This is a genomic window from 'Nostoc azollae' 0708, assembly GCF_000196515.1.
GTDB lineage: Bacteria > Cyanobacteriota > Cyanobacteriia > Cyanobacteriales > Nostocaceae > Trichormus_B > Trichormus_B azollae.
The window spans coordinates 837,501-895,171 of sequence record NC_014248.1 but is presented as its reverse complement, the minus strand read 5'-3'; the positions used below and the strand labels follow the sequence as shown (position 1 = coordinate 895,171).

At 39.3% G+C, this 57,671-nt stretch carries 59 protein-coding genes and 5 pseudogenes (1 of these 64 only partly in view); 14 read left to right on the top strand and 50 right to left on the bottom strand.

Features of this window, described 5'->3' with window-relative positions; all coding sequences use genetic code 11:
• Window positions 1-388 carry the 5' portion of a metal ABC transporter substrate-binding protein gene (locus tag AAZO_RS04080; protein WP_013190281.1) on the bottom strand. Its footprint begins 647 nt before the window's first position, so 388 of the gene's 1,035 nt are visible here — the first part of the coding sequence; its start codon is at window positions 386-388; its stop codon lies off the left edge, out of view.
• An 89-nt stretch (window positions 389-477) separates the two neighbouring features.
• Here AAZO_RS04080 and AAZO_RS04075 point away from each other — a divergent pair, with 89 nt between their 5' ends.
• Both AAZO_RS04075 and AAZO_RS04070 read left to right on the top strand, forming a co-directional pair.
• Entirely contained in the window at window positions 478-1,299 is an 822-nt protein-coding gene (locus AAZO_RS04075; RefSeq protein ID WP_013190280.1) for a metal ABC transporter ATP-binding protein, read from the top strand.
• A gap of 76 nt (window positions 1,300-1,375) precedes the next feature.
• A complete protein-coding gene (locus tag AAZO_RS04070; protein WP_013190279.1) occupies window positions 1,376-2,218 on the top strand; it encodes a metal ABC transporter permease in 843 nt (280 codons plus the stop codon).
• A 64-nt stretch (window positions 2,219-2,282) separates the two neighbouring features.
• Here AAZO_RS04070 and AAZO_RS04065 read toward each other — a convergent pair whose 3' ends face one another.
• From AAZO_RS04065 to AAZO_RS04010, 13 genes and pseudogenes are all read right to left on the bottom strand, one after another.
• On the bottom strand, window positions 2,283-3,926 hold the full coding sequence (locus AAZO_RS04065) for an acetolactate synthase large subunit (RefSeq protein WP_013190278.1): 1,644 nt from the start codon (window positions 3,924-3,926) through the stop codon (window positions 2,283-2,285).
• A 62-nt stretch (window positions 3,927-3,988) separates the two neighbouring features.
• A complete protein-coding gene (locus AAZO_RS04060) occupies window positions 3,989-5,356 on the bottom strand; it encodes an NAD-dependent succinate-semialdehyde dehydrogenase (protein ID WP_013190277.1) in 1,368 nt (455 codons plus the stop codon).
• 571 nt (window positions 5,357-5,927) lie between these two features.
• Window positions 5,928-6,809, bottom strand: coding sequence for a ribosome biogenesis GTPase YlqF (gene ylqF / locus AAZO_RS04055; protein WP_013190276.1), 882 nt, complete (start codon window positions 6,807-6,809; stop codon window positions 5,928-5,930).
• Between the two features lie 119 nt (window positions 6,810-6,928).
• Complete coding sequence (locus AAZO_RS04050) at window positions 6,929-7,294, bottom strand: VOC family protein (protein ID WP_013190275.1); 366 nt, start codon at window positions 7,292-7,294, stop codon at window positions 6,929-6,931.
• A 328-nt stretch (window positions 7,295-7,622) separates the two neighbouring features.
• A complete protein-coding gene (locus AAZO_RS04045; RefSeq protein ID WP_013190274.1) occupies window positions 7,623-8,429 on the bottom strand; it encodes an ADP-ribosylglycohydrolase family protein in 807 nt (268 codons plus the stop codon).
• A gap of 518 nt (window positions 8,430-8,947) precedes the next feature.
• Complete coding sequence (aroC, locus tag AAZO_RS04040) at window positions 8,948-10,036, bottom strand: chorismate synthase (RefSeq protein ID WP_013190273.1); 1,089 nt, start codon at window positions 10,034-10,036, stop codon at window positions 8,948-8,950.
• A gap of 505 nt (window positions 10,037-10,541) precedes the next feature.
• Window positions 10,542-10,739, bottom strand: coding sequence for a hypothetical protein (locus AAZO_RS04035; RefSeq protein WP_013190272.1), 198 nt, complete (start codon window positions 10,737-10,739; stop codon window positions 10,542-10,544).
• Between the two features lie 297 nt (window positions 10,740-11,036).
• Window positions 11,037-11,186: a hypothetical protein gene (locus AAZO_RS36755; protein ID WP_228371496.1), complete on the bottom strand. Its 150-nt coding sequence runs from the start codon at window positions 11,184-11,186 to the stop codon at window positions 11,037-11,039.
• Window positions 11,187-11,711, bottom strand: a complete 525-nt coding sequence (locus AAZO_RS36750) for a cytochrome P450 (protein ID WP_228371495.1) — start codon at window positions 11,709-11,711, stop codon at window positions 11,187-11,189.
• 45 nt (window positions 11,712-11,756) lie between these two features.
• Window positions 11,757-12,068, bottom strand: a complete 312-nt coding sequence (locus AAZO_RS36745) for a hypothetical protein (protein WP_228371494.1) — start codon at window positions 12,066-12,068, stop codon at window positions 11,757-11,759.
• Window positions 12,069-12,150: 82 nt separating this feature from the next.
• Complete coding sequence (locus AAZO_RS36740; protein ID WP_228371493.1) at window positions 12,151-12,333, bottom strand: hypothetical protein; 183 nt, start codon at window positions 12,331-12,333, stop codon at window positions 12,151-12,153.
• Window positions 12,334-12,368: 35 nt separating this feature from the next.
• Window positions 12,369-13,472 (bottom strand): annotated as a pseudogene (locus AAZO_RS28635) (IS630 family transposase).
• A 73-nt stretch (window positions 13,473-13,545) separates the two neighbouring features.
• Window positions 13,546-13,791, bottom strand: a complete 246-nt coding sequence (locus AAZO_RS04010; protein ID WP_041639443.1) for a hypothetical protein — start codon at window positions 13,789-13,791, stop codon at window positions 13,546-13,548.
• Between the two features lie 497 nt (window positions 13,792-14,288).
• On the opposite strand from AAZO_RS04010, the gene AAZO_RS36735 reads away from it, so the two are divergent.
• Window positions 14,289-14,480 (top strand): hypothetical protein, encoded by a 192-nt coding sequence (locus AAZO_RS36735; protein WP_228371492.1) that lies wholly within the window; start codon window positions 14,289-14,291, stop codon window positions 14,478-14,480.
• 214 nt (window positions 14,481-14,694) lie between these two features.
• Here the strand turns inward: AAZO_RS36735 and psbA are convergent, their stop codons facing one another.
• Window positions 14,695-15,777, bottom strand: coding sequence for a photosystem II q(b) protein (gene psbA / locus AAZO_RS04005; protein WP_013190271.1), 1,083 nt, complete (start codon window positions 15,775-15,777; stop codon window positions 14,695-14,697).
• Between the two features lie 258 nt (window positions 15,778-16,035).
• On the opposite strand from psbA, the gene cofG reads away from it, so the two are divergent.
• Window positions 16,036-17,013, top strand: a complete 978-nt coding sequence (gene cofG / locus AAZO_RS04000; protein WP_013190270.1) for a 7,8-didemethyl-8-hydroxy-5-deazariboflavin synthase subunit CofG — start codon at window positions 16,036-16,038, stop codon at window positions 17,011-17,013.
• Here the strand turns inward: cofG and AAZO_RS03995 are convergent.
• The 5 genes from AAZO_RS03995 to AAZO_RS03975 form a co-directional block, all read right to left on the bottom strand.
• On the bottom strand, window positions 16,994-19,174 hold the full coding sequence (locus tag AAZO_RS03995) for a GumC family protein (RefSeq protein ID WP_013190269.1): 2,181 nt from the start codon (window positions 19,172-19,174) through the stop codon (window positions 16,994-16,996). The genes cofG and AAZO_RS03995 overlap by 20 nt on opposite strands.
• A gap of 68 nt (window positions 19,175-19,242) precedes the next feature.
• Window positions 19,243-20,613, bottom strand: coding sequence for a polysaccharide biosynthesis/export family protein (locus AAZO_RS03990; RefSeq protein ID WP_013190268.1), 1,371 nt, complete (start codon window positions 20,611-20,613; stop codon window positions 19,243-19,245).
• 27 nt (window positions 20,614-20,640) lie between these two features.
• A complete protein-coding gene (locus AAZO_RS03985) occupies window positions 20,641-21,363 on the bottom strand; it encodes a cyanoexosortase B system-associated protein (protein WP_013190267.1) in 723 nt (240 codons plus the stop codon).
• A 19-nt stretch (window positions 21,364-21,382) separates the two neighbouring features.
• Window positions 21,383-22,312 carry a cyanoexosortase B gene (crtB, locus tag AAZO_RS03980; RefSeq protein ID WP_013190266.1) on the bottom strand — a complete coding sequence of 310 codons (930 nt, stop codon included), beginning with the start codon at window positions 22,310-22,312 and terminating at the stop codon, window positions 21,383-21,385.
• 216 nt (window positions 22,313-22,528) lie between these two features.
• Complete coding sequence (locus AAZO_RS03975) at window positions 22,529-23,665, bottom strand: DegT/DnrJ/EryC1/StrS family aminotransferase (RefSeq protein WP_013190265.1); 1,137 nt, start codon at window positions 23,663-23,665, stop codon at window positions 22,529-22,531.
• Between the two features lie 653 nt (window positions 23,666-24,318).
• On the opposite strand from AAZO_RS03975, the gene AAZO_RS03970 reads away from it, so the two are divergent.
• Window positions 24,319-25,857, top strand: coding sequence for a GAF domain-containing sensor histidine kinase (locus AAZO_RS03970; RefSeq protein WP_041642532.1), 1,539 nt, complete (start codon window positions 24,319-24,321; stop codon window positions 25,855-25,857).
• 241 nt (window positions 25,858-26,098) lie between these two features.
• A complete protein-coding gene (locus AAZO_RS03965) occupies window positions 26,099-27,514 on the top strand; it encodes an IctB family putative bicarbonate transporter (protein WP_013190263.1) in 1,416 nt (471 codons plus the stop codon).
• Window positions 27,515-27,645: 131 nt separating this feature from the next.
• On the opposite strand, the gene AAZO_RS03960 is transcribed toward AAZO_RS03965, so the two are convergent.
• Both AAZO_RS03960 and smpB read right to left on the bottom strand, forming a co-directional pair.
• Complete coding sequence (locus AAZO_RS03960) at window positions 27,646-27,924, bottom strand: WGxxGxxG family protein (protein WP_013190262.1); 279 nt, start codon at window positions 27,922-27,924, stop codon at window positions 27,646-27,648.
• 548 nt (window positions 27,925-28,472) lie between these two features.
• On the bottom strand, window positions 28,473-28,940 hold the full coding sequence (gene smpB, locus AAZO_RS03955) for an SsrA-binding protein SmpB (protein WP_013190261.1): 468 nt from the start codon (window positions 28,938-28,940) through the stop codon (window positions 28,473-28,475).
• Window positions 28,941-29,249: 309 nt separating this feature from the next.
• Here smpB and AAZO_RS03950 point away from each other — a divergent pair, with 309 nt between their 5' ends.
• A complete protein-coding gene (locus AAZO_RS03950; RefSeq protein ID WP_013190260.1) occupies window positions 29,250-29,933 on the top strand; it encodes a response regulator transcription factor in 684 nt (227 codons plus the stop codon).
• A gap of 62 nt (window positions 29,934-29,995) precedes the next feature.
• On the opposite strand, the gene AAZO_RS03945 is transcribed toward AAZO_RS03950, so the two are convergent.
• From AAZO_RS03945 to murC, 4 genes are all read right to left on the bottom strand, one after another.
• Complete coding sequence (locus tag AAZO_RS03945) at window positions 29,996-30,469, bottom strand: low molecular weight protein-tyrosine-phosphatase (RefSeq protein WP_013190259.1); 474 nt, start codon at window positions 30,467-30,469, stop codon at window positions 29,996-29,998.
• A 114-nt stretch (window positions 30,470-30,583) separates the two neighbouring features.
• Window positions 30,584-30,934, bottom strand: a complete 351-nt coding sequence (locus tag AAZO_RS03940; protein WP_013190258.1) for a YbaB/EbfC family nucleoid-associated protein — start codon at window positions 30,932-30,934, stop codon at window positions 30,584-30,586.
• A gap of 130 nt (window positions 30,935-31,064) precedes the next feature.
• Entirely contained in the window at window positions 31,065-32,063 is a 999-nt protein-coding gene (murB, locus tag AAZO_RS03935; RefSeq protein WP_041639441.1) for a UDP-N-acetylmuramate dehydrogenase, read from the bottom strand.
• Window positions 32,064-32,188: 125 nt separating this feature from the next.
• A complete protein-coding gene (gene murC / locus AAZO_RS03930) occupies window positions 32,189-33,670 on the bottom strand; it encodes a UDP-N-acetylmuramate--L-alanine ligase (protein WP_013190256.1) in 1,482 nt (493 codons plus the stop codon).
• Window positions 33,671-34,123: 453 nt separating this feature from the next.
• Here murC and nadD point away from each other — a divergent pair, with 453 nt between their 5' ends.
• Both nadD and AAZO_RS03920 read left to right on the top strand, forming a co-directional pair.
• Entirely contained in the window at window positions 34,124-34,750 is a 627-nt protein-coding gene (gene nadD, locus AAZO_RS03925; protein ID WP_013190255.1) for a nicotinate (nicotinamide) nucleotide adenylyltransferase, read from the top strand.
• Between the two features lie 115 nt (window positions 34,751-34,865).
• A complete protein-coding gene (locus AAZO_RS03920) occupies window positions 34,866-35,879 on the top strand; it encodes a type I glyceraldehyde-3-phosphate dehydrogenase (RefSeq protein WP_013190254.1) in 1,014 nt (337 codons plus the stop codon).
• 64 nt (window positions 35,880-35,943) lie between these two features.
• Here the strand turns inward: AAZO_RS03920 and thiL are convergent, their stop codons facing one another.
• From thiL to AAZO_RS03905, 3 genes are all read right to left on the bottom strand, one after another.
• Entirely contained in the window at window positions 35,944-36,984 is a 1,041-nt protein-coding gene (gene thiL / locus AAZO_RS03915; protein WP_013190253.1) for a thiamine-phosphate kinase, read from the bottom strand.
• A gap of 108 nt (window positions 36,985-37,092) precedes the next feature.
• Window positions 37,093-38,199: a peptidylprolyl isomerase gene (locus tag AAZO_RS03910; protein ID WP_013190252.1), complete on the bottom strand. Its 1,107-nt coding sequence runs from the start codon at window positions 38,197-38,199 to the stop codon at window positions 37,093-37,095.
• A 44-nt stretch (window positions 38,200-38,243) separates the two neighbouring features.
• Window positions 38,244-38,447, bottom strand: a complete 204-nt coding sequence (locus AAZO_RS03905; protein WP_041639439.1) for a hypothetical protein — start codon at window positions 38,445-38,447, stop codon at window positions 38,244-38,246.
• On the opposite strand from AAZO_RS03905, the gene efp reads away from it, so the two are divergent.
• Window positions 38,446-39,003 carry an elongation factor P gene (gene efp, locus AAZO_RS03900; RefSeq protein WP_013190251.1) on the top strand — a complete coding sequence of 186 codons (558 nt, stop codon included), beginning with the start codon at window positions 38,446-38,448 and terminating at the stop codon, window positions 39,001-39,003. The two genes, AAZO_RS03905 and efp, sit on opposite strands and share 2 nt — an antisense overlap.
• A 191-nt stretch (window positions 39,004-39,194) precedes the next feature.
• Window positions 39,195-39,725: an acetyl-CoA carboxylase biotin carboxyl carrier protein gene (accB, locus tag AAZO_RS03895; RefSeq protein WP_013190250.1), complete on the top strand. Its 531-nt coding sequence runs from the start codon at window positions 39,195-39,197 to the stop codon at window positions 39,723-39,725.
• Between the two features lie 202 nt (window positions 39,726-39,927).
• On the opposite strand, the gene AAZO_RS03890 is transcribed toward accB, so the two are convergent.
• From AAZO_RS03890 to sufB, 14 genes and pseudogenes are all read right to left on the bottom strand, one after another.
• Window positions 39,928-40,542: a GerMN domain-containing protein gene (locus tag AAZO_RS03890; protein ID WP_013190249.1), complete on the bottom strand. Its 615-nt coding sequence runs from the start codon at window positions 40,540-40,542 to the stop codon at window positions 39,928-39,930.
• 403 nt (window positions 40,543-40,945) lie between these two features.
• Window positions 40,946-41,437, bottom strand: a pseudogene (locus AAZO_RS03885) (Uma2 family endonuclease); the annotation flags it as partial.
• Window positions 41,438-41,467: 30 nt separating this feature from the next.
• Window positions 41,468-41,947 (bottom strand): transposase, encoded by a 480-nt coding sequence (locus AAZO_RS03880; protein WP_041639436.1) that lies wholly within the window; start codon window positions 41,945-41,947, stop codon window positions 41,468-41,470.
• 93 nt (window positions 41,948-42,040) lie between these two features.
• On the bottom strand, window positions 42,041-42,271 hold the full coding sequence (locus AAZO_RS43315) for a winged helix-turn-helix domain-containing protein (protein ID WP_049790944.1): 231 nt from the start codon (window positions 42,269-42,271) through the stop codon (window positions 42,041-42,043).
• An 84-nt stretch (window positions 42,272-42,355) separates the two neighbouring features.
• On the bottom strand, window positions 42,356-42,544 hold the full coding sequence (locus AAZO_RS33260; protein ID WP_144031233.1) for a hypothetical protein: 189 nt from the start codon (window positions 42,542-42,544) through the stop codon (window positions 42,356-42,358).
• Window positions 42,545-42,616: 72 nt separating this feature from the next.
• Entirely contained in the window at window positions 42,617-42,799 is a 183-nt protein-coding gene (locus AAZO_RS03870; RefSeq protein WP_338027025.1) for a hypothetical protein, read from the bottom strand.
• A gap of 88 nt (window positions 42,800-42,887) precedes the next feature.
• A pseudogene (locus AAZO_RS36730) lies at window positions 42,888-43,100 on the bottom strand (hypothetical protein); the annotation flags it as partial.
• Between the two features lie 120 nt (window positions 43,101-43,220).
• Window positions 43,221-44,325 (bottom strand): annotated as a pseudogene (locus AAZO_RS33255) (IS630 family transposase).
• Window positions 44,326-44,693: 368 nt separating this feature from the next.
• Window positions 44,694-44,903, bottom strand: a complete 210-nt coding sequence (locus AAZO_RS03855) for a hypothetical protein (RefSeq protein ID WP_041639433.1) — start codon at window positions 44,901-44,903, stop codon at window positions 44,694-44,696.
• Window positions 44,904-45,171: 268 nt separating this feature from the next.
• Window positions 45,172-45,300, bottom strand: a complete 129-nt coding sequence (locus tag AAZO_RS40895; RefSeq protein ID WP_266888090.1) for a hypothetical protein — start codon at window positions 45,298-45,300, stop codon at window positions 45,172-45,174.
• Between the two features lie 428 nt (window positions 45,301-45,728).
• Window positions 45,729-47,000, bottom strand: coding sequence for a cysteine desulfurase (locus AAZO_RS03850; RefSeq protein WP_013190245.1), 1,272 nt, complete (start codon window positions 46,998-47,000; stop codon window positions 45,729-45,731).
• A gap of 134 nt (window positions 47,001-47,134) precedes the next feature.
• Entirely contained in the window at window positions 47,135-48,481 is a 1,347-nt protein-coding gene (gene sufD / locus AAZO_RS03845; protein ID WP_013190244.1) for a Fe-S cluster assembly protein SufD, read from the bottom strand.
• A gap of 2 nt (window positions 48,482-48,483) precedes the next feature.
• A complete protein-coding gene (gene sufC, locus AAZO_RS03840; protein ID WP_013190243.1) occupies window positions 48,484-49,269 on the bottom strand; it encodes a Fe-S cluster assembly ATPase SufC in 786 nt (261 codons plus the stop codon).
• Window positions 49,270-49,353: 84 nt separating this feature from the next.
• Window positions 49,354-50,793 (bottom strand): Fe-S cluster assembly protein SufB, encoded by a 1,440-nt coding sequence (gene sufB / locus AAZO_RS03835; protein ID WP_013190242.1) that lies wholly within the window; start codon window positions 50,791-50,793, stop codon window positions 49,354-49,356.
• Window positions 50,794-51,003: 210 nt separating this feature from the next.
• Here sufB and sufR point away from each other — a divergent pair, with 210 nt between their 5' ends.
• The gene (gene sufR, locus AAZO_RS03830; protein WP_013190241.1) at window positions 51,004-51,708 is read left to right on the top strand and encodes an iron-sulfur cluster biosynthesis transcriptional regulator SufR; all 705 of its coding nucleotides are present in this window, start codon (window positions 51,004-51,006) and stop codon (window positions 51,706-51,708) included.
• Between the two features lie 50 nt (window positions 51,709-51,758).
• Window positions 51,759-52,019 carry a hypothetical protein gene (locus AAZO_RS03825; protein WP_013190240.1) on the top strand — a complete coding sequence of 87 codons (261 nt, stop codon included), beginning with the start codon at window positions 51,759-51,761 and terminating at the stop codon, window positions 52,017-52,019.
• A 601-nt stretch (window positions 52,020-52,620) separates the two neighbouring features.
• Here the strand turns inward: AAZO_RS03825 and AAZO_RS03820 are convergent.
• Window positions 52,621-52,902, bottom strand: a complete 282-nt coding sequence (locus tag AAZO_RS03820) for a hypothetical protein (RefSeq protein WP_013190238.1) — start codon at window positions 52,900-52,902, stop codon at window positions 52,621-52,623.
• Window positions 52,903-53,400: 498 nt separating this feature from the next.
• On the opposite strand from AAZO_RS03820, the gene AAZO_RS03815 reads away from it, so the two are divergent.
• On the top strand, window positions 53,401-53,982 hold the full coding sequence (locus tag AAZO_RS03815; RefSeq protein WP_013190237.1) for a YbhB/YbcL family Raf kinase inhibitor-like protein: 582 nt from the start codon (window positions 53,401-53,403) through the stop codon (window positions 53,980-53,982).
• Between the two features lie 476 nt (window positions 53,983-54,458).
• On the opposite strand, the gene AAZO_RS36725 is transcribed toward AAZO_RS03815, so the two are convergent.
• The 6 genes and pseudogenes from AAZO_RS36725 to AAZO_RS03800 form a co-directional block, all read right to left on the bottom strand.
• The gene (locus AAZO_RS36725; protein ID WP_228371491.1) at window positions 54,459-54,632 is read right to left on the bottom strand and encodes a hypothetical protein; all 174 of its coding nucleotides are present in this window, start codon (window positions 54,630-54,632) and stop codon (window positions 54,459-54,461) included.
• Window positions 54,633-55,157 (bottom strand): lipopolysaccharide biosynthesis protein, encoded by a 525-nt coding sequence (locus AAZO_RS36720; protein WP_228371490.1) that lies wholly within the window; start codon window positions 55,155-55,157, stop codon window positions 54,633-54,635.
• A 75-nt stretch (window positions 55,158-55,232) separates the two neighbouring features.
• Window positions 55,233-55,469 carry a hypothetical protein gene (locus tag AAZO_RS36715; protein ID WP_228371489.1) on the bottom strand — a complete coding sequence of 79 codons (237 nt, stop codon included), beginning with the start codon at window positions 55,467-55,469 and terminating at the stop codon, window positions 55,233-55,235.
• A gap of 145 nt (window positions 55,470-55,614) precedes the next feature.
• On the bottom strand, window positions 55,615-55,860 hold the full coding sequence (locus AAZO_RS36710) for a hypothetical protein (RefSeq protein WP_013190234.1): 246 nt from the start codon (window positions 55,858-55,860) through the stop codon (window positions 55,615-55,617).
• Window positions 55,861-56,056: 196 nt separating this feature from the next.
• Window positions 56,057-56,275 (bottom strand): hypothetical protein, encoded by a 219-nt coding sequence (locus tag AAZO_RS03805; protein WP_013190233.1) that lies wholly within the window; start codon window positions 56,273-56,275, stop codon window positions 56,057-56,059.
• A gap of 34 nt (window positions 56,276-56,309) precedes the next feature.
• Window positions 56,310-57,628: pseudogene (locus tag AAZO_RS03800) on the bottom strand (IS701 family transposase).
• Between the last annotated feature and the right edge of the window lie 43 nt (window positions 57,629-57,671).

Sequence of the window (57,671 nt, the reverse complement as noted above, 5' to 3'; positions counted from 1 at the left end):
TAACTTCCCCTACTGCTAACTTTCGTGCTTTCCCACCAACAGCATTCATTAACTTAATAATTCCCGGTTCTAACTTATAACCGTTATATAAAATTAAGTCTGCTGTTTCCAAAACTCGACTATCTGCGGGTACTGGTTCATAAACGTGAGGGTCTGCACCAGGCTTGAGGATACCAGTGACCTTTACTTCCTCTCCTGCAACCTCCTGGGCTAAATCAGCAATGATGGTACTTGTTGCTACAACGTGCCGCTTTCCATTTCCTGGTGCTTGAGAGTCTGATGGATTACAACTGAATAATGCTAAAGGTAATAACATTCCCAGACACAACTGAGAAATCTTTGTTTTCTTTAACACAGTATTGCCCTTGATACCGAGTATTTGTTTCATTTATCTTAGAGATAAATTCTAATTATAGATTCTTTCATATTTATCTCATTTTTATAGTAAGCTCAAAGAATGATTATTTAACTACGGTTATGCAAAATATTTCTTTTTACGAAAAATTTAGCCCCTTACGGATACAAGTAGAAGAGACACCCACACAAGCCAGAAAATCTACTGATATGAATTCTACAGCAGCCATTAACATCTCCCATTTAGGAGTACATTACCGGACACAGAAAGCTTTGGGGGATGTTAACTGCATTATTAAATCAGGAAAAGTGACAGGAATTTTTGGACCTAATGGTGCTGGTAAAAGTACCTTGATGAAAGCTATCTTAGGATTAGTTCCTATAAGTAGCGGTCAGGTTTTATACAAGAATCAACCTTTAATGCAGCAACTAGATCAAGTCGCTTATGTACCACAACGTAGCCAAATTGACTGGAACTATCCAGCTACAGTTTGGGATGTAGTGATGATGGGGCGTGTAAGAAAAACAGGTTGGTTGCGTAGTTTTTCCACAGTTAGCCGCCAAGTAGTTAAAGAAGCCTTAGAAAGAGTGGGGATGAAAGAATTACAAAACCGCCCCATTGGTGAACTTTCTGGAGGACAACAACAACGGGTATTTTTAGCGCGTGCTTTAACCCAACAAGCAGAGATATTTTGTTTTGATGAACCATTTCTAGGAATCGATCAAAAAACCCAAACCATAATTTTTGAAATTTTCCACGAACTAGCAGCAGAGAATAAAACTCTCTTAGTTGTTAATCACGACTTAGGCCAATCCACTGCCCATTTTGATGATTTAATCTTACTAAATTGCGAATTAATCGCCACAGGTTCCCGCCAAGAAGTCCTCACAGAAGAAAACCTCCATCGTGCTTACAACGGGAAAGTCATGTACTTTGCAGCTTAGTCATGATTATTGATCTCTCTCCTCCTCTTCCTGTTTTCCTTCGTGTACTTCGTACCTTCGTGGTTCATTTTCATTCATGCTTAATACACTAATTGAACCGTTGCAATATGGCTTCATGCAACGTTCCCTAATTATCGCTATTTTAGTAGGCTTATTGTGTGCAGTAGTTGGTAGTTATTTAATGGTACAACGCCTAGCATTACTAGGAGATGCTATTAGTCATTCCGTATTACCAGGATTAGCGATCGCATTCATGATTGGTGCTAATATTTTTGCCGGGGCATTTATTGCCGGGATTTTAAGTACAATGGCCATAGCATTTATTAAAACCCGTTCCCCCATCAAAGAAGATGCAGCAATGGGAATAGTATTTTCAGCTTTTTTTGCCCTTGGTGTCACCCTCATTACCGTGATTCAAAAAAGCAATAAAATCGACCTCAATCACTTCCTTTTCGGTAATATTCTCAGCGTAACTGTTGATGAAGTACGAGATACAAGTATCATTGCAACGATTGTATTAATAGTCGTTGTTGCACTATACAAAGAGCTTTTATTTTACACCTTTGATCCCTTGGGCGCACAAGCCGCTGGTTTACCAGTTAATCGCCTAAATTTTGGCTTAATGTTGTTAATTGCTTTAACAATTGTTGCCAGCATGAAAGCTGTAGGAGTGATTTTAGTATTATCACTTTTAATTACTCCTGGTGCAACGGCTTATTTATTAGTCAAACGCTTGCATGAGGTAATGATTTTAGGTGCGGTAATTGGGGTTATTTCTAGTATTAGCGGAATGTATCTCAGCTATTTTTATAATTTACCTTCCGGCCCTGCAATTGTGTTAGTAGTGTCTGGTTTATTTATATTAGCTTTGTTGTTTTGTTTAGTCCTAGACATGGAATTTTTACGTCCCATCAGATGAAGAGTGGGGAAAATGTGAAGGGGTGATTGGTGATATTTAATAGGTAATCGTTAACGATTACCTATTAAATATCACAATTTAACTCCCCAGCTTTTTGACTAAAACGGCGGTTTTCTCGATAATCTACAGGACAATCTATTACCGCAGGAACATCTTGAATTAGGGCTTCTTTGACGACAGGAATTAAATCAGTTGCTGATTCAACCCTGTAACCTTTTAATCCTATACTTTCGGCTAATTTGACAAAATTAGGATTACCAAAATGCACAAAACATGAATTACCTTTACCAAATTGATTTTCTTGTTTCCATTCAATTAAACCATAGCCACCGTCATTGAAAATTAAGGTAACAAAAGGTGTACCAACACGCAAAGCTGTTTCTAATTCTTGACAGTTCATCATAAAGCCACCATCGCCTGTAGCTGCTACAACTTTACGATCTGGATAGACAAGTTTAGCAGCTAAAGCCCCAGGAATGGCAATTCCCATTGCTGCAAATCCATTGGAAATAATGCACGTATTAGGACTATGACAATGATAATGTCTAGCAATCCACATTTTATGTGCACCTACATCAGAAATGACAATATCATCTGGTCCCATCACTTGCCGCAAATCATAAATTAATCTTTGCGGTTTTATTGGGAAGCCATCATCATGGGCATATTGTTCGTAATCAGCGCGAATATTAGAACGTAAACTGATGGCATAGGGATTGGGTTTTCCTTGTCTGTCTGCTAATTTTAATATTTCATTAACTGAATCAGAAATATCCCCAATAACTTCGACTTTAGGAATGTAACTACTATCAATTTCTGCTGAAATAGCAGCAATATGGATAATAGGAATTTTGCCGTCAGGATTCCATTCTTTGGGAGAAAATTCAATTAAATCATAGCCAATTGCAATTACTAAATCGGTATTATCAAAACCACAAGTAATGAAATCTCTTTGTTGTAATCCTACAGAATAAAGTGCTAAAGGATGAGTGTAGGGAATTACGCCTTTACCCATGAAAGTATTAACGACTGGAATATTTATTTGGGTGGTGAATTGCGTCACCGCATCACTAGCTTGAGCGCGAATCGCCCCATTTCCCACTAAGATAATGGGATTAACTGCTTGAGAAATTATGGCAGCAGCAGCGCGAATACTAGCAAAAGCAGCATAGGTTTTTTCGCTGTTATCCTTATGTAAAGGTTTGCCTTCTACGGGCATAGCAGCAATATTTTCGGGTAAATCTATGTGGACTGCACCAGGTTTTTCAGTTTGCGAGCGCTTGAATGCTTTTCTCACAACTTCTGGTGTAATACTCGGTCTAACTATCTGCTTATTCCACTTAGTAACTGGCGCAAACATAGCCACTAAATCTAAATATTGATGGGATTCAATATGCATTCTATCTGTTCCCACCTGTCCGGTAATTGCTACTAATGGTGCACCATCAAGGTTAGCATCTGCAACCCCAGTCATTAAATTAGTAGCACCAGGACCAAGAGTGGAAAGACAGACTCCGGCTTTACCAGTTAACCTCCCATAAACATCCGCCATGAAAGCTGCACCCTGTTCGTGACGAGTAGTAATAAATTGAATGGATGAGTTTTTTAAAGCTTCTAAAACGTGCAAATTTTCCTCACCTGGCAGTCCAAAAACATATTGCACTCCTTCATTTTCTAAACACTGTACTAACAAATCTGCCGTATTCATTTTATTTCCTCAAAATAATACTGGGGACTGGGGAATTTAATAACCCAATGAGTAATAACCAATTACTGAACCCAAACAGTTTTTACATTCACAAATTCATGTATGCCTTGAATACTTAATTCTCGACCATACCCAGAACGTTTAATTCCCCCAAAAGGTAAGCGTGGATCGGATTTAACCATGCTATTAATAAATACTGCACCTGCTTCAATTTCTTGAATGAGGCGATTTTTTTCTGTTTCATTATTTGTCCACGCACTAGCACCCAAACCAAAGGGTATATCATTGGCTAATTTGATGGCAGCATCAATATCCGCAACTCGGAATAATAAAGCTACAGGTCCAAAAAATTCTTCTTTGGCAATCGGATGATCTAAAGGAATATCTATGATAATAGTTGGTGGATAAAAGTTCCCAGGAATATCTGATAAAGCAGATCCACCTGTGAGGACTTTACCACCACTTTCGATAGCAATTTTGACTTTTTGGTCTAAATCTTGGAGAATATCGGGTGTTGCCAATGGACCGATATCTGTTTCTGTTGCCAGAGGATCACCAATTTTCAGAGTGTGGAATTTTTCTAACAGCAGTTTTTCAAATTTATCAGCAATTATTTCTGCTAAAATAAAGCGTTTAGCTGCTATGCAAGATTGTCCATTATTTAAGATCCGTGCTCTAACTGCGGTCGATACTGTTGTTTCTAAATCAGCACTTTCTAATACTATAAAGGGGTCACTTCCACCTAATTCCAAGACGGTTTTTTTAATTTGTTTGCCAGCAGCAACAGCTAAAGAAGCTCCTGCTGGTTCGCTTCCCGTCAAGGTGGCTGCTTTTACCCGATGATCAGCCATTAAATCGGCAACTTGAGAAGCACCGATCAATAAAGTTTGAAACACACCTACTGGAAAACCTGCACGGTTGATAATATCTTCTATTCCCAAAGCACACTGAGGTACATTGGATGCGTGTTTGAGTAAACCCACATTTCCAGCCATGAGTGCTGGTGCAGCAAAGCGGAAAACTTGCCAGAAAGGGAAATTCCAAGGCATGACAGCGAGAATTACACCTAAAGGCTGATATCTAACAAAACTTTGACTAGCATCGGTTTTGACGGTGAGATCAGCGAGAAAATTAGGACCATTTTTGGCATAGTAACGACAAACAAGGGCGCATTTTTCCACTTCTGCAATCGCAGATTTCAAGGTTTTACCCATTTCCAGGGTCATTAATTTGGCAAAATCTGCCTTTTCCTGCTCTAAAATATTTGCTGCTTGTTGCAACCACTGCGAGCGCTCTGGAAAACTAGTCCTACGATACTCCTCAAAAGCCCACTGTGCCAAATCCAATTTAGCAGCAATTTCCCCATTATTCAGTGGATCAAAAGTTTTCAGCGTTTTCCCAGTGGCGGGATTAATGGTAGCAATAGCCATTCCCTGACCTCCCGTTCAAAAATAGCTTGAAGTAGCTTACCAGTCTTACACAGATTCATTATAGAAGCCACCATCAAAACTTTAGTCTCTCAATTTCAAAAGAGTTACTTAATTTGGTTCTTCAGTTCTTTTTATGGAAAAACAGGTTCAAAATCCTTGAATTTTAATTAGTGAAACTCCTAAAACACTGAGTTGGAAAAACATATTCCTGGGAATATTATTTACGGTAGTAACAATGTTAATTTTCAGACTCAGAGTTGAATATTTGAAGGCTAGAAGTTAATTATTCCCGTTGATTTAGGCGATCACATCCAACTTACATTTATTGGCAGATTTAGCATATTAATTATTAGGGTGCGTCAGACCTATATATTGGTTAATATCAACAGATTTTCGACATTTGACGCACCCTACAAGAGACTTCAGCCTATTTCTTTATAGGAATAGTCTTCTTAATCCACTATGAGTCAAATATCAGTTAAAGTCACGACTTTTAACTACTTAATCACTACTCATTTGCTACTCAAACTACTCATTTTCTGCTCAAAAAAAGCCCTGAAAGCCTTATATATCAATGGGGTGGAATTTCTAAAGGAATAGTACCCAAAAGTCCTTTGCGAAAATCGGTGATTAGTGTTCTCGCAGCGCGTTCTACATCTCTTTTATAACGATGTTCTGCTAAGATGTGCAGATATGCTTCTCCTGTATGGATGATGGAATCAACTTCGTAGCGTGAAAGTAAGGGGTGCGATGGTAACAAATGAGGATGTGTTTCTTGGAGTTCATTGAGTATATCTATGAAGGCTGCTGCTACTAGCTGATTATCATACGATGCTTCTCCGATATCGTCACAAATAGCTAATTTTACTGCTGCAGCTTGATTTTCCATTCTTGAAGGAATGACACCGGGAGCATCTAGTAGTTGCAACTGATCGGAAATTCGCACCCAACGCAGTTGACGAGTAACACCGGGACGCGCTGCACTTTCAACGACTCGCTTTCCTAGCAAACGGTTGATTAATGCTGATTTTCCAACGTTGGGAAAACCAATAACTACAGCACGGACTGGACGGGGTAACATTCCCCGGTCTTTTCTGCGTTGATTAAGTTCTACTCCTGCTGCTTGTGCGGCTTTGGTGATAGCTGTGATACCTTGACCGTGTTGAGCATTGGTAAAATAAGGTACTTGTTCTTGGCTTTTAAACCAGTCTACCCAAAGCGATCGCACTTGTGGTGAAATCATATCTAATCGGTTAATTACCAATACCCGCGATTTACCCCCCACCCATTCATTCATTTGCGGATGGTTTGTCGCTAGGGGAATACGTGCATCCCGCACTTCTAGGACCACATCTACCCGCTTTAGCTGTTCTTTGAGATTTTTTTCAGCCTTGGCAATGTGACCGGGATACCATTGAATGAGATTTAATTTGTAGTTTTGAGTTATGGACATTGGGGACTAGGGATTGGGGACTGGGGATTGGGGACTGGGGATTGGGGATTGGGGACTGGGAAAAGATCAGGGAAAGAATATTTATCTTTTGCTTTTTGCTCTTTGCCTTTTCCCAATGACTAATGACTTTGATGTAAAATTAGACGGTTGCCGTCGGGGTCGTAGGTGTAAATTTCTCGACCGTGGGAAGCTGTGGAAATATCTCCTGGTAGGGGATAGCCTAAAGATTGCAGATGTGCGATCGCACTTTCTAAATTATCGACTTCTAAACACAAACTTAGCGAACTTTTGGTATTTACAGCAAATTCTGACTCATAATTTTGTTTTGGTTTAAAAATACCTAAACAAAGGCTAGAAATTTGGAACTCAGCATAGACATCGGGAATCAGGTTTTTCGGTTCTTGTTCTAGTAACTGAATATAGAAATTCACTAAATTATCAAAATTAACCGTGGCAATAGTGATGAATATATTATTATATTGCATATTTATTTTAAGGCATATTCCAAAGAATAAATAATATAATAAGTAGCAAGGGACAAAAGAACCGTAGACGCGCAGCGGCTTCTCGGAGAGTAGTATGTAACGAAAAGTAAAATTGTCCAAAACCTCTTCCCTATTGCATAAGTGCCTCTTACCTTGTTATAACGACAATTTTTAACACCCAGCTACTTATGTGAAACATCCTCTCCAGTAGCAGAGAGTGTGGAGGTAGAGATTCAGGGAATGAACATGATACAAACAGATATGAGCTAAGCAAAATATGCAAAAGCTTAAACCTTTTCCTTCCTACTTCCTGCCTTTGTACCTGAATTTAGGCGTAATATTGAGACATAAATTTGTCCGTAATAGTCCAAAGACGATCATCTAATGTAGTGAATATCCATTCTGCAATATGTTCTGGAACACCACCATAAAATGCTTCAGCAATACTACCTGTAATACAAGCAATGGTGTCACTGTCTCCACCAATAGAAATAGCATTGCGAATTGCATCTTCAAAATCAGTTGATTCTAAAAAAGCAATGATGGCTTGGGGAACAGAACCTTGACAAGAAACATCAAATTTGTAAGTTGGTCTAATCTCGTCTAAAGTTTGCTCTAAATTATAACCAAAACAATTTTGGATATAGAATTTGATAGCGGTCTTATCATAACCTGTACGGGCTAAAAATATAGATGCTGCTGTTGCTTGTGCGCCTTTAATGCCTTCAGGATGGCTATGAGTAACTTCTGCACTATGTCGCGCTTCTTCTAACACAATATTGAGGTCATCAAATGCAGATGCTATGGGACTGACTCGCATAGCCGAACCGTTACCCCAACTGTTGTATGGTTCTGTGCTACCAGAATTTGCCCATTTTATAAAAGTACTACCATAACCAGCAGAGGGATATTCACCGTAGTAGGATTTGAATTGTTGAATATATTGTAATTTGTCAATATATTTAGTTTTGTCTGGAAATTCGTCTGCATTGAGAATGACTTCAGCAACGGCAAGGGTTAATATTGTGTCATCTGTAAAATGACATCTATCATCGAAAAGGGGAAAGTCCTTTGTTTTTATATTGTAGAACTCATAAATTGAGCCAATGATATCACCTGCGATCGCACCCAACATAACTTACTTATCTCCAAACTGTAATACTTAAGTTAGTTTTTCCTATGTACTATTGTCTGATAATTAGGTACACCTAATCAAAAATGCTTACTCTATTTTTAGTAAAACATTATCGTTCTTTCAATGCACCTGCAAATCCTGTGACTGAATAATAGATGCAATATACAACAAATTTCCCAGGGAATTAACCCCAATTATTACGTAAAATTACCCGATTTCTATAGGGTGTGGGGTGAGGAGAATTCTTCCAGGGGACGGAAATCTTGATGCGCTCGGAATACTATCCAATATGCACATCAGCTTGATTAAGTACCTGAGCAAAATTACGGCGATTTTCAGGTAAATAAACCACAGAAAAATCTGACAAACTTTGTAGAGAAGTTGCATTCAACGTCTCTACACTGTGGTCTAATGAGCCAAAAAATGTTGTAAGTGTCCCACAACTTAACGGTAGGATAAGAACAGAGTGAAGTGTGATCGCTATTTATGCACCTCAAACCTGTACAAATAGCAAATCTCTACAATACCTTACACTGTCCATAATGCCGTAAAAGATGGTCGCATAAAACCAAAGCCACCATTGCATCAACCATGGGCACAGCACGGGGTAAAACACAAGGATCATGTCTTCCCTTGCCTGCTAAAACCGTTTCTTCACCTTCCTTAGTCACCGTTTTTTGTTGTTTTCTTATTGTCGCAGTTGGTTTAAAAGCAACTCGTAAAATGATATTTTCGCCATTAGAAATTCCTCCTTGAATACCACCAGAACGATTGGTTACGGTACGAATTTCTCCATTTTCATCAATATAAAATTCGTCGTTATGTTCAAAACCTGTTAACAAAGTTCCGTCAAAACCAGAACCAATTTCAAAACCTTTACTTGCAGGAAGTGACATTACTGCTTTTCCTAAATCTGCTTCCAACTTATCAAAAACAGGCTCGCCTAAACCCTTGGGAACATTCCGCACCACACACTCAACTACACCACCGATAGAATTACCATCTCTACCAGTTTTTTCAATTAATTCAATCATTTGGTTAGCAATTTCACCATCTGGACAACGGACAATATTGCTTTCTACATCTTCTAATGTGACGGTATTGGTATCAACTACGCCTTCTAAATCTTTGATGCGCTTCACATATGCGATAACTACCACATCTGCAACTTGATGTAAAACTTTTTTAGCGATCGCACCAGCAGCAACTCTACCTATTGTCTCACGCGCCGAAGACCTACCGCCACCTTGCCAATTTCTAAATCCATACTTAGCATCATAAGTAGCATCTGCGTGAGAAGGACGATACTTTTGCGCCATCTCATCATAATCTTGGGCACGAGTATCTTTATTTTTCACAAAGATTGCGATCGGTGTTCCCAGGGTCTTCCCCTCAAATACTCCTGATAATATCTCACAAGTGTCAGCTTCCTTGCGTGGAGTCGTAATTTTACTTTGTCCCGGCCGTCTTCTATCTAACTCAAATTGAATTTCCTCAGCAGAAATTTCCAGTCCTGGAGGACAACCATCAATAATAACGCCCACACCGCCGCCGTGAGATTCGCCAAAAGTCGTAATACGGAAAAGATGACCAAAAGTGCTGCCCATGATGTTGAGGAAATACAGTCTGGAATCTATATTGTACATGGAGTTGGGGATTTTAAGCGCCATGTTGGTTATTCAGCAAGATCCGGTGTAAAACATATCTATTCTGCAATGATTTTCGTTTTCCACAATTCTTTGATTTTGTCAACATGTTTTTGTCTGAATCAGGATGTCCAGGATTTAAGGATTTTCAGGATTGGTAAACTCATATCTTGCAGCTCTCCGTACAAACCCAGGTAACCTCAAAAGATGCACGATAAAGCTACCTGATTGATATTGGGTTTTATCGGTAAATCAAGGGTTTTAAGATTATACAGTGTAATTAAATTACATCAATTTTTATTTTCGCAAGACAAGATGTGAGTAAATAAAGATACCAATTTTTTTGAACAATTCCGGTATTTAAAATAAAATTATAAATGATAATTACCATAGAAATAAATGAGCTGCAAAGAACGCAAATAACACGAAGATAAGAGAAGTTTTCAAATATATTTTTTGTGATTTTCTATGTAAAAGGGCTATCTATATCTATTTCGTAAAGATACTTGGCTCGAATTTTATTTATTCTACTACATTCAGCTAATATGCGAATAGCTTGTTCTAAGTTTTTGGATGCAGGTTGATACCCAGAATTTAGTAACCATCTAACCATGTCAATTAACTCAGTATGACCTTTTTCAAGCCTTTGCTTATCTAGCTGCATTGGGATGCTTCCAGATACTTCCAATTTATCTCAGAACTAGACTGATGATAAATATTTACATCTTTAGTCAACAGAATTACCATGCTGTACATCCTCAAATCCTGGATATCCTGACTCTTACAAAGAATACCTTTAAAACCACAAATTTTTACTCGAAACATTTTGAAGACCATTCAGGTAAATCATCTTCCTGAAATATTCATAGTTATGTAGCTATAGGCATTGTGCTTATTGACGCGCAATTACCTATAACTTTAAAATTAAACATCTTGTACAAAAGCCAAACCCTGACAATACCTATTTTCTCAACCGAAAACGTACTGGCATTCCATCAGATGGATAAATCAAAAGGTTCTGCTGTAACTGTTCCACAGATGAACGACCATTGACTAATTCCCAATCAAAGTAGCGCAACAGTAACGCCAGCATCACCGTTGCTTCCAACATTCACAGATGTTCACCTAAGCAAGGATGAGAACCTGAGCTAAAATCTATCATTGGCAGTTGACTAATTTTCTTGCTTTTGTATAACCAACGCTCTGGTAGAAATTCATCAGGACGAGAATAAACTTCTGGATCTCTTGTAGTAGCAAGCATAGACCAGAATATTTTCGTACCACGAGGAATCACTTGACCTTCAATTACTATTTCTAGTCTAGCCTCCAATGAATTTGAGCCGGAAGCAACCGAATAAAGGCCCAAAGTTTCTTTAAAAATACCGGGGATGTAACTGAATTCCTTGAAACTTTCTGTATTAATAGTGCCTTGACTTTGCCAAGTTTGATCAACTACCGCCTGTGCTTGTTGAAAAACCCTGGGATTTAAAGATAACTTTGCTACCGCAAAGGATAAAGTATGGGGTCTTGTATCAGTACCAGGTATTACTAATTTAGTAGCTTCTGCTATTAGTGATTCCTGATTATAGTTTGGTTCTTTAGCAGCTATTTTCACCAACATTGATTCCTGAAACATTGATTCCTGAAACAAAGAACTTACCTGTGCTAAATCGGTTTTGTTTTATTCTGTCATTTGCAAAGCCAAGTCTACACGGGGAGTAAGAAACTCCTCTAAATATAGCCTTGCTGCCCAATAATCTCGTGAATTGTTAGTTGGTAGATATTTCATCCATATCTTCTCGCCAGTAGCTACTCGTAAGAACCGATAGCCTAAAATAGACATCGCTTCGTACACCTTGGCAACCTTGAGGGGTGGACCTTCAGGACTAACAGTTTTTCTATCCACAGGAATACCCAGCACTAAAGAGGAAATCACCCTCATTGTCAGTTCCACAAACAGAGGATCTACTTGAAGTTCTTTTTTTTTTCTCAATTACTTGTTCACAAGCTTGACTAATAATTTCCACATATTTGGAGAGACCACTAGAACTAAATTCAGGATTCCAAGCCTTGCCTCACCACTGCCACTCGCTGCCATTTTGACCCAAAAGAATTGGTCCACCGATATCGTTCCAAGCTTTGCTTGCTCGCTCGGATCTAACTAAGCTACCGTCTCTCATTCCATTAACAATGGTGTCTTCGATAACTTTTGGCTGACTCAAAACAAGAATTGGATAGCCAGTCCAGTAAATATACATCGGACCTAGTAGTCTGCCAAGGCAATTTTGCTAGGTTAAATGCTCGGATATAAACGCTGCATTTTTTTACGTGCATCCTCGGTTTTAAAACCCAATAAACACTGGGTTTTCGTTGATTACGCTGTGACTCCGAAATAGCAATTTCAGAAGATAATATTTCTACATTAGGAATACGTCGTTCTAAGCATTGGCGAGATAAAACTGATAATTCAATTTCTACTTGATTCAGCCAAGAAGCGTGTTTAGGAGTATAGTGAAACCCTAATTATTGAATAATGCGGCGTGCTTCTTGTGGAGAAAAAACTTCATATAAAACACTTGGAGTATGAATATTTAGGTTATCAACAAGTAAAGGTATCACATCAGCTTGGGGGTAATAAACATCTACTAAATCTTTTAATTGTTTAGCAAAATCAGCTTTTGTCCGACTTTGTGTAACTTCAATATGCCTCCACCCGGCTATTGGTTCAAAAAAGACAAATAAATTTACAACACCATTGCGTTTATACTCACAATCATAACCTTCAGGCTGATGTGGTTCTGGTGGCAAAGGAAGTCTTACTTCTTCTACTAATTGATATGGGCGTTCATCTAGGCAGAGTGTAGGTTTTTTCGGATCATATGGCTCATTGTACAAATCCAAAACATCTTCCATTCTGAACACATACTCTGGGTTAACTTCGGGAATACACCACTGTTCTTTTAACCACGGGTTAATTTCATTTTTTTTAGAGTTTAGCGTATTGTTTCGTCTGAAATGGAATCTATGATACCAACCTTCACTAAATGCTCCGCTAATAATTGCATTGTCCAACGCACTCTTCCTTCTGGCGGATTAGAACAAGCAGTCGCAATCAAAAATGCTTCTTGTTTTTCATCTAATTTTTTGGGTTTTGATGGATGTTCCCCATCCTTTGAAGCAAACTCTAATCCACCAATCACAAACTTTTCTCTTGTCCTTTCCACCTTGGCAACATGAACTCGAACTGCGGCAGCGCCGTGTCCTTTTCTCCCTCAGATGCCATTCAAAGAATGTTTGCACGGGTTATACTTCTTGCTTTGTGCTTTCCTTTTTTGAGGATTGCTTGCAGTTGTAAAACTTCCTCTTCGCTTAAATCTACAACATACTTTTTTGCCATGGTCAACCCCTTTTTTGACTAGTTTATCAATTAGAGGGGCTTACCCAGCAACATTGCCTTGGTGGACTACTAGCTACTGGCTCCAATCAAATAATAATTGGAAGAATTTCTTTTGTTTTATTGCTGCTAATACTTGAGGACTATTTCCTAATAGCCAATGCCTGGGAGGAGAAGGAAGAGACTCTAGAGATTTGTAAGCATTTTTTTGTTTCCACCACCGCCAACCAAGTATTCCCACTGTGCCAGTAGCGCCTAAGACTGTGACTAAATTTAGAGATGAGGAAGAAAAAGCAATCTGAGCAGCAATATCTTGTAACATAAATGGTCCTTCGTACAACAAAAACTTCAGATGTTCCAGATATAGCAGGACTAAGGAGTCACCAAATCAGAATTCAGGAGTAAAATCCTTTTGTAGGTGGAGTTTCATCCTTAATTAATTGATGTCCTGGCTACCCTGACCAGTGCCATAACAATATTTATATTTATGCAATAAGTAAGTAGGAAGGCACAAAAAAACCCTAGACACGCAGCGGCTTCTCGGAGAGAAGTATGTAACGGAAAGTGAAATTGACCAAAACCTCTTGCCTTGTCATAATGACAATTTTTAACACCCACTTACTTATAGTATGTGCTAAATTATAGCCAAATTTGTAAATTAGAGTAATCATGGACTTTTTACTGAGAATATTTGGCTTCGGTTTGCTCATATTGGGCATCTACTTGGTTGGACAAAACATGATTTTCACAACCAACGCTTATCCTTACTGGTAGAGGGGAATAGCTGCAGACAGATCTGTACTTGCACTAACAATAGGAGTGATGATATTAATATTCTTCCCCAGAAGCATGAAAAATCTCGGCTGGATACCCATAGTTACTGGGATTATCCTTGTATTTATGAGTAGTCGAGCCGTCCTCAATCCTATAAGCCTCTGGCAATTTTTCCTGTCATTAATTCTCATGTCAGGAGGCTATAAAATGTTCATCAGCGCACGCTTACCTGTGTAGAAAATATCCAAAAATATTTTTAACTATTTAGGCCAGCCCCTAAATTAACTTTTTTCTTCCTTTGCTTTTTTGTTCCTACCCTCCGGGATCTCCTAACGGACATTGCATCTTTCTACAAAACTTTACTCATAATGTAGTTCATTGACTTGAAAATAACTACAAAAAAACACCCCCCATCAAGGAGAGCGTTTTTTATTTAACCGAGTGTTAATTATTAACCGTTGATTGGAGGTGCGGTTAGAGCAACAGGAGCAACATCACCAGCAGCTAAGTCTAAGGGGAAGTTGTGAGCGTTACGTTCGTGCATTACTTCCATACCCAGGTTAGCGCGGTTGATTACATCAGCCCATGTACCGATTACACGACCTTGAGAATCAATGATGGATTGGTTGAAGTTGAAACCGTTCAAGTTGAACGCCATTGTGCTGACACCCAATGCTGTGAACCAGATTCCGATTACTGGCCAAGCAGCGAGGAAGAAGTGAAGTGAACGGCTGTTGTTGAAGGAAGCGTATTGGAAAATCAGGCGACCGAAGTAACCGTGTGCGGCAACAATGTTGTAGGTTTCTTCTTCTTGACCAAATTTGTACCCATAGTTTTGAGATTCAGTTTCCGTTGTTTCACGAACCAAGGAAGATGTAACCAAAGAACCGTGCATTGCGGAGAACAAGGAACCACCGAATACACCAGCTACACCCAGCATGTGGAAGGGGTGCATCAAGATGTTGTGTTCAGCTTGGAACACAATCATGAAGTTGAAGGTTCCAGAGATACCCAAAGGCATACCATCAGAGAATGAACCTTGACCGATTGGGTAGATTAAAAATACTGCGGTTGCTGCTGCTACAGGTGCAGAGAAAGCTACGCAAATCCAAGGACGCATTCCTAAGCGGTAAGAAAGTTCCCATTCACGACCGAGGTAGCAAGCTACGCCGATTAAGAAGTGGAAAATTACCAATTGGTAAGGACCGCCGTTGTATAACCACTCATCTAAGGAAGCTGCTTCCCAGATTGGATAGAAGTGCAAACCGATCGCATTAGAAGAAGGAACAACTGCACCAGATATGATGTTGTTTCCATAAAGTAAAGAACCTGCAACTGGTTCGCGGATACCGTCGATGTCTACGGGAGGAGCAGCGATAAATGCAATTACGAAGCAAGCGATCGCAGATACAAGGGTAGGAATCATCAATACACCGAACCAGCCGATGTAAATCCGGTTTTCAGTGCTGGTTATCCATTCGCAGAATCGATCCCATATGTTGGCGCCTTGCCGCTGTTGAATGGTTGTTGTCATGTGTTTATAATTGCATTTTGCTTATGTATGTTTTGGTAGGTGTTTCTACCTCATAAATTTATATTAAGCAAGATATTTCGATTTGTAAAGGTATTTTCGTAGTATTTTTTAAAAATTTTGAAAAACTGGGGAAGCTAAACCGCCATAAAGTAGATATAGCAATACTCTCAGGCAATAATCTTTTTTGTAACGATTCCTCATTTTTAGAAATAGGGATTAGGTGTTAGATTATTCTCCCCAGTCCCTAGTCCCCTATATATGTCTCCATCCACTCAAAATATTGTCACTTACAGCCCTGCTTATACTCTTGTCCCTACTTACGAATGCTTTAACAGGTGTACTTATTGCAATTTTCGGACAGACCCTGGTAAAAGTCCCTGGTTGACTATTGCTGACTCTAAGAGTATTTTGCAACAACTTCAAAGTCAAAATATCTGTGAAATCCTCATCCTTAGCGGTGAGGTTCATCCTCTATCATCCAGGCGAGAAGATTGGTTTAAGCTTATTTATGATTTATGTGCTTTAGCTTTATCAATGGGATTTTTACCCCATACCAATGCCGGACCACTGAGTTTTACAGAAATGCAAAAGCTGAAAAATGTTAATGTTTCCATGGGATTGATGTTGGAACAGTTAACGCCCAAGTTGTTAAATACTGTCCATCGTCATGCACCGAGTAAGTTACCCCAATTGCGTTTACAACAGTTACAATGGGCAGGAGAGTTGCAAATTCCCTTTACAACTGGGTTGCTTTTGGGAATAGGGGAAACTGAGGAAGATTGGTGGGAAGGTTTAGCAGCTATTTCTGATTTGCATCACCGCTACCAACATATACAAGAGGTGATTTTGCAACCCCACAGTCCGGGAAGTCAGCAAACCTTTGATGCAGAAGCTTTTAATCCTCTTCAACTACCGGAAGTGATAGCTAAAGCACGGGAAATTTTACCCGCAGATATTACAATTCAAATTCCGCCTAATTTAGTTAAAGATGAGGGTTGGTTACTCGCGTGTTTAGATGCAGGTGCTAGAGATTTGGGGGCAATAAGTCCCAAGGATGAAGTTAACCCTGATTATCCACATTTGCAGGAACAGAGACTCAGGGAAATTTTACAACCTGCGGGCTGGGAGTTGATACCGCGGTTGCCTGTGTATAATCAGTTTAATGGCTGGTTAGTTGGAGAATTAGCAGCAGCACTTAGAACACCTCTTGAAGATGCTAATTTTTACCGAAAATAGTGGATATATCTTCTGTTTGCCTAATCGCTTCTAGATTGAGATCAGGTATGGATGTAGGTAATTCTTCTGCTGGTTGAGGTATGGAAACTCTGATATCAGCAGCATTAATAATTGCTCCTAATAGCCCTAACTCACCTTCTACTAATTGATCAATAGCTTCAGTGAGCATATTTTCTTGTGTATAATTAGGTCGCGCTACCAGCACTATACCATCACTATAGGGTTGCATTAATAATGCATCATTGGAAGTGCTGAGATCATTAGTATCTAAAATCACTAAATCATAACGCTGACGAGCATCTTCTATCACGCGGACCATTTCGCTGGATTCGATAATTGCGGCAGATTGAAGTGCAGGTCCGGCGCTAGGAATAATGTATAAATTTTCTATTTCGGGAACTAAGCGAATACAGTCACTTAAGCTGGAATAATAGAGCAGTGGTTCAAGAGTAGCATAGGAGGCAACATTTAGAGATGAAGCACGGGAAGGCGATCGCAAATCTGTTTCGATAATCAAGGTTCTTTTCCCAGCCCTTGCTGAAGCTATCCCCAGGTTATAAGCACTCAATGTTTTACCTTCTTGACTACTAACGCTGGTAATTAATATCACCTTTGCGTCTTTACCACCAATCCGACGTAAATTACTGCGGAACTTCTCATAAAACTCCAAATAAGGAGAATGAGAGGAAAGTATGACTGGCAAGGCTTCTGGAGGTAAATCATCAACTGAGATTAAAGGCAATTCTCCCAGTAGTAACACATCCCGTTGCTTGAGGCTTTCCCGGATATCTTCTCTCGTTTTGAAAGTTCCTTCCAGTGACCCCAGCAAAAATATGACACCACCACCAATCACAGCACCCAATAAAGCACCAATAGCCAAGGTAGCAGGTACACTCTTGGGTTTAGCAACTACAGGTAATGGTGTTGGTGGTTTGGTTAAGCTGAGACTAGTGACAGTTTCTGCTTCTGCGGCTTTTGCATCAGTTAGCTTGGCTTGCATTTGGTCATATATAGCTTTTTTAAAGCCTACAGCTTGTTCCAAACGCGAGCGCTCTAACTGTTTATTGGGGATGAGAGCAGATTCTCGCCGTAATTCCTCCTCCTGTTGAATTTGCTGTTTTAGTTGTTGTTCCAGGGTTTCACGCTGGGTTTGCAACGCCACCATTTGATTTGCTAACGCCTGTCGTGTCAGATCTAAACTACTTTGAGTGCGAATACCTGTAAGATTACCTCGTATAGGAGCAGCCATCCCACCACCACCTAAAACCTCATCCACACGTTGTTGCAGCAATTCTTCAGCAGCCCCTTTTTGGCGCTGTAATTGAATCATAGTCGGATGTTCAGGGCGCAAATCTCTTCTGATAACGGCAATTTGTGACTCCACTTGATAAATTTGTGATCGCAAATTGGCAATAATAGTATCAGCACTCAACGCTGAAGAAATATAAGCCTGACGAACTGTTAAACCCAACTTCTTTTCTAAAGAACGAAGTTGAGCATCAAGTCCAGCAATAGTGAATTTAATTTCTCTTTGTTGAATTTTGCTATTACTAATCCCACCGAGCAAACTACCATTTTCTGCTTCCACAAGTGCCGGACGTTCCCGACGATCATATTCTTCCAGTTTATTTTCAGCAGCTTGGAGTTCTTTCTTGGCCTGTGGCAAAAGCTCATTAATTTTTTTTATAATTGTTTTCAGTCTGCCAGTGTTAATATCACCACTTAACTGCACCATTAATTTTGTCAATTCTGTTAATACATCTACACCTCTATTAACATCAATATCTGTATAATAAACTATTATTAATGGACTTTCTAATGCTCCAGATTTCGTTTTTTCTGGCATCTTTAATTTCACATTGGTAGCAATCGTTTTTGGTTTTACTTTTACTTTATCCGCTACCTTGAGAACAATTTGATCTGAGAGTAATACCTCTTGTGTCAATTCTTTACCCTGTTCCTGAATTTCACTGGCTGTTTTTGAGAAAGAAACTGGTGGTCCAGTATAGGACACCGCAGCTTCTATTAGGTAGGTAACTGGTGGTTCTGGTTGTATAGCCACCACTATTGTCCCAGCTACTACTAAACCAAAACTGGCTAATCCAATCCATTTATACTTTTCAAAAGCAATAATATATTTCTTAACAATTCTTGGTGTCATAGTCTCTCATCTGATCTTAATAATTACTCATTCATGATTTTTGAAAAGCTATTCCTGCTTACCATCTATTAATTTGAACCACCACCGAGAAACCCGTTACCAAAGGTTTGAAAGAATTGCAAAAATGACTGCACATTAAAAAATGGTTGGGTAATGGTAGTAAATAAATTTTGAAGTTTGCCAATTAAGTTGCGACCAACAAGAATTACATCATTATCTTGCAGTGCTAAATTTTGAGAAGCATCACCAGCCAGCGCCTTTTTCCCATCAAGTCTTTGAGTAACAGCTTTGCCTTTTTCCGGATCAAACCGAACCAAAGCAATATCCCGAAGATTAGCAGTGTTAAGGTTCACACCTCCCAAAACATCTATAAATGTACTGCCATTAGGTAAAGATTGAGTCACAATTCCTCCCGCAGCATAATTTAAAATTCGGACTTTAATCTGAGGTACAGCCAAAGTCGAACGTGCCACTAATTTGCGATCATAACCATCATCTGTACCAACTTCTCGACGTGGGATAATGATTGCATCCCCATCTTGTAAGCGCAAATTAGGCGGTGAACCACCACTTTGCAATGAGGCGTATAAGTCAACATTTTGTGAAACTGTAGAACCATCACTGAGCTTACGACGTATTTGCACTTGTCGTAGGTCTGCTGTCACAGTTGAACCACCAGCTAATGGTAAAATATCAGTAATGCGAGGGATTACCACACCAGCAGCATAAATTCCTGGACGAGATACTTCCCCAGTAATTGTAACTTGAACGGGACGTATTTGTGATAAAGACGTTACTACAGTATCAGTAGTAATACGACTTAAAGCCAAGCGAATATTTTCTTGAACTTCTTCCAAACTTAAGCCTTTTACAAACAGTTTCCCCACTTGCGGGATGATTATATTGCCGTCTTGACCAATAGGGGCTGAGAAACTTAAATTCGGACGTTCTCCAGATAGTGATAACAACACAATGGGATCAATAACATACCGATTTAAACCAGAGCGAATTTTTGCCTCTGCTTCTTTCAAACTCAAGCCTTGTAAAGAGATCACTCCCAGTAGAGGCACTACAATATTGCCTTCTGGATTAATTGCCGCTTGAAAACTTAAATCTGGAAATCTTTGCACTGACACACTGATAGAATCTCCAATTCCTAAGCGGTATAGTCCAGGAGGACGCTGAACAATAACGTTGAGTGTATCTCCTGTATCCAAGAAATAACGGTTGAATTGTGGTGAACTTTCTTCCTTTGTGCTGGGAGATATTTCCTCAGAAGTAGCTGCAGGTGTTGTAAATTCTACTGAAGATGGTTCTACAGATGGTGAAGGCTGCGCTAAAATAGGTTGAATAGATGTTATCAACCCAACACTTACATGAAGAGTGACAAAAAACAGCGCGTTAAATGCACATTTGTGAGAACTAGGCTCTATAAACATTGGTGCAGATTTGTGAAATAAAATAAGTTATAAAGCTATTGACATTAATTCAGATTGTACTTTTTCACCCAACGACTGAAGCTTTGAACAAGATGTTTCTGCTTCTCCAAAAGACTCCATTGGCATTAAAATACTCACAGCCACCCAAGGCACACGCTTTTTTTGCCACTGTGCTAATTGGTCTGATAGAAACCAGTCGACAAGTGATGAGGTTCCACCATTTGGCATGGCGTACCATTGTAAAACAGCAAAAGTTTGTTTTTGTGTTGTAGCCCGAAAAAATCTTGACTTGACTTTTATAGTAGTATTCAACTGTTGAGTGGAGGGCTGTTTGAAAGTAAATTCAGCAGTACGATATTGAGCCACATCCCACTTTCCCCAAGTTGATTTCCCCCAACCACTAATATCTATCCACTCTACTTCTGGTTGATCTCTCGGACCATTTTGTGGTAGCAGCAGCAGTATAGCTTCATTTGCTGGGTATTGTTGTTTGAGTATCTGCAAAGACCATTGATGTTCGCCAATTTGTGATTCTGACTGTTGAACAGTTTGCCAACCAGGAATATTTAATCCTACTTTGCGAATATTTTTCAATTCCTGGAGTTTATTAACTGGCGGTGGCTGCTGCCACGCCCATTTTCCTGTTAGGTATCCAGGAACTGCCCCCACTGTTAACAACAGTAGCAGTAAAATCAACACGGCTACCTGACTCCATTGCTTTTCCTGGAAAATTTTGGATAAGGAAATCATATCATATCCGTTTAATCACTTAAGTATCTATATAATATACTCTTGTATATACATCCTTTTGTTCCTCTATTAACGGCATTGCTGGCGCTTCTGAAAAATAGTCGTTGAGGTAATTGAGTAAAGGTATTAGTAATAACAGCATACAAGCAGAGTAGAGATCCCCACCCCAACCTTCATGCAGCCATGCAAAAGCACCTTCTTGACCAGTGCCGTGAAACAAGGTCAATAAAGTGTTACGTATGATATTAGCAGTTATACTGATAACCATGGCAATAGATAAAAAAGTAAACGTTATACGTCGTGAAGATAAGGCATCTGTCCAATAAAGCAGCATCAAACCAACGTAAACAGTGGTAAACAACATTTTCAACCCAGCACAATAGGGTGCAACTTCTACAATTCTTGCACCCACGTATAAGTTTATTCCATCAACCATAACTTTCATGCCAAACTGATTGAGGATAAAGGCGGCTGTACCAGCAATAAAGCTTTGCAGAGGAAATGTATAGGGAGTGATTAAATAAGGTAATGCTGTTGGTGTAGCTAAAAATACTAATAACAGGGAAAATCCTTGTAATTTTAACCCTGGGATTCCCTTGAACCATAAGCACAGTCCTATCAAGATGATGGGTAAGGATAGATTAACCCATTCAGCTACACCACTTAGATAGAAAATTATGCCTATTATGAATAAGCCCATGCTGACAGGATGGTTAATATTCGGTAGCCGTTGCCACTGTTTCCGGTTTGTCCAAGTTAGATAACCAGCATAAGGCAGACCAATCATACCGTGGCTGAAATATTCATGTTCTATACTGATACTTTTGTGCAGCCAACCATCTATCCAATGTAGCAATATAGGAGCATAAAGCAGAAGTGAAGTTACTAAAATTCCCCAGTTTAACAATTGGATTGTGTTGCGGTTTTTAATTTGTTGCTGTAGTACCATAGTGTTAATTCAAATTTTAAAAATGCTCTCAATACTGGTTATTGGTGACTAAGTAAAATGGTAATAAGTCATGGAGTCAGGAGTCAGAATGTTTGAGAAATTGGTTAATTATCAAATAGGTATTTTTGGCTTTAGGCTGAAAAAGCCGACTGCTGTTCGCGTAGCGTGCCGTTAGGCATTAGCTGAATACTTACGTAAAATGAATTAAATTCAGTTTTATTTAATTTTCAAGATCGAATAAATAGCAGTGACAATTTCTGTGATTTGGCTATTGTTCAAACCAGGGTAGATAGGTAAGGATAATATTTGTTGGGATAGCTGTTCTGATTGGGGAAAGTTGCCTTGTTGATAACCTAAATAATTAAATGCGGGTTGAAGATGGCAAGGAATGGGGTAATGAATGCCGGTTTGAATTCCTGCTGCTGTTAATTGTCCTTGCAGTTGTTGACGTTGGATAGGACAAGAGTCATCAATTTTGACCACATAAAGATGATATATGTGTCCTGTACCGCTTTGGTTGTGTATGGGAATAATACCAGCAGAGGCTAAAGGTACTAGTTCTATATCATACCTCTGTCCAATGTTCAGGCGAGCGCTATTCCACTGAGATAAATAGGGTAATTTCTGGTGTAATATGGCTGCTTGTAAGGTATCTAAGCGGCTATTTGTACCAGGTTCAATATGTACATATTTTTGAGATGAGCCATAATTTCGCAATCGTCGCATTTTTGTGGCTACATCTGGATTATTCGTTACTACCATCCCTCCATCTCCAAATGCTCCCAAATTCTTGCTGGGATAGAAGCTAAAGGCTGCTGCTATCCCCACTGAACCAGCACGATATCCTTCCCGTTCGGCTAGATGTGCCTGGGCTGCATCCTCAAAAATTAAAATCTTGTAGGTATTAGCAAAGTCTAATAATTGACTGGGTGATACCATTTGACCATAGAGATGTACGGGAATAATGGCTTTGGTTTGGGGGGTAATGGCTTTAGCTGCTGCTTCTAAATCAATTAAGGCTGTTTTGGGGTTACAATCTACCAAAATTGGTTTAGCCCCTGCACTAACTACACCTATCAATGTGGCGATAAAGGTATTAGCTGGTAAAATAACTTCATCACCAGCACCGATGTTACAAGCTTGTAGACCCAGTGTGATCGCATCGGTTCCAGATGCCACACCAATTCCATATTTTGTACCAGATGCTACTGCAAACGCAGTCTCAAAATCGGATAAAGGTTGACCTAAAATAAAATCTCCCTTTACTAATACATCCTCAATGGCTTGTTGCAATTTAGCTTGAATCGGTTGATGTTGTAAATTCAGGTCTACAAAAGGAACTGTAATAATCATTTGGTTTTTTAGATTGCTAGTATCAAAATTTAAGTGGAATAAGTTGCTACTTATTTAGTTTAGGCTGGTAATTGATTATTGGATATTGAGGATTGATTTGGGAATAGATAGGATAAGCATTCAGGTAATGCCTAACGGCACGCTACGCGAACAGCCATCAGCAGTAAGCCTTTTCAGGCTAAAGCCAAAAATACCTAGTTGATAATAGACCTGTTGCAAAACTGTTTCTGTGGTATGATAGAGATCCTTAGATTTTATGTGTTCTTGGTGTTCTTTGGGCTCGCTAATTCAAACATAACCGTGTGACTCTAACTTCTTTTAGCTAGAACAAAGACAACCCTTCATTGTTACATAAAATTAATTCTGCAATAGGTCTAATTAACCAATTTGTCAAAGATTCTAACTCCTGACTCCTGAATTCTTACATAGGATATTTCCCAGTAATAATTCAGAGTTATATCTATAATATAGCACCAGTATTTAATAAAAATTAAAAAATATTCTCACTAATTGTGAAAAATAAGTAAAACTTTTCTACTCAGAAGTGTTGATTAAAGTTCAAATTGGGGAATCCTAAAGAATAGGAAATAGTAATCTGATAACTGCGGTTACAAAATTGACATAATCTGAAAAATATCAAGGTAGCAATGGTAATGATAGAGCCTGAAAATAAACTATTTGCCCTGGATAATGGTTGGAATCCTCTAGAAACAAAAGAACAACAACGCATCAAAATCTTGTCAGAGTTAGGTTTGCGTCTACCAGAAACTATCCCCATATTTGAAGAAGCTACTCAAACGGCTGCCCACTTTTTAGCAGCAGAAATTTGTATTTTAGGATTTATAGATCAGGAAATCCACTGGTTCAAATCAGCAGTGGGTTTATCAAGATTGGGGCTGATGAATGATCTAGCCAAAAACCGTCAATTATTACGACAGGAATCTTTTTGCACCCAAGTAGTAGAAACTTTAAGAGCATTGGTTATTAATGATACGGTAACTACTGAGAATATACAAATATCCACTAGTAAGTTAGTTCAGCATTATGGCATCCGTTCCTATTTGGGAGTACCATTAATTGATGCTTCTGGGTATTGCTTAGGTGCATTAGGAGTGATGGATCGCCAGCCGCGAAATTTTACAGAGCGAGACATTGAGTTTTTGCAAATCATTGCTCGTTGGAGTATGAGCGAATTTGAGCGCAACCGATTGCTGCAAGGGAAATTACAAACTGCCAGTAGCAGAAATATTCCTGGACTGCCATTCCCCCAAGAACAGATAATTGATCTGAAAATTTCCCCTCCCAATCTAAACACTAACTCTGGTTCGACTCAGCAGATCAAACTAGAATTATTAGGACAGCTAACTCAAGAGTTGCGTACACCCTTAACCTCTGTACTTGGTATGGCTGGTGTTCTGGGACGAGAAATTTATGGGCCTTTAACAACTAAACAGCGAGAATATCTAGAAATTATTCAACACAGTGGACGATATCTACTTTCTTTAGTCAATGAAATTACTGAATTACGAACACTATGTGATACTTCATCTGGGCTGAATTTAGCTCCTGTAGATGTGGAAATGCTATGTCAACAAGCTATCAATACCCTATCAGAAGTAACTGTTCGTCGAGAACAAGATATCCGTCTGTCTGTAGAACCAGGACGCAATCGCATTTGGTATTTAGATAAAGATAAAGTACGGCAGATGGTTTATCACCTACTATTTAGTGTGATTCAACTTTCTGCTACGGGTAGTATTGTGCGTGTTCACATTTCTGACAAAGAAGATACACTCTCCATTACTGTTTGGGTTTCCCATCCATGGTTAGGAGATGGAGTTACTGAGATAGACCCTTACTTCCGTCTCGACTCCTTATCAATATTCGACATATTGGATGAGCCTAGAAAGTATAATATTGACGCAGACAATCAGGAGAATTTGCCAGAAATATTGCAGAAGTCAGAAAGTTTGATGGATGAGCCATCAGGAATCTTAGTTGATGCTTCAAATCAGAATTTAGCCAATGTTTCTGGTCATCTGTCTCGTGAAAAATTGGGTTTGTTACTTAGCTGTCAACTAGCAGAACAGCATGGTGGACAAATTGTTATTCAAGGTTCACCAGAATCAGGATACCGCTATGTGATGTCTTTACCATTGCAATCGAATACTAATTCTGAATTTACGAATTAATTCTGAATTTATGAATGATGTCTAGTGACAGGTTACAGGTTAAAGATGACAGATCACAGAGTTAAAAGTCTTTTAGTGTTTAAGTTCTATCATCTGTTGAAGTCCTAACTATCTTGGCGGTTGCTATAAAAAATTCCTAATTTTCCAATTGCCCATCTTGGTTGTTATCTTTATATAGCACTCGGATTATGATTGAGGCCAAGTTCTGCACACAATAGGTGCTGTTTGGTGACAACGTTTTATGAATTTAGTCTGGCAAAGATTTACTTTATCCTCTCTACCGCTCAAAGAATATCTGAATACCAGTTACCTGCATCGCTTTATGGTCGGGATTTTACGTCCTTGGCGCCAAACCAGTCTGTTGATGCAGTGGGGAGATACTATAGCAGCTGCTCTTCTTAGTCTCGTCTATGCTTTAGCACCTTTTGTATCCACTACTTTAATGCTGGTGTTGTTGCTGGCTTGTATAGGATTCTGGCTGTTGCTCACTTTATCTGATGAGACAACTTCTGTAAATGTAGCTTCTGTAACCCCTATTCATCTGTTGGTATTGCTTTATTGGGGAATTGCGGCAATCGCTACTGCTTTATCTCCTGTGAAAAAGGCAGCTTTGAGTGATTTGGCGACATTATCACTCTATCTATTACTTTTTACTGTCTGCGCAAGGGTGCTGAGGTTTTCCCGCATGCGGTCTTGGCTGATCACTCTTTATTTACACACATCCCTGATTGTCAGTGTATATGGTATCAGGCAATGGTTTTTTGGTGCAAAAGCATTGGCGACTTGGGTTGATCCAGAGTCTCCTCTCTCCAAAACGACAAGGGTTTATAGTTATTTAGGTAATCCCAATTTATTGGCAGGATATCTCCTACCAGCCGTTGTTTTAAGCTTAGTGGCGATTTTTGCTTGGCAAGGCTGGTTCAAGAAAACTTTAGCTGTAACAATGTTTGCTGTTAATACTATCTGTTTGGTTCTCACTTATAGCCGTGGGGGCTGGATTGCTTTAGTAGTAGCATTTTTAACCGGAATGGCCTTGTTGGTTTATTGGTGGAGTCTAGAAATGCCACCATTTTGGCGCACTTGGTCATTACCAATTATTCTCGGTAGTTTAATTGGGGTATTGGTGCTGGCTATGATTTTTGTTGAACCTGTGCGCTTGCGGGTTGTGAGTATTTTTGCAGACCGTCAAGATAGTAGTAATAATTTTCGCCGAAATGTTTGGGATGCTGTCTTTAGGATGATAGGCGATCGCCCCATTATTGGTATTGGCCCTGGACACCATTCTTTTAACAAGGTTTATCCTCTTTACCAACAACCCCGCTATACTGCTTTGAGCGCCTATTCGATTTTTTTAGAAGTGGCTGTGGAAACTGGTTTTATGGGTTTAGCTTGTTTTCTCTGGTTAATAATTGTCACTTTTAATACAGCTTTTATACAACTACAACGATTTCGTGAATCAAGAAGTATAGAAGGATTTTGGGTAATTGGAGCAATCGCTGCTTTGCTAGGTATGCTTGCTCATGGCATGGTAGATACCGTCTGGTATCGTCCCTCACTTAATACCCTTTGGTGGCTCATGGTTGCTTTGGTTGCTAGCTATTGGACACCTTTGTCTCAAACCACAAACCAACCTAACCCAGAACCTGGACTCAAGTAAGATTCATCAGTAATAAAGTCTAGTTGTCAGTATCATTTTTTCTGACAACCGACTATTTTTTGATCCATAAATTGCCAAAACCAACTCACACTCAGCATCCTTTATCCCAAATCTAAACTCTAAAATCCAAATTAGTCTCTGTAAGTAGTAGCCCCTGGTGCATTGGGGTCAGGATAACGGGTTGGTTCTTCTTCACGTCTTTTACCCAGTAAACCAGCTAGACCTATTAGCCCAATCAGTCCTAGCCAACCCCAATTCACATGATTAGGATCATCATAAACAGTTCTGTTGGGTAAAGCATCAGTTCTGGGTGGAGTTACTTGCGTTTGCGCTGGTAGACTTACGGGTAAGATTCCCATACTCAAAGTGAGAACTCCAGCGCCAATAGTTCTGGTGAAATTACTTTTCATGGTGAAAGTGCCTTGCCTTATACCTGACTCTCACCACTGTATCTATTCCCAAAATCGGGTTAATCAATCTACAGCTATAAACTAGGTTTTGTCTTAAATCAGGCTCAGGACATACTTAAATCAGTTATCAGTTACAGCAGGAGTCAGGAGTCAGGAGTACAACTCTCTTGCGGTCTAGAACACCGATTCATTAATCCCAACAACCGAATTTATGTAACGGGGAAGCTTGATATTTCGTTGAATCAATGAGAAAAGACTGGGTTTTTATTCATAATTTTGAATACTGAATCGGTGTTCTAGGTTTCAATTTAGATTCTGTACCTGATCAAGCCCTAATTATACATTTTGCCAAAAATATAGAAATCCCCAGAATGTTGTTCTGTTCCATGTTAAGAGTTTCCTCTTGCCTTCCCGAAATGTGAAATTTATTTTGTACGACGACTTCTCAGTTATCAAGTCGTAAACTATTTTTCCCTACACCCCACACCCTATTTTTGGTCATTTTTGGGTTTACAGACTAGTAGAAGATTCATCTACACGCCAGTTTCTCAATAACTTTTCATTGCTCTTTGAATATCACGCTGATCTTGACGGCGTTTTATATCTTCGCGCTTGTCGTGAACTTTCTTGCCTTTACCCAAGCCGATACTCAGTTTTACCCAGCCCCCTTGAAGATACATTTTCAACGGCACTAGAGTTAAACCTTGCTGTTCCACCTTACCAATTAGCTTGCGGATTTCTTGACGATGCAGCAATAATTTTCGTGTGCGGCGTGGTTCATGATTAAAATATTGTCCACTAGAAGTGTATGGAGAAATATGTGCATTTATCAACCATGCTTCGCCATTGCGAATCAACCCATAGCCGTCTTTGAGATTAACTTTACCCGCACGGATGGATTTTACCTCAGTACCTGTAAGTTGAATTCCCACTTCGTAGGTTTCTAAGATTTCATACAAATAACGGGCTTGTCGATTGTCGGTAATAACTTTAAAACCTTCGTTTTTGTCACTCATTGGAAATTGTCGTTGTATTAAATTTTATTTAAAGATAATCTGTAATTTAAATAACTAGACTGAGCCAATTGAGTTTACATTTAATTCAATCCATTATTATAGCATTGTGATTCCTGGTTAAGTATATTAAGTTTTATGAAAACTTCCTAAGCATTTAAGATTTTCTTTATAAATCATCCTAAATGCAGTCATTGGTAAGTAATCCTGTCATAGTATGAAACATAAGAACACTATTATTACCAGTTTATATTGATAGTGTTCATCAAAAGCAAATTGCTGGAGAACAAAAATGCTAGGGGTGTACTGTCCATGGCCTTAAAAATCCTTGTAGTGGATGACGACTTGGGTACTCGTCTATCTATTAGCGATTATCTTGAACTGTCTGGCTATTCAGTGATTATGGCTGATGACGGTCAAGAGGCTTTGGCTATGGTAGAAGAGAACAATCCTGATTTAATTGTTACAGATATTGTCATGCCACGGTTGAATGGCTATGAATTAGTGCGTCGGGTGCGTCAAAAAGCGGAGTTTAGGTTATTACCTGTAATTTTGTTAACAGAACGAACTAAAACCCAAGAAAGAATTCTCGGATATCAATCAGGCTGCGATTTATATTTACCTAAGCCTTTTGAATTAGAAGAGTTAGCAGCAGCGATTAGGAATTTACTAGAGCGCTCGCAAATTATTCAATCAGAGTACCGTTTTCCTCATCAAGACAATCTAGAGACTTCCATAACCGGAAAACTCCGAGATAGTAATCATGCCTTATCTACCCAAATTCATGCACCTAAACTGCTCTCATCACTAACGACTAGAGAACAAGAAGTTCTAGAATTATTGACGCATGGTTTATCTAATGCCGATATAGGTAATCAATTACACCTGAGTCCACGAACAGTAGAAAAGTATGTCAGCAGTTTATTGAGAAAAACTTTAACGAGCAATCGAGCCGAACTCGTGCGTTTTGCAATGAAGCATGGACTGGTCGAATAATAGCAGTTTAGGAGTTCAGGAGGAATAGATTATTCCCCATCTCCCCCATCTTCCTCATCACCCTACACGCTGTTAACGTACTCCAGTAGACCTTCACAAGCATCAATGAGGAGATCAATCACCTGATTAAATCCTTCTGTTCCGCCATAATAGGGGTCAGGAACTTCTTTGAGAGTGTGTCTAGAACAAAAATCACAAATCAAGCGGACTTTATGGTGATATTGTCCTGAAGAGTCAACAGCCAGGATATTTTTATAGTTGTCCTTATCCATTGCCAGAATTAAATCAAACTCTTGGAAGTCTGATGTTTGAAACTGACGAGCTTGACCAAGGAGTTTAATTCCCAACTTAGACACAGCAGCCGCACTCATACGTCGGTCAGATGGACTACCAATGTGATAACTAGAAGTACCAGCAGAATCACAATAAATGCGATCGCTCAACCCAGCCTGTGAAACCAGATGATTCATAATATTTTCTGCTGAGGGTGATCGGCAAATATTACCCAAGCAGACAAACAGTAACTTGTAAGCCATAAATTTCCTTTTGGGTGTCAGTAGTCAGTTATAAATAGTCAGTTGTTTTGCTACTAACCTCTGACCATCGACTGATGACTAATGACCACTGACTAATAACTAATTACTAATTAACTACAATCCTGGAAGTTCTAACCCACTAGTCAAGTCTTCCATGCGTTCCCGCATTGTAGCAGTGGACTTATTGTAGGCATCTTTCATAGCCGCTGTTATCAGATCAGAAAGTACATCTGCACCTTCACCCAAAGCATCTGGGGAAATTTCTACTCTTCTGGGTTCTTGGTTGCCGCTGACAATAACCTTGACTAGTCCACCACCAGACTCTCCTTGGATCTCCATTTGCTCTAATTCTTCCTGGAGACGCTTTGCTCCTTCTTGAACTTGCTGTGCTTTTTGAAAAGCTGCCGCTAGTTCTTTCATTTTTCCTAGTCCAAAACCAAATCCCTGGCCTTTTCCTGCTGTCATAATTAGTTGTCCACTTATACTTTGAATAACAAATCAAATTCAATTATAGATGTGGTAGGTAATGGGTAATTGGTAATTGGTGATTGGTAATTGGTAAAAGTTATTTTCTCTCACCTGTCACCTGTCCCTATCAACCCACTGGTTGAAACTCGCCGATCATTTTAACTTCTGGCTCTAACCAAATGGACCAACGTTCTTGTACCTCACGTTGAATATGACTAATAAGACAGAAGATATCGCTGGCTTTAGCCCCGCCACGATTAACGATAAAATTGGCGTGAAGTTGGGCAACTTGCGCTCCACCAATTTGGTAGCCTTTTAAACCAGCTTGTTCAATCAACCAGCCAGCAGAATAAGTTTTAGGATTGCGGAAAACACTACCACAACTAGGATAGTTGTAAGGTTGGGTAGTCAGCCGATGTTGTTTATGTTCTTTGGTTGTGGCTAGGACTTTTGCTGGATCTGCTCCTGGCTGGAGTTGGAAAGTAGCTTGAGTGACTATGCGTTTACCCCTTTGTAATAATGAACTTCGGTATTGATAACCTAATTCAGCAGGGGTAATAGTTTCTAATCTACCATCTGGTGAGAGTAATTCAGCACTAACTAACATATCTGCAATGCAGCTATTATGCGCTCCTGCATTCATAACAACAGCACCACCAACGGTTCCGGGGATACCAACAGCCCACTCTAAACCTTGCCATCCTAAATCTGCTGCTTCCCATGCCAAGCTAGGAATAGATTCTCCGGCAGCAACTGTCAATTGACCTGTTTGTAAGTCGAAGTGCTTAGAACGAAAATGACGACTAGCAATCACTAAGCCCGGTATACCTTGATCACTTACTAATAAGTTAGAACCTGCTCCAAGTATGGTTACTGGCAAATTTAGGTCTTTTGCGTACTCAATACTTGCTTGTAGAGCTTCTAAACTGCGGGGGGCGACATACCATTCAGCAGATCCCCCAACTCTATAGGAAGTAAATGCTGATAAAGAAGCTGCGGATTTGATCACACAATCAGTGCCAGGTAAGTGAATTATGTTTCTTTCAGTTAAATTGGCTTTTTCCTGTTTATTGGTAGTCAAAGCAGAAATCATGCAGACGTTTCCAGATACCTGGGAGGTTGTCATATTTACTTTTTTGCGAATTTTCGTTACAAAATATTGCCGTATTCCTACGGTACTAATATTAAATGCTGAAACTATTGCTAGATGAAGAATTGAATCACAGAGAAAACCTAGCAAGTTGGGTCTACTTAGGATGTCGCCGTAGCAGGTTCACGAAGTGTGGCAATGACTTCAGGAATTGCCTGATTCAAATTACCTGCACCTAAAAATAGTGCTAAGTCTCCAGGGCGTAGCGTTGACAACAATAATTCACGGATAGAAGATAGAGTTGGTTGATAAATAACTTGGGGATGTTGCTTGGCAATTTCATCTGCCAGTTGTTCACCACTAATTTGTCCTAAATCGGCTTCACCAGCACTGTAAATGTCAGTCAATACGACTAAGTCAGCGTGGGCAAATGACCCAGCAAATTGGTCTAAAAATGTGAGTGTACGACTATAACGATGTGGTTGGAAAATAGCAACTACCCGTTGTCCTGGTCTAGCTTGGAGACTTGCTGCCGCAAGAGTTGCACGAATTTCGCTAGGGTGATGGGCATAATCATCAATGAAGGTAATACCAGCCGCTTCCCCCCGGAACTCAAAGCGCCGTCTTGCACCTTCAAAGGTAGCGATACCTTTGGCGATTTCCCCAAATTCTAAACCCAGAGAGCGTCCTACAGCAACTGCTGCTAGACCATTGCTGAGATTATGCCGACTCAGGAGGCGTAAATTCAATACACCTAAAGCTTTGGCTTTTTCCCAAACTAGTGCTGTTGTCCCATCAGCACGATAGTCAATATTGGTGACTGTATAATCGGCGTTGGTTTCTGGATGTAGACTGTAACTAATAGTTGGCTTCAGGCGTTGTCCTGGACGATCGAAGCAATCGCGCACTGTGTCACAATCAATGCTACCTACCAAAATTTGGCAACCTTGGGCAAATTTTTGGAAAGTGTCTACTACTTCTTCTAAATTCTCGTAGTGGTCGGGATGATCTAGTTCAATATTAGTAATAACTCCAATAGCTGGGGAGTGTTTGACGAGTGAACCATCTGATTCATCTGCCTCAGCTACTAGATACTTACTTTCCCCTAATCGAGCATTACCTTCCCAAGCGTTAACTTCACCACCAACCAAAATAGTTGGGTCAAGACCAGCTTGTAGCAGCATATAACCAATGATGCTAGTGGTTGTAGTTTTGCCGTGAGTTCCTGCGACAGCAATGCTGTAGTAATCAGCAATCAAGGCTGCTAATACATCTGAACGGTGTAAAATCGGACAACCCAATTCTAGGGCTGCTTTGTATTCTAAATTATTCGTGTTAATAGCTGTGGAACAAATTACTTGGGGTAATATTGTTTTGGTAGCAGACAGTTGTTCTTGAGAATTTAGTAATATTCCATTAGTCGATACTTGGGGACGAAAGAATTCAAGATTCCTGGCTTCTTGTCTACTAAAAATGTGAGCGCCTAGAGATTCTAACTTACGGGTAATTTGATTAGTACGCAAGTCAGAACCGGATACTGGCAACTGACGCTTTGCTAAAACATAAGCCAGCGCAGACATTCCTATGCCGCCAATCCCTATGAAATGAAATGGTCTACCGCTAAAATCTATAGAATTGTTCATCTTTTTTTCCTCTAACACCACACCAAACAATCTTTACAAATGACACGGGTATCATAACAGGATTTTGATTTTTACAGATACGGGTCCTGTCACATAGTCATGGGTGAATAAAGGGTTAATTTTTTACTTTGGTTTTGTTTGTTGAAAAGAATATTACCCTCAACCGAGATTTTTTCTATTGCTGATATCTTTATATGATCATTCTGAAAATTGGGGCTACATCGGGGAAATCTTTCTTGTAATTGTGAACACATATTTTTATTTACCTTACTGGAATTAGTGGCTGATTTGAGATTGCCTTCAGCCTCAGCTTGAGTTGACTACAATAGTACATTGGGAGTGAAAATATTATTCAACCAGTTGTAGAAAGATATCTCTGGACTCAAGTTGATAGTCTAGATACAAACGCCCTCTCTATCCATCTCACCTAATAATTCCCAAGTTCTGAACTGGATGCAACAAGTAGCGATTTTTGGTGGCACATTTGACCCAATTCATTGGGGACATCTGCTTGTGGCCAAAACAGCGTTGGAACAATTACATCTAGAACAGGTAATTTGGGTAGTCTCAAAAAATCCTCCTCATAAACAAGCAGCTTTATTTGAGCATCGGGTAGCTATGCTGCAACTAGCCACGAAACACCACCCAAGATTTACTGTCTCACTCATTGAGAAAAAGCACTCTGGGGCTTCATACTCTATCAACACCCTGATTGAATTATCTGCTTGTTACCCAAATACTCATTGGTACTGGATTATTGGTTTGGATACATTCCAAACTTTACCCCGTTGGTATCGTGGACCAGAACTAGCACAAATGTGTGATTGGTTAATTGCACCCCGACTGCTAGGTGGTGAGACTATACCTCAAAGTGAGTCAATCTGCAAGCAAGTGGAGCAACAACTTAAAGAACAATCATATATCATTAATTGGCAATTACTGCATACACCTTTACTTAGATTTTCGTCCAGTATAATGCGTGAACTTTGTCGCCAAGGTTGTGCAATTGGTGATTTAGTACCTGATACCGTCAGATCCTACATCGTCAATCACAACCTTTACACAAATAATTCTGAATAAATTATGTGTTTTTTTTATATCTAACACTTTATGGTTATAAAGACTCCCCCCCTTTGCGATATGATTGGGGTCAACGATATCAACTTATAGGCATAAATACAGAGGGCAAGACACTGTGATTAGAGTTGCAATCAACGGTTTCGGGCGAATTGGACGGAACTTCGCACGCTGCTGGGTGGGTAGAGAAAATAGCCAAATTGAGCTTGTGGCTATCAATGATACCTCTGACCCTAGAACCAATGCTCACCTCCTCAGATATGACTCTATGCTGGGGAGGTTACAAAATGCCGATATTACTGCTGATGATAATTCCATCACTGTTAACGGTAAGACGATTAAATGCGTATCTGATCGCAACCCAGATAACTTGCCCTGGAAAGAGTGGAACATTGACCTGATTATTGAATCAACTGGTGTTTTTACCAGCAAAGAAGGGGCAATGAGGCACGTAAATGCTGGTGCTAAGAAGGTTCTGATTACCGCCCCTGGTAAAAATGAAGATGGTACTTTTGTGATGGGTGTGAATCATCATGATTATGATCACAACTTACACAACATCATTAGTAATGCCAGCTGTACTACTAACTGTTTGGCTCCCATTGCCAAGGTGTTAAATGAGAAATTTGGCATCATCAAAGGCACAATGACCACTACCCACAGCTACACTGGAGACCAGCGTTTGCTAGACGCTTCTCACCGTGATTTACGTCGTGCAAGAGCAGCAGCTATTAACATTGTTCCTACTTCTACTGGTGCGGCAAAAGCAGTGGCATTGGTACTTCCAGCCTTGAAGGGTAAGCTGAATGGTGTAGCTTTGCGTGTACCTACCCCCAACGTTTCGATGGTGGATTTTGTGGTTCAGGTTGAGAAGCGCACTATTACTGAAGAAGTTAACCAAGCTCTCAAAGATGCTTCTGAAGGTTCTCTTAAAGGCATTTTAGGCTATAGTGAACTTCAACTTGTATCTTCTGATTATCAAGGTACAAATGAGTCTTCTATTGTTGATGCCAACTTGACTATGGTGATGGGCAATGACATGGTGAAAGTCATGGCATGGTATGACAATGAGTGGGGTTACAGCCAACGAGTTCTAGATTTGGCTGAATTAGTAGCCCAAAAATGGGTCTAAGGTGATTGGTAATTGGTGATTGGAAATAAGAAACTACTCACTACTAACTACTGACCACTGACAACTAACTAAAGTGTTGAAATCCCTGACTGAGACTTAGGGCTTGGTCGGGGATTCTTTCGTTTTCATGGTGTAATATGACTGTTAATCCTGGTGTAATTGTGCCTATTATGGATGCACCTGCACCTAATTTTTGGACTAATGTTAATGCGGCTGGTGGTGGTAAACACAGGACTAATTCAAAATCTTCGCCACCGTATAGGGCATAATTTAGCCATGCCTGCGGCGGGTGAAGCCATTGCCCTGGTGTTAGCCACTTATGAAAAGCTGATGGTAGAGGAATTTTACTCTGTTCTAAAATCGCACCTACTCTACTAGCACGGCAGATTTGTAATACAGCGTCTGCTAAACCATCGCTACTGTCCATACCAGAGATGGAAATAGGGCAGGGGGATGTGAAAATTTCTTGAAGGATGGGTATGACATCCAAACGGGGGTTGGGGCGCTGGTGTGCTTTGATTAAAGCTGCTTTTTCTTCACTTTCGAGGTTTTGACATATTTGGGGATTGAGGAGTAATTCTAAGCCTGCACGGGAGGCTCCGTGTATACCTGTGACGATGATTGCATCTCCCACCTGTGCCGTTGAACGACGGATAATGAAATTGGGGTTGGCTTGACCAAAGGCGGTAATTGCTAAAGTGGTGATGGGCGATCGTACAATATCACCACCAAGGATAGGCACATTGTACTTTTGCAAGCATTCTGTCATTCCCTGATATAGTCTTTCCACCCAACTCACAGCTAAATCTCCAGGTAACCCTAACCCGACGGTGATACCCAAGGGAAAAGCACCCATAGCAGCTAAATCTGATAAATTTGCGGCAGATGCACGCCAACCAGTATCTTCTGGTGAGGTGGTAATATCACTAAAATGCACGCCATCAACTAGCATATCTGTGGTAACAACCAAAGATTCTTGTGCTGTTATAGCCAAAACCGCCGCATCATCACCAATAATTTCTGGTGGACAAAAGCGTTGTAATCTTTCTAAAATACCTTGTTCACCAATATCTCGAACTTGTAGGTAAGATAAATCACTATTCACAATTGATTTTTCGCTTACAGGTTAGATAAATAACTAATGATTAATAACTAATTTAGATTTCAGATTTCAGAATTAATCCAAAATCCAAAATCTATAATCCAAAATTGATTATGCTGGTTGAGGCTGAACTAAATTTTCAATGCCTTGAACAACGTTAGCTGATTCAATTTTGTCACCAGCTTTGAGTTTATCTAAAATCTCTTTACCTTCTGTCAGATAGCCAAACACAGTATAGCGACCATCTAAAAGATTACGTCCTGCGGGAGTCAGTTCTGGTTCAAAGAGGAAAAAGAAAACTTGAGAAGAAGCACCGTTGGCATCACTTTCAGGACGTGCCATTGCTAATGCACCAAAGGAGGAAAAAGGCAATACTGGCATATCAAGATAACGTCCAGCATCTTCGAGAGTAATGCCATAGGTGGGTTCTTTTTCACCTTCTACTAAAATCTCTAAGGGAATAGCCCGATATTTACCTGTTTTGGGATCGATAAAACCGAGTTCTTTGCCCTCTGGATCTCCAGTTTGTAATACGTAAGATTCTTCAGAACGGGTAAATTCTAAACCGTTGTAAAAACCCTGTTGTACTAAATCGACAAAATTACCAGCAGTGACAGGGGCGCTATAACCATCTACGACTACGGTAAGATCGCCTTTGTTGGTTTTGAAGGCGATGGTGGCACGACCTTTAAGTTGTGGTAAATTGCTGTATTCAGCAGGGACTTCAAAGGGGAATTTCTTCACCATTGATTCTTCTAGCAAGGTAATGAGGCTGAGTAATTTGGCTCTGCCTTCAACAATAGGGTCTTTTTGTTTGTTTTTGACTACTTCTTGCAGTTCTGCTATGCCAGATTTTAACTCAGTAATCCAAGCTGAAGCTTGGGGCTGGCGTTCTTCGGGAACGCTTGCTAAGATTTGGGAGGGTTTATCGAGAATCCGTGATGCTTGGCTGAGGTCTCTGGAAACTGCACCCCAACGCTTATTGGCACGTAGTTGGTTAGAAATGTCTTCTAAACTAGCTTGCAGTTTTCTGACTGGTTGATTATCTATGGGGAGTGCATACCTTAACAAAGCTTTGCCGTCGGTAATTGCATTCCCAGATGGCAGGGCGGCGTAACTGGAAAAAGTCCACCCGACTGTACTTATGCCTAAAAGTATTGTTACCAGGAGTATTGCCCTTAGGCTGTGTTTCAGCCAGGACTTTAATAAGTTAAACATGGATTTGCTCAAATGCAGCATCAAATAAATTGTTGAGGAGGAAATCACCCATGAATAATCTTCCCATAGTAACAGTCCTGAGTCTTGAGTTTTTTATCAGTAGTCTTTTGATACTTAGGAGTTAACAAGGCAGGTAACAGTGAACAGTGAACAATAAACCGTGATAACTGGTCACTAGTAACTGATAACTGACTACCTTTGAAGGGTACAATAAATGCCGATTGTCTTGCAAAAATTGAAAGTTTCATGATCTCCAGTAATGATTTTCGACCCGGTGTTTCTATTGTCCTAGACGGGTCTGTATGGCGAGTCGTTGAATTTCTCCACGTTAAGCCTGGGAAGGGTTCTGCTTTTGTCAGAACTAAGCTGAAAAATGTCCAGAACGGGAGTGTGGTAGAAAGAACGTTCAGGGCTGGAGAAACAGTACCCCAAGCTACGTTGGAAAAGATCACGATGCAGCATACCTATAAAGAAGGTGAAGAATTTGTCTTTATGGATATGGAAACTTATGAAGAAGGTAGATTGAGTGCTGCACAAATTGGGGATCGCGTAAAGTACCTTAAGGAAGGTATGGAAGCCAACGTTATTCGTTGGGGTGAACAAGTTCTAGAAGTGGAACTACCTAATTCTGTAGTTCTGGAAGTTGTGCAAACTGATCCTGGTATTAAAGGTGATACTGCCACAGGTGGCACTAAACCCGCAATTGTGGAAACTGGTGCAACAATAATGGTTCCCTTGTTTATTACCCAAGGAGAACGTATAAAGATAGATACCAGGGAAGATAAATACTTGGGCAGGGAATAATTTTGATTTCTCCTGATACCAACTTGGAATAGTGATTAAGTAATGGGTAATAGGCAATTATTATTTCCAATTACAAATCCAAAATCGAAAATTGGTGACACCGATTTCAATCCCTTGTTTATATATATAGGGATTTTAATCCCTGCCACACTTAAGATTCTCATTTACGGTTAGGTCGAGGAAAAAAAACTGTGCCATTAGACTTTAATGAAATCCGCCAACTACTGGCAACTATTGCACAAACGGATATTGCCGAAGTAACCCTCAAAAGCGACGATTTTGAGTTAACAGTACGTAAAGGTGTCACTCCTGTATTGTCAGTGGGTCAAGCAACACTAGGCGGTGTGGTTGGTTCGGGATTGACATCGGTGACAACAGGAAACCAAATAGCATCCACACAGCTACCAGAAGCGGCCGCCAGCCGTGATAATTCTGTAGGTGGGGGGCAATCACCTTTGTCAGTGAATACGCCTTCAGCCAGATTTGTAGAGGTGCAATCTCCCATGGTAGGAACTTTTTACCGCGCACCTGCACCTGGTGAACCGCCATTTGTGGAAGTAGGTGATCGCGTCCGCAGTGGTCAATCAGTCTGTATCATTGAAGCAATGAAGCTGATGAATGAAATTGAAGCAGAAGTTTCTGGACAGGTAATGGAAATTTTGGTGCAAAATGGCGAACCTATCGAATATGGTCAACCTTTGATGCGAATTAACCCTGATTAACTATTAATCTATCTATGACATAAGTCATTGTTAAAACTCTGATTACTTACATGCGGGTTAATCCTGATGAGAGAAACGTTGTCTATACCACCAGAAATAGTGCAACAAGTAGTCTAAAACTTCAGCCTGCCAAGTAAATCTAAAAATTAGTCAGTTGTCAGTTGCAAAGAAAACTAATAACCCACTGACCACTGACCACTGACTAAAGAGGATAATTTTTGTTAAAGGTTTCACGAGTGAGTGGTTGTTGTAATTCCACTCCTTCACCACCTAAAACATCTAACTGCTTACCATTAACCTCAATGTAAACCTTGGCGTTAGGATTGAGTGTTGTAGCCGTGTAAACAACCTGACCTATACGACCAAGCATTGAAGTGCTACCACCACCACTAGTAAAATCTTCTGATAAATTGACGTGAACATCGTTATTTTCCACCTTTAGTCCCAGTAGTTGAGTTCCTTTGGGAATAGTTGTGGAATCTGAACCTTCAGTTGGCCCTGCTAACAAAGTTTTGAAAGCAGCTTCTAAAGCTTGGTTAGGTTGTGCAGCAGCAATTTTAACAGGCTGAGGAACTAACTCCAGGCTTTTTTCTGTTGGTCTCAGCCAATATATATTGGCGCTTTGTTCATTACCTGGCTTGGTAGTTAATGGCTTTTGAGGCTGTTTAATGCTTTGAGAAGGGTTTCCTGGTGTAGAGGTATTAGGAGTTTGGGAAGTCAACCAAGCTACCCCACCACTTACCGCTACAACCGCAGCTGAGACGGCTGCTATTACACCTGAAGAAACATTACGGTTAGTTCTTTGTTGGTCATTCATATATAAAACCTACTTGACAAAGGGCTGAAATACTGTTTACAAGAGCAGCAGCCTGGTTAAAGACGATAGGGATGCGTGGGGAGTTTCTTGAAATTGGTAGATGCCTGAGTATATGAAAATAATGCTGATTTTAATTTAACCTGTCTCATACCATTGGGGATGTGAGATTGATTAGGAATCCTATTGATTAGGCTATTTCAGCAATTTGTAATTTGGCACCCACAGTAACTTTATCTCATCCTTAATTTTAGGTTGACAGTTCTTGTCCGTCACCTGAAACTTTATGTAAATATAATCATTTCCTGAAATACGGACTTCAAGAGGATGCACGGAAGTATATTTAATACCATACTTCCTGATTGTTGGTTAAGTTCAATATCGCTAGGAAGTATCTAAATACTCACTCATTTTCCACTAATTGATAAAATCTCAAAATTTCAGCATCATAGCTCCAAATCTCAGCTACATTTAAAGCCGAATAAACATTAAATTTCTTCACAGGACTGCTAGTAATATAAATTTCAATTGCTAAATCTGGTGCAGGGTCTATTTTTAAATCTAAATTCGTGTTTACCTCTAATTTTGGGCTCATTTTGGATATAATAACAAATATCTGGTTCTATTGCTTTTGTCACTCGTTGACGTTTTAATGTTCTAGAACCAGCACTTCCAATTTTAATTTTAATTCTTCAGCTAAAGCAAATATTAATCTATCAAATTGAATTTTCGGGTTTTCGTGTTCAAACAGTGGAGTCATACTTTCTAGAGTACCACAGTCATAAGCAAGGCGAGAACCCCTATACTCACCTGTATCTCTCAAAAAAGCTTCAAAGGTTTCCGAGCTAACCTTATATAAAACTGTTCTTTGTTCAGCAGGAATTGACTGGAAAAGCATATACAATACCTATTATGTCATACCAATTCTCTATGAGGCTGCACAGAATAAAGCTTGGTGAAACAGAGCTTCAAGGATGAAATCATAACTGGTCAAAGAGGAGATGACCTCAGAAGATAATTGAGCTAATTCATTTTGAACTCGTTGACGCAATTGGTCGAGATGTGAGAGACTTTCACCTTTGAACTGACGTTTAATAAACTGCCATAATCGCTCCATGGGGTTAAGTTGAGGAGAGTGAGATGGTTGAAAAATGGGAATAATATTTTCAGGGCAAGACAGTGCCAAAGCTTGGTGTGCAGAAGCTTGATCCATCTGCATCAATGCCATATCAGAACCTAATTCTTGAGATAGGACATCCAAGAATTTCTGAAAATTCTCACTGTTTAGATGAGGATATTCCTGACAAAAATGCCATCCAGAGGTGGGTTCAACAACTCCATAAAGCCAAAATGCTTTTCGTGGCCACTGCACCCTCACTACAGGTTTAACACCACGAGCCGTAATCACTCACTCCTCCAGTTTCGGTCTTCAAACCTAATCTGGTTTCGTCCTGGCACAGGTAACTCAGTCGTTTTCCCCCACCCAATAGTTTCTCTAAAGCTACCAAGGCAAGGGGGATGTTTTCTTAAAAAGGTTTATAGCTTGCTCATCTTGTGATGAGCTGATGGGTCGAGGTACTTTCAATTTTGCCCCTAGTTTGTAGGACACTAAACTGTAAACTGTCTTGTATTTGACTTGGACGTGCCATTCTTGCTCTAGCCATTCCACAATTTGCCTATAACTACTAAACCCTTGGGGGGATTCTAACTTTGATATTAGTTGTGATAGCATTTCACCTTGTATTAAAGGAGTTACCCCAGGCGCAGTTTTTACCTCTCAAAGAGAAGATAGTCCTCCTTTTCCATACCTTTGTAATCATCCTGTGATTGTTGACCCATCTCTGCCCAATCTTCGGCTCACTTCTTGATGCTGGGTTACTTGTTCTGTTTTTATCCACCACAGCATTTGTAAACGTTCTTTGTCTAATGCTGTCCGCGCATTTTTCAGGCTTTTTGACAAATACTCAGCACTTTCTTGAACTTCTAGATTGAAAGGGCGTGCCATTACTTCCTCATGAGTCTTTATCTTCCATGTTCTTTATTCTACAGTTCTATCTACACTCATTTAGACTTGGTATCACGATAATAGATAAAACCCTAGATTTTTACCTATATTATTAATATAATATTCACTCAAGTCAATTTCTACCACTTGATTAATAAGTTTTAAAAATTTCCAGTTACTACCTGTCGTGACAGTTCCGTAAATTGTTGGAATATTATTACCCTCACGTTCATTAGATATTCTTGCAGCTATCATTTCCGCTACACATTGTCCTAAACCTGCATCAATATTTTCTCCTTTAACCTCTACAATTATGTAAGGATTCAGTTGTAAGGTAGAGGGATTAAAGAAGGTGTATGGAAAGCAGAACAACGTGAACCATGGCTTTGATAGGTTGGTCAAAAAACTCAATTAGAGAAAGTGCTTGACGGTGACAAGTTTGTATAACCGTCAATAAATTGGCAGGATGTTGGAATAACTCCAGAGAAAAAGAACCACCACAGACTTTTCGTTGTGTCAGTGCTAAACCTAACCTTGGTTCAGCTAAATTATGATCAAGGTCTATTGCCTAAGGAAGGTAAAAGTTTACCAGGTTCCCCTGGGGCTTTATCAATGAATGAATGGAAGATTCAAGTTTTGGTTGAAACTAGTAGTCTGCCAAGGCAATTTTGCTAGGTTAAATGCTCGGATATAAACGCTGCATTTTTTTACGTGCATCCTTGGTTTTAAAACCCCAATAAACACTGGGTTTTTGTTGATTACGCTGTGACTCCCAAGTAGCAATTTCAGAAGATAATATTTCTACATTAGGAATACGTCGTTCTAAGCATTGGCGAGATAACACTGATAATTCAATTTCTACTTGATTCAACCAAGAAGTGTGTTTAGGAGTATAGTGAAACTCTAATTATTGAATAATGCGGCGTGCTTCTTGTGGAGAAAAAACTTCATATAAAACACTTGGAGTATGAATATTTAGGTTATCAACAAGTAAAGGTATCACATCAGCTTGGGGGTAATAAACATCTACTAAATCTTTTAATTGTTTAGCAAAATCAGCTTTTGTCCGACTTTGTGTAACTTCAATATGCCTCCACCCGGCTATTGGTTCAAAAAAGCCAAATAAATTTACAACACCATTGCGTTTATACTCACAATCATAACCTTCAGGCTGATGTGGTTCTGGTGGCAAAGGAAGTCTTACTTCTTCTACTAATTGATATGGGCGTTCATCTAGGCAGAGTGTAGGTTTTTTCGGATCATATGGCTCATTGTACAAATCCAAAACATCTTCCATTCTGAACACATACTCTGGGTTAACTTCGGGAATACACTACTGTTCTTTTAACCACGGTTTAATTTCATTTTTTTTAGAGTTTGGCGTATTATTTCGTCTGAAATGGAATCTATGATACCAACCTTCACTAAATGCTCCGCTAATAATTGCATTGTCCAACGCACTCTTCCTTCTGGCGGATTAGAACAAGCAGTCGCAATCAAAAATGCTTCTTGTTTTTCATCTAATTTTTTGGGTTTTGATGGATTTTCCCCATCCTTTAAAGCAAAGTCTAATCCAGCAATCACAAACTTTTCTCTTGTCCTTTCCACCTTGGCAACATGAACTCGAACTGCGGCAGCGCCGTGTCCGTTTCTCCCTCAGATGCCATTCAAAGAATGTTTGCACGGGTTATACTTCTTGCTTTGTGCTTTCCTTTTTTGAGGATTGCTTGCAGTTGTAAAACTTCCTCTTCGCTTAAATCTACAACATACTTTTTTGCCATGGTCAACCCCTTTTTTGACTAGTGTATCAATTAGAGGGGCTTACCCAGCAAAATTGCCTTGGTGGACTACTAGGATGGGCAAGTCAAGAATTCATGAAGGTTTTGGGTTTGTTGGAATAAAGGGTAGTTTTTAAAACCTTCATCTATGAGGTCCATGAATTTTGTGCCAATTTCTTGGTGATTGAAGCCAGGAATCTTGATTAGTGTCTTGAAGTGACGGGGTAGGGTAGATGTGCCTGACATTTCTGTTGAGCTGTAACCGGATAACCGTTATAGGCAGTAAAGTCATCAGAACTGATTACACCAGAGTAACTTGAACCCAGAATAGATTCTAATTCGCCAGGACAAGGAGTATCAGACCCATGAAATCAAGGGAAGTCACTATTGGCAAAAATCCATAACCATTGTTTCACCCCTTTGACTACCCAGAGTGTTTCATCCCCAAGGATATGAGGCTGGGTTTGTTTTATCCACTGTTTGAGGCTATGAATACTTTGAGCCACTGAACCATCTATTCCTTCATTGGTAGCTACTAATATTCCCACTCCAATTTCTATTTGACCCAGTTCACACAACACTTGTTGTTGTGTGATTCCTATATCTTGTCCCGGTACTATATCTGGTGACTAGTGTGCCCTTTGTGTTTCCCAACACACACTGGAAATCTACGTATATCTTTCATATTCTACTATTTGGATTGGCCTGTCCACCAACTCCCCTACTTGTTGTGTTTGGATTTTTATTGGTTCGCCAAACAATTCCCCCTGACCTCACCATCCACACACTTGCCGTCCCACTATCTCAAATCTATACACTTGCCGTCCCACTATCTCAAATCTATTCTATCTACTCCACCAAACACCTTTCTCCTTTTTCCCTATGCCCTGGTTGTCCTCCTGGTTTCCGTTTTGGTGTCTGGTTCTCTTCTGGTTTCTCTTGTTGTTTGTTCTCGGTTTTTTTCAGGATGTCTCCCAAGGGTGGTTTCGATCATGTTATGGTCTCTAAATCTCTACTGACTTTGAGTTTCTCTATTTCTTTTTCCAGTTCTACTACTCTATTTTGTTAGCTTCTCTATACTTTTCCCCTGGTCAATAATGATTTCTACCAGTTGCTGTGTTCCCAACTGCTTCAATATCTCTCTGTCTAGTTTTGGTGGCAGCTTCTTTTCCATAACTGCTATATTCTGCCTCTCCTATCACACTTGTCAATACCCGACCACCTGAATCCTTCCACAATTGTTATAACTGGAGCATTAACAATTAAGAATTCCGGAGAACGACTAATAAAATGACACTTACCACTTAATCCTTGTGATAGTTCTACTAATATTCTTTTTGCGTCTCTGCGTCTCTGCATGAGAAATCAAAAAGGTGGGAATTACCCACTCAATATTCACACAATATTTACTCACCGAATACACTAGCAAAAAAGTCCAGCGTCTCCTTCAAAGCCTTGATGAAAACATCAATTTCCTGACTAGTATTGTAAAAAGATAAACTCGCTCGTGCTGTTCCCGCTAAACCTAAATAACGGTGTAATGGTTGTGTACAATGATGTCCAGAACGTATGGCTACACCTTCTTGATCTAACAATGTTGCTAAATCATTGGCATGGACACCTTCTGCTGTAAATGCTGCTAATGCGGATCTACCTTCCCCTTGAGCATTAGGTTTTGGTCCATAGATTCTAATTTGGGGTATTTGTTCTAATTGCTCGAACAAATAAGCTGTTAATTCGGCTTCATAAGCATGGATTTTATCCATACCTATTCCTATATGAGTAAGATAATCTATGGCTGCACCCAGTGCGATTGCTTCCCCAATAGCAGGTGTACCAGCTTCGAATTTATGGGGTAAATCTGCATAGGTAGAATGGTCTAAATATACCTCAGCAATCATTTCACCACCACCGAAAAATGGTGGCATTGCTTCTAATAATTCCAACTTACCATACAAAAAGCCGATACCAGTTGGAGCGCACATTTTATGGCCAGAAGCTACCAACCAATCACAGTTAATTTCTTGGACATCAATAGGCATATGAGGGACACTTTGGCAAGCATCCATTAAGAATTTCGCATCGTATCTGTGAGCAATTTCAGCTATCTCTTTAACTGGATTGATACAACCCAAAGTGTTAGAAATATGAACCACTGACACCAGTTTTGTTTTTTCAGAAATCAGTTTTTTAAACTGTTCCAAATCGAAAGTTTCTTCTGGTGTCAATTCAACAAATTTTAAGACTGCGCCTGTTTTTTGGGCAACAAATTGCCAAGGAACAATATTACTATGGTGTTCCATCACTGAGAGAATAATTTCATCTCCCGGTTGTAAATTTTTCATTCCCCAACTGTAAGCTACTAGGTTAATAGCCTCACTAGCGTTCCGCGTATAAACAATGTCTTGACGTGATTTCGCATTAATAAAATTAGCAACTTTATCCCGTGCTGCTTCATAAGCATCAGTGGCTTTTGCACTCAAAAAATGTGCGCCACGGTGGACATTAGAATTATATTGTTCGTAATAATCGCGCCAAGCATTTAATACAGCTAAAGGCTTTTGGGAAGTAGCTGCATTATCAAGATAAACCAAAGGCTTACCGTGAACTTCCTGATGTAAAATGGGGAAGTCTTTGCGAACCTTATCACCTAGTGTTTTGGTAGAAGTGAATGTCATTTTTAACAAGAAGTGTAGGAATTTAGGAGTATGGCTATTACCAAGCTTTGCTATCAGAATGATTTTTAGAATTTAGTAGTTGAAGAATTTTTAAATATGCTTCTTTCTTTCACTCCTAAATTCTGCATTTTTCATTACTTATGTGTGAGACTTACTACTGTCTTCAATAGCTTCTCTCGCAAAGGACTAACAGGTATAAAGTTAATAATTTCCGAAGCGAAAGCATTAACTAATAACTTACGTGCATTATTTCGATCAATACCACGACTTTGCAGATAGAAAATTTCATCATCCTCCAACTGACTGACAGTAGCACCATGAGAGCATTTAACATTATCAGCAGTGATTTCCAGTTGGGGTTTGGTATCAACTCGCGCTTTGGATGATAACAATAAATTGCGGTTTAGCTGGTATGCATCAGTTAACTGTGCGTGTTTGGGGACGAAAATCTTGCCATTAAATACACCATGAGCGCGATCACCTATAATGCACTTATGTAAATGTTTACTCACACCATGAGGATGATTTAAAAATAGCACACTGTGAGTATCAGCTAACTGTTTCTCAGCAATAACTGTTAAACCATTCAGCGTTGTTTCTGTTTGCTCACCAGTTTGCAAAATCTCCAAATTGTGACGTGATATTTTTCCACCGACAGTCACAGCATTACAACTATAACGACTATATTGTGCCTGAGTCACAGCAGTTTTACCAATATGGAAAGCCGCTTCACCTTGCATCACAACTCTAGTATGGCTCACCTGAGCATTTTCATTTACCCAGATTTCCGTAACACTATTAGCAAAGTAAACCTCATCCTCTGCCTTCTCTGCGCCTCTGCGGTTCGTATATTCTTCAATTAAACTCACCTGAGAGTTACTTTCAGCTACCACTAAACAACGAGGCTGAGAAATAATGGCAGACTCACCAGCAACAGAAATAAATAACAGATAAATGGGATTTTGAACCACCACATTTTTACCAACCCATACCACTGCAACATCATTTAAACCAGCAGTATTCAGAGTAGTAAAAACGTCCCTTGTACCCTCAGACTGAGCTAAATATTCCTGTGCAACTGCATCAGGTAAAATATCCAAATTACCAATTTTTAGCCCAGGAGGCAAATTAGTAATTGCAGATAAATTAGGGGCAAAAATACCATTTACAAATACTAAGCAATGAGAAACTTCAGAGAAAATCTCAACATCTAAAGCTGTTTCCTGAAACTTCTCTAAAGTCTTAATATCTACACTATTAAATTCAACCTCTTTTAAAAGAGATAAATCAGTAAAACGCCATTCTTCATTGCGGGTGTTGGGAATAACAGAATGACGTACCCATTTAACAGCACTGTCACGCAGTTGTTGTAACCAACCAGTTGTTGCAGATGTAGTTACCTGATTTAATAACCCATTTAAAAAAGCATCTCTATTTAACAAAGAATCAGAAATAGAACTGGGAGAAACTTGAATAGTCATGACTATACACCTACCCCTAAAGCTTCTTCCAAAACCCAATTATAACCACGAGATTCCAACTCAAGCGCCAACTCCTTACCACCACTTCTAATAATTTGTCCCTGCGCCATCACATGCACAAAATCAGGAACAATATAATCAAGCAGACGCTGATAGTGAGTAATCATAATTGTGGCATTTTCAGGACTGGTTAATTGATTAACCCCATTAGCCACAATCTTCAAGGCGTCGATATCCAAACCCGAATCTGTTTCATCTAAAATTGCCAGTCTCGGTTCTAAAATTCCCATTTGCAGAATTTCATTCCGCTTTTTCTCACCACCAGAGAAACCCTCATTCAGACTGCGGTTAAGAAAAGCAGGATTCATTTTTACAATATCCAACTTTTCCTCAACCAAATCATCAAAATCGAAAGCGTCAACTTCTTCTAAACCTTGAGCTTTTCTTCGAGAATTATAAGCAACCCGTAAAAAATCTAAATTGCTCACACCAGGAATTTCCAAAGGATATTGAAAAGCTAAAAATACACCACTTCTAGCTCTTTCAGTAGCTTCCATTTCCAAAAGATTTTGACCTTGAAAAATAACCTCACCACCAGTCACACTATAAGCTGGATGTCCCGCTAATACCTTAGAAAAGGTACTCTTACCAGAACCATTTGGTCCCATAATTGCGTGAATTTCACCAGCACGAACATCCAGATTTAAACCCTTCAAAATTGGAGTTCCATCAACATCAGCCGTCAAACCCTTAACCGACAAAATCAAATCACTCTTCTCAATAATCATGTTCTCTCTCTTCTCTTTCTTCTTACTTCGCGTCTACCTGCCTTCGCGGTTCATTCAAAAAAACCTTAAAGCAAAAAGATCAACCTAACCCACACTACCTTCCAACTTCAGACTCAACAACTTATTAGCCTCAACAGCAAACTCCATAGGAAGCTGATTAAAAACATCCTTACAGAAACCGCTAATCATCATAGAAATAGCATCTTCCGAAGAAATACCCCGTTGAGCAAAGAAAAATAATTGATCTTCCCCTATTTTGGAAGTAGAAGCTTCATGCTCAACCTTTCCATTATTATTCTGAACTTGAATATAAGGAAAAGTATTAGCTTGAGCATTATCACCAATTAACATCGAGTCACATTGAGAATAATTTCTTGCGCCTTTTGCAGTGGGATTAATTTTCACTAACCCCCGGTAACTATTACTAGATTTACCAGCAGAAATCCCTTTAGAAATAATTGTACTGCGAGTGTTTTTACCGATGTGAATCATTTTTGTGCCTGTGTCAGCTTGCTGCATATTATTTGTCAGCGCCACAGAATAAAATTCACCCACAGAATTATCACCAACTAAAACACAACTAGGATACTTCCAAGTAATAGCTGAACCTGTTTCTACTTGTGTCCAAGAAATTTTAGAATTTACACCTTGACACAAACCACGCTTAGTCACAAAGTTGTAAATTCCACCTTTACCATTAGCATCACCGGCGTACCAGTTCTGCACGGTAGAATATTTAATTTCGGCATTATCCAAAGCAACCAATTCTACAACCGCAGCGTGTAATTGGTTGCTGTCGTACATTGGGGCTGTACAACCTTCTAAATAAGAAACATAACTACCTTCTTCGGCGATAATTAAAGTCCTTTCAAATTGTCCTGTATCACCGGAGTTAATACGAAAATATGTAGATAATTCCATTGGACATTTTACGCCTTTAGGAATGTAGACGAAAGAACCATCGCTGAACACAGCAGCGTTTAAAGCCGCAAAATAATTATCAGCAATAGGAACAACGCTACCCAAATATTTTTTAATCAGTTCTGGATGTTCTTGAAGTGCTTCAGAAATAGAACAGAAAATTACGCCATCTTTGGCAAGATTCTCTTTAAATGTAGTGGCAACAGAAACACTATCAAAAATCGCATCAACAGCTACATTGCTTAATCGCTTTTGTTCATTTAAAGGAATACCTAATTTCTCGAAGGTTTCCAATAAAGTGGGATCAACTTCATCTAAGCTGTTGAGTTTGGCTTTTTTTTGTTTCGGCGCAGAATAATAAATAATATCCTGATAATTAATTGGCGGATAAGTGACATGAGGCCAACTTGGTTCTATCATTTTCAGCCATTGGTGGTAGGCTCGGAGACGATACTCCAACATGAATTCCGGTTCGTTCTTTTTTGCGGAAATCAGGCGAATAACGTCTTCATTTAGTCCCCGTGGGATAGTGTCGGCTTCAATATCAGTGACAAAGCCGTACTTGTAAGGTTGGTTGACTAAGGTTTTGACAGATGCGCTCATCGGTTCTCTCGTATTCTCTTTAAAGGATGGGCGACGGGGTGCTTAACGCTGATTCCCGTTTTGTGTTACCAATCGCTAACAGGACTGCTAGAATAGGTTTAACGACTAAAACAACTCGGCTGTTGTTTAATCTATAATTTCATTGTACGTTAGATTAACAACAACAATGTTGTTTAAGTCAAATTTTCAGAAATTTTTTTTGGGACTAAAATGGCGACTACCCAGCAGTCCTCAACGAAGCAGGATATTCTAGAGTATCTTTTAAAAGAAGTACAAGCCACCTCCCTGGAGCTTGCAGAAGTCTTAGAAGTCAGTCCCCAAGCTATTCGCCGTCATTTAAAGGATTTGGAGACTGATAATTTAGTTGTATATTTTGTCCCTGAACAAGTGGGTATGGGTCGTCCCCAGCATCTTTATCAGCTGAGTCAAAGGGGACGGGAACAATTACAAAGAAATGTAAACCGCTTGAGTGATGGTTATGGCGACTTTGCTGTTTCCCTGTTGGATACATTAGCGGCCACTGTGGGACGGGAACAAGTCAAGACTATCTTACAAAAACAATGGGAACGTAAGGCGCAAGAATATCGGGAAAGAGTAGGTACTGGTTCTTTACAGGAACGGGTAGCAAATTTGGTAGAATTGCGAAAAGCGGAAGGGTTTATGGCGGAGTTTTACCCCGTAGAGTCTGATTCTGCTCACAGTGAAAGATTTATTTTTATGGAACATACCTGCGCTATTTCTAATGTTGCTGAGTCTTTTCCCAGCATTTGCGGTCATGAGTTAGAAATGTTTGCTGCAATTTTACCAGATTGTACTGTAAAGCGTACTCACTGGTTGATTGATGGTGAACATCGTTGTGGTTATTTGGTACAAAGAAGTTCAGGAGTTACAGGAGTTACAGAAGTTGAGAATTAAGAAAGTAGCAATTTTACACGAATCTAGCAAATTTTGAATTTTGAATTTTTATGGATATTTCCCCTAATCAATCATCAACTCAATTTTTAACTCTAGACGAATCCTCTCAAGTTGATGCCGCTTTGTTATCTTCTCCTGAAAAGTTTTTAACTAGATTGACAATTTCTTCTTTGAGAATTTTACAACACATTGCCAAGGAATATGACGTACGGATTGAGGAGTTAACAACAAAGCAGATTATTAATTGGTTTGAAATTGATGCGGAAATTAGGAGAGAGAAAGGAGTTGAGGAAGCGTTTTTGAAGTGGTAGTAAATAATTTGTAATTCTTAGACTTCTAGCTTTTTGATTGCACAGCCTTGAAACAAACTGGATAACTACTAAGATTAACGACGGCAGATTAATTCTCTTAATCTGTCTATTGCTTACTCTTCTGTTCGGTGCAGCACAGTTTCAGAATCATTAACCTGCTCTTGGCGAAAAGTTACAGCAATATTATATATATTCATCGAAATTGACTCCTCTGTTTTTAATTATTTGATGTAATTCAGGCTCGCCCATGAGTATACGCAAAAAATCTCTTAGTACAAGCTTTGTATCCCATCCTCTATCCGCCCATACTTCATCAGCTTCTTCTTTCCCAAAGGTATTCACAAATTGCTGATAAAATTCATAATCGCTAATGTATTGGTCATGAGCAAGGGCAGCCTGAGAATATATATTTTATATCATCTTTCATTGCATCCAGTAAATCTTCAAGGTCATTCTGGATTAATCTTTTATCATCTGGTTTGGAAGTATATACAAATTTTAGTAGGTTATGCAATACTACAAAAGTATGTGTTAGCTTTTCCAAAAAATCAAGAAATTTCCTCTTAGATACTTTTATCTCTTCCGCTTGCCTGATGTTATCCTAATTAATAATTGCAACCCAAATGTTCTCTTCTTGAGAATGTTTAATTATTCCATCTACTTCTAAATGTTCGCTATAAAAAGTCATTATTTTACCATCTTGTAACTCCATATTTTGATTTACTAGATCATCCATTGTGCCAATAGGATTTAAACGAAGATGACCCTCTTCATCACCATTATTAAACTCTGCGAAAACTATCAATTTATTATTGAAAAGTTTTTGTTGATTATTATCAACCTGCGATTCTAATCTACTAGTGTAGACATTAATAATCTCCATAATGATGGTTACTTTGGTTTAGGAATTGTAGGTGTTAGAAGATTGCTGATTTGCTCACGGGTTAAGCCAGTTAACATTCCATGATAACCCATACCAGAAGTTCTGACTACATCACCACCTGCTTTGCGAACTTCTCCTACTGTTGTATCACCTATTTGCCCATTCCTATTTGCCCATTACGGATTACTGCTGCTAACTCCTCTATTGATAATCCTACTCCACATTGCACTGAAATTCCTCTTATCCCACTTCACTTGGGTGAAGACCTATTCCACCTGGATATATTCAGGACGGTTGAGTCCTCCTCGAACTACTAAGGCTTCGTCTAGGATTTTCTCCACAGCTTTTAATTTGATGAATTATTTACGTAATACTTACTTTACCAGTCATCTTCAGTTGAAACTTTCCTCTGTATTAGAGTATTAGCTGGCAATACAAACGTTTTTAATAAGCACGTTACACTGTTGTTAATTCACTTTACAGAAACTAATAATATATATGCCCCAAAGACGAGGTTTTCTCAATCAAAGCTTCGCTATATTTGGATTAGTAGGATTATGGCTGATTAGTAGTTGTAGTCTTACTGGTAATCGCAGTGAATCTAAACAGGAGGTGAAAACCATGAAATTAACGAGTAGTGCCTTTATAAATAATGGCTTAATTCCTGCCAAATATACCTGTGATGGTGCTGATATTTCCCCACCCTTAAGTTGGGATGAAATTCCATCGGAAACGCAAAGTTTAGCATTAATTGTTGATGATCCAGATGCACTAGCAAGGAATTTTGTACATTGGGTAATTTATGATATTACCCCCACAGTTAATCAACTACCAGAAAAAATAATTGGTAGTAAAACTATTCCTAGTGGTGGTGTACAGGGTAAAAATGATTTTGGCAAGTTGGGTTATGGTGGTCTTTGTCCCCCTAGTGGAATCCATCGCTATTTTTTCCAACTTTATGCTTTAGATCAAAAATTGAGTTTAGGAACTGGTGCTAGTAAAAGCCAAATGATAAGCGCAATGGAAGGCCATATTTTGGAAAAAGCAGAATTAATTGGCCGCTACCAACGCCAGCGTTAAATCATAAACATTGCTTGCAAAATAAAAAAAACCCTCCATAGTTTCTAGATAAATTAGAACCTATAAAGGGATAATTTGAAGTCATTAATGCCTCTTTTGGGGAGAGGGTATTTAGCAGAGAAATTAGATAAATAGGTAGGCTGCAGTTGGGTGACGAAGTAGTTAGATAATTCTTTATCTAGTATTACCTCTCATTATTGAAGATATAATGTATTTCCCTCACACCTCATCTATCTGGAGGAATACTCTGAATATACCTTTGGGAATATTGACTTTATTGATTCAATAGAATAAAAGCACAAACCTTTTATATAGAATTAATCTTGATCAATCTCCGGAACCAAATACAGGAAACGTCTATAGCACCGCAGCCATAAAGAGTACAACCTAAAAATTTACTTGCGATGAAAGATTGAAAACAGCATAGGTAACCTATTGCTCCACTGCTGACGCTCAGATTTATTCAATACTAATAATCAAGCTATAACCAAGTAGATTAGTGCAGTCAAACCAATTTCTGTAGCTAATCCTAACCAGTTCCAAGGAGTGTGGCTTTTAGCAATCCACCAAACTGCTAAACCGTAAGGAAGTCCAATTGTTAAAGGTTGAGCCACTGCTAAAGAAAGCTGTTTCAACGATGTACCAAACACTTATCGCATTAATAGGGGCAACTGCCATAAACTGACGGTTGTAAATGCAATAAAAGTACCTAACAGCGGACCAATAATACCAAGAAAGTGAGTGCAGATCAGGCAGGATAAAAACTTAATTACAGATGCAAGCGTTGCAGGTCGAACTAATTTAGGTTGCTTGCCAGTGCCACTAAAACACCATCCCCAAAGCGATAAAAGCCCTTGTAAGAATCCATTACAGGCTGCTATTAGGGTGAGTCCATCACCACCACAACGATCTTCTCCTACCCACAATGTAATAAGATGATGGTTAGAAGATGCGATCACAACCATAAAAGTTACTCCCATCAGTGCTAGCAACCACGTCAATTCAATCAAACGAGCATTGAATCTTTCTGTTTCTCCTTGAGCATAGAGATCAGCAAGAGCCGCCCAAGTTACATTACCAATTCCTTGTATTTGTGTCTGTGCTAATGCCGCTAAACGTTGGGTGACAAAAAACGGTACAACTGTGGCGGGACTGAGGCTATAGGAGATGATCATATTATCAGTGAATAAGCCTAATTGGCTTGAAAGCCTGAGAGTAAATGTTGACCAGTTGAGTTGCCACAGTTGTTTTTAAATCGGAATCTGGGCTTTATGATCTTTAATTGCTGAAAAAACATGTTGATAACGACGCAACCCATCCCAACATATCAAAGCCTGAAACCCAATATTGCCAGCAAGTACAGCTAAGAATTGTCCAGTAATAGCAAATCCCTTCCATGCCAGCAACAGTGCTAACCCGGTGATTAATAAGCTTTGAAACATGATAAAAACGTTGGCAAAATAGCTGCGTTGGCTGGCATGTGCCAAAAGTCGAAAAGGGGTTAATGGCAACAACAAATAGCCATAAATCCTACCCAGTAACCTTTTTGTAGTTCACCAATTAAAATTCCTTGAACTGGTACAAGATGAGTCATGAACAAACCCAACCCTAATCCTGCCAATACCATTACAATCAATATATTTTCAGGTAGGGTTTAATTCCGGTTACCAGTGTGAGGAGGATTTGCTGATGTTCTCCAATTCCCACTGCTTTTGCTAACAGTGCCAATAATGAACCACTAATACCCAATTCTAAAAGATTGAGATAATTGCCCCAATCAGTAGCAGCGAGAAATGCGCCATAGCGTTCATCACCTAGCCAATACAGCAGCAATGGTGTACCGAATATACTTATGCTCAGTGTCACTAATTGTAACATAAGTTCAGTACTAAAGTTAACTACTGAGCGTCCAGTTCGTTGTATTTTATTTGTATTCAATCCATTGGACTTGTGTGGTAGTTATAGAGTTTTTTTCTTCATAGCAGATTGCAGATCAATGAGGTACAGAATATAAATTAAAACCTAGACAGCAAGATAGTTTTACTCCTGACTTCTGAGTCCTGCTGTATCTTTATTAAGTAAGAGACGATTTATGAGCTATTACAAGTATATTATCGGCATAATCAAGACCCAAAATATGAGTAATCATATATTTACCTAGTAATTCTAAACCTCGCTTGATCAAGGGTTTATGTTCTGCGTCAAAAACCACTCTATATCCTTCTACTTGTAAATCCATAGAAGTTAAGTAAGCCCATAAATCAGGTAACTTATAACAATGCAAATGGGTCATATCTGAAATTAATGGACTTCTGACACACCTGCGATTAGCGGGACGTAAACAAAAATAAAGCCCAAATGTAGCCTAAACTGGCTTGATAAGAAGGAAAAACGTCCGGATTCCAGTTGAACCAATCAATAAATAGAAAAGATATGGCTATTCTCAACGCTTCTAAAGCTTCAGTAAAAGTATTCAAAGGTTTCTTAGCCCACCTTGGTCTTAGTCCTCCAGTCCACTGATGGCAAAGAATAAAAGTGTAGGCACAGCAAACCAAAATAAAATGTTGCAGTCAACTGCTATTATCTCCAACTTGATATTCTTTGAGTCCTAACCATCCCTTGGCTTCCCTGTAAACAACTTCTACCCAATTCCTTTGAGAATATGTATTAACTATGCATTGGGGTGTGACAATTGATGAAGAAACATTGGTCATAAAGTAGTCCATATCAGTGGCTTGAGAGAAAGTAGAAGCCTTGATGACGATAGCAATATTGCCCTTTCCAGTTAAGGCCGATATTTCTACTTCTTTAGTTACTACCCATAATGTTTTGGGTTTATCTAACTACAGTTGAATGTCTGTAAAAGCCTCTTGGGGTAAACTTTGTGCTAATTCATCTAACCTAATTATTTGTGGACTATCCTCTTGGTCACTGGCAAGGATTTTGGGATTTTTAGCTAATCCTCCTCAATACTTTCAATTCCGATTCTCTTTCTTTAATAAGAAAGATGTATTATGGCCATATCCAGGATCTATAATTACTATTCCTGGTTGATTACCACGGCTTAAGGTCAGATCTATTAATTTAATTCCTAACTCAGGTTTATTCTCAAATAGAGGGTCTTGTTTCCCTTTGGGTAAAGAATCACCGTGGTGATATAACTCTATATGTAATGGTAAGCTTTTACTGGCATCATAATAGATGTATGTGTTGTTACTACTACATGTGTTGTTACTACTACTATTCCATTATCCCTTTTCCCAATTTCTCCAATATATTTTCTTCCTACTCCATCCCTAAGATTCCCCCTTTTTCTATGGCCATAATCACCGATTATTAAGCTAAATCCTCTGGTGATTCTCCTCTGACTATACTTGTTCATAATCTCTAACCGACGGTCATTGACTTGGGAACTCTACCAAGGTGCTTGTGCTTCAGTTAAAACGTGGTGTCATCGCTGGTACGTCATCACCCCTAGGGCATTCTCTGCCATTTGAAATAGGTTTTTTCTCTCACTTTCACCCAATCATACCCCTAAATCATGTCTAAACTCTCTTCTTTCCCCTTGATGAGTAAATACATCATCCATCCTTTGACACCATCTTTCAAACCATGCTGCCATTGCTGCGCCAGTGGTTTCTTTCATCAGCTTCTTTTAAGGTGAAAGCTATACCGAAACTGCACTATAC

Excerpts from the sequence above, each read along its gene's own strand:
- AAZO_RS36740 (WP_228371493.1), bottom strand. The coding sequence starts at position 12,333 with ATGTATATTTACTGGACTGGCTATCCAATTCTTGTTTTGAGTCAGCCA.
- AAZO_RS36755 (WP_228371496.1), bottom strand. The coding sequence starts at position 11,186 with ATGTTGGAAGCAACGGTGATGCTGGCGTTACTGTTGCGCTACTTTGAT.
- AAZO_RS03995 (WP_013190269.1), bottom strand. The coding sequence starts at position 19,174 with ATGACACCAAGAATTGTTAAGAAATATATTATTGCTTTTGAAAAGTAT.
- aroC (WP_013190273.1), bottom strand. The coding sequence starts at position 10,036 with ATGGGCAGCACTTTTGGTCATCTTTTCCGTATTACGACTTTTGGCGAA.
- crtB (WP_013190266.1), bottom strand. The coding sequence starts at position 22,312 with ATGGTACTACAGCAACAAATTAAAAACCGCAACACAATCCAATTGTTA.
- AAZO_RS36710 (WP_013190234.1), bottom strand. The coding sequence starts at position 55,860 with ATGTTACAATTAGTGACACTGAGCATAAGTATATTCGGTACACCATTG.
- AAZO_RS04070 (WP_013190279.1), top strand. The coding sequence starts at position 1,376 with ATGCTTAATACACTAATTGAACCGTTGCAATATGGCTTCATGCAACGT.
- AAZO_RS04075 (WP_013190280.1), top strand. The coding sequence starts at position 478 with ATGCAAAATATTTCTTTTTACGAAAAATTTAGCCCCTTACGGATACAA.
- AAZO_RS03850 (WP_013190245.1), bottom strand. The coding sequence starts at position 47,000 with ATGACATTCACTTCTACCAAAACACTAGGTGATAAGGTTCGCAAAGAC.
- AAZO_RS03975 (WP_013190265.1), bottom strand. The coding sequence starts at position 23,665 with ATGATTATTACAGTTCCTTTTGTAGACCTGAATTTACAACATCAACCG.
- AAZO_RS03870 (WP_338027025.1), bottom strand. The coding sequence starts at position 42,799 with ATGATAGCTGCAAGAATATCTAATGAACGTGAGGGTAATAATATTCCA.
- AAZO_RS03990 (WP_013190268.1), bottom strand. The coding sequence starts at position 20,613 with ATGTTTATAGAGCCTAGTTCTCACAAATGTGCATTTAACGCGCTGTTT.
- sufB (WP_013190242.1), bottom strand. The coding sequence starts at position 50,793 with ATGAGCGCATCTGTCAAAACCTTAGTCAACCAACCTTACAAGTACGGC.
- AAZO_RS03815 (WP_013190237.1), top strand. The coding sequence starts at position 53,401 with ATGCCCCAAAGACGAGGTTTTCTCAATCAAAGCTTCGCTATATTTGGA.
- AAZO_RS04065 (WP_013190278.1), bottom strand. The coding sequence starts at position 3,926 with ATGAATACGGCAGATTTGTTAGTACAGTGTTTAGAAAATGAAGGAGTG.
- AAZO_RS04035 (WP_013190272.1), bottom strand. The coding sequence starts at position 10,739 with ATGCAGCTAGATAAGCAAAGGCTTGAAAAAGGTCATACTGAGTTAATT.
- psbA (WP_013190271.1), bottom strand. The coding sequence starts at position 15,777 with ATGACAACAACCATTCAACAGCGGCAAGGCGCCAACATATGGGATCGA.
- AAZO_RS03805 (WP_013190233.1), bottom strand. The coding sequence starts at position 56,275 with ATGACCCATTTGCATTGTTATAAGTTACCTGATTTATGGGCTTACTTA.
- cofG (WP_013190270.1), top strand. The coding sequence starts at position 16,036 with ATGTCTCCATCCACTCAAAATATTGTCACTTACAGCCCTGCTTATACT.
- AAZO_RS04010 (WP_041639443.1), bottom strand. The coding sequence starts at position 13,791 with ATGTTACAAGATATTGCTGCTCAGATTGCTTTTTCTTCCTCATCTCTA.
- AAZO_RS03960 (WP_013190262.1), bottom strand. The coding sequence starts at position 27,924 with ATGAAAAGTAATTTCACCAGAACTATTGGCGCTGGAGTTCTCACTTTG.
- AAZO_RS03965 (WP_013190263.1), top strand. The coding sequence starts at position 26,099 with ATGAATTTAGTCTGGCAAAGATTTACTTTATCCTCTCTACCGCTCAAA.
- AAZO_RS03945 (WP_013190259.1), bottom strand. The coding sequence starts at position 30,469 with ATGGCTTACAAGTTACTGTTTGTCTGCTTGGGTAATATTTGCCGATCA.
- ylqF (WP_013190276.1), bottom strand. The coding sequence starts at position 6,809 with ATGTCCATAACTCAAAACTACAAATTAAATCTCATTCAATGGTATCCC.
- AAZO_RS03940 (WP_013190258.1), bottom strand. The coding sequence starts at position 30,934 with ATGACAGCAGGAAAAGGCCAGGGATTTGGTTTTGGACTAGGAAAAATG.
- AAZO_RS03985 (WP_013190267.1), bottom strand. The coding sequence starts at position 21,363 with ATGATTTCCTTATCCAAAATTTTCCAGGAAAAGCAATGGAGTCAGGTA.
- AAZO_RS04045 (WP_013190274.1), bottom strand. The coding sequence starts at position 8,429 with ATGTTGGGTGCGATCGCAGGTGATATCATTGGCTCAATTTATGAGTTC.
- AAZO_RS03825 (WP_013190240.1), top strand. The coding sequence starts at position 51,759 with ATGGATATTTCCCCTAATCAATCATCAACTCAATTTTTAACTCTAGAC.
- AAZO_RS03820 (WP_013190238.1), bottom strand. The coding sequence starts at position 52,902 with ATGGAGATTATTAATGTCTACACTAGTAGATTAGAATCGCAGGTTGAT.
- sufD (WP_013190244.1), bottom strand. The coding sequence starts at position 48,481 with ATGACTATTCAAGTTTCTCCCAGTTCTATTTCTGATTCTTTGTTAAAT.
- AAZO_RS04050 (WP_013190275.1), bottom strand. The coding sequence starts at position 7,294 with ATGCAATATAATAATATATTCATCACTATTGCCACGGTTAATTTTGAT.
- AAZO_RS36720 (WP_228371490.1), bottom strand. The coding sequence starts at position 55,157 with ATGATCATCTCCTATAGCCTCAGTCCCGCCACAGTTGTACCGTTTTTT.
- AAZO_RS03950 (WP_013190260.1), top strand. The coding sequence starts at position 29,250 with ATGGCCTTAAAAATCCTTGTAGTGGATGACGACTTGGGTACTCGTCTA.
- AAZO_RS43315 (WP_049790944.1), bottom strand. The coding sequence starts at position 42,271 with ATGCTATCACAACTAATATCAAAGTTAGAATCCCCCCAAGGGTTTAGT.
- murB (WP_041639441.1), bottom strand. The coding sequence starts at position 32,063 with ATGACAACCTCCCAGGTATCTGGAAACGTCTGCATGATTTCTGCTTTG.
- AAZO_RS03970 (WP_041642532.1), top strand. The coding sequence starts at position 24,319 with ATGATAGAGCCTGAAAATAAACTATTTGCCCTGGATAATGGTTGGAAT.
- efp (WP_013190251.1), top strand. The coding sequence starts at position 38,446 with ATGATCTCCAGTAATGATTTTCGACCCGGTGTTTCTATTGTCCTAGAC.
- nadD (WP_013190255.1), top strand. The coding sequence starts at position 34,124 with ATGCAACAAGTAGCGATTTTTGGTGGCACATTTGACCCAATTCATTGG.
- AAZO_RS33260 (WP_144031233.1), bottom strand. The coding sequence starts at position 42,544 with ATGGCACGCCCTTTCAATCTAGAAGTTCAAGAAAGTGCTGAGTATTTG.
- AAZO_RS03905 (WP_041639439.1), bottom strand. The coding sequence starts at position 38,447 with ATGAAACTTTCAATTTTTGCAAGACAATCGGCATTTATTGTACCCTTC.
- sufR (WP_013190241.1), top strand. The coding sequence starts at position 51,004 with ATGGCGACTACCCAGCAGTCCTCAACGAAGCAGGATATTCTAGAGTAT.
- AAZO_RS03890 (WP_013190249.1), bottom strand. The coding sequence starts at position 40,542 with ATGAATGACCAACAAAGAACTAACCGTAATGTTTCTTCAGGTGTAATA.
- sufC (WP_013190243.1), bottom strand. The coding sequence starts at position 49,269 with ATGATTATTGAGAAGAGTGATTTGATTTTGTCGGTTAAGGGTTTGACG.
- AAZO_RS36750 (WP_228371495.1), bottom strand. The coding sequence starts at position 11,711 with ATGTTTCAGGAATCAATGTTGGTGAAAATAGCTGCTAAAGAACCAAAC.
- AAZO_RS04060 (WP_013190277.1), bottom strand. The coding sequence starts at position 5,356 with ATGGCTATTGCTACCATTAATCCCGCCACTGGGAAAACGCTGAAAACT.
- murC (WP_013190256.1), bottom strand. The coding sequence starts at position 33,670 with ATGAACAATTCTATAGATTTTAGCGGTAGACCATTTCATTTCATAGGG.
- smpB (WP_013190261.1), bottom strand. The coding sequence starts at position 28,940 with ATGAGTGACAAAAACGAAGGTTTTAAAGTTATTACCGACAATCGACAA.
- AAZO_RS03910 (WP_013190252.1), bottom strand. The coding sequence starts at position 38,199 with ATGTTTAACTTATTAAAGTCCTGGCTGAAACACAGCCTAAGGGCAATA.